The 56,065-nt window shown below is 44.1% G+C and carries 41 protein-coding genes and 1 tRNA gene; 20 read left to right on the top strand and 22 right to left on the bottom strand.

The features are described from left to right. The coding region (locus tag H9653_RS07370; protein ID WP_191691563.1) for an IS256 family transposase at positions 1-887 on the top strand (887 nt) is incomplete at its 5' end. 63 nt (positions 888-950) lie between these two features. Here H9653_RS07370 and H9653_RS07375 read toward each other — a convergent pair. The 11 genes from H9653_RS07375 to H9653_RS07425 form a co-directional block, all read right to left on the bottom strand. Further along, positions 951-3,068, bottom strand: coding sequence for a DUF3987 domain-containing protein (locus H9653_RS07375; RefSeq protein WP_191691565.1), 2,118 nt, complete (start codon positions 3,066-3,068; stop codon positions 951-953). Further along, the gene (locus tag H9653_RS07380) at positions 3,055-3,378 is read right to left on the bottom strand and encodes a helix-turn-helix transcriptional regulator (protein ID WP_191691567.1); all 324 of its coding nucleotides are present in this window, start codon (positions 3,376-3,378) and stop codon (positions 3,055-3,057) included. Before H9653_RS07380 ends, H9653_RS07375 begins: the two co-directional genes overlap by 14 nt. A 148-nt stretch (positions 3,379-3,526) precedes the next feature. Beyond that, positions 3,527-4,318, bottom strand: a complete 792-nt coding sequence (locus H9653_RS07385) for a hypothetical protein (RefSeq protein ID WP_191691569.1) — start codon at positions 4,316-4,318, stop codon at positions 3,527-3,529. Between the two features lie 107 nt (positions 4,319-4,425). Next, positions 4,426-5,622, bottom strand: a complete 1,197-nt coding sequence (locus H9653_RS07390; RefSeq protein ID WP_191691571.1) for a tyrosine-type recombinase/integrase — start codon at positions 5,620-5,622, stop codon at positions 4,426-4,428. Positions 5,623-5,771: 149 nt separating this feature from the next. After that, positions 5,772-5,848 (bottom strand) — tRNA-Ile (locus tag H9653_RS07395). Between the two features lie 91 nt (positions 5,849-5,939). Next, entirely contained in the window at positions 5,940-6,752 is an 813-nt protein-coding gene (locus H9653_RS07400; protein ID WP_191691573.1) for a pteridine reductase, read from the bottom strand. A gap of 182 nt (positions 6,753-6,934) precedes the next feature. After that, entirely contained in the window at positions 6,935-8,134 is a 1,200-nt protein-coding gene (locus H9653_RS07405) for a tRNA nucleotidyltransferase (protein ID WP_191691574.1), read from the bottom strand. 162 nt (positions 8,135-8,296) lie between these two features. After that, positions 8,297-10,618: an NADP-dependent malic enzyme gene (locus H9653_RS07410; RefSeq protein WP_191691576.1), complete on the bottom strand. Its 2,322-nt coding sequence runs from the start codon at positions 10,616-10,618 to the stop codon at positions 8,297-8,299. A 340-nt stretch (positions 10,619-10,958) separates the two neighbouring features. Continuing rightward, on the bottom strand, positions 10,959-12,425 hold the full coding sequence (locus H9653_RS07415; RefSeq protein WP_191691578.1) for a protein adenylyltransferase SelO: 1,467 nt from the start codon (positions 12,423-12,425) through the stop codon (positions 10,959-10,961). Between the two features lie 289 nt (positions 12,426-12,714). Continuing rightward, complete coding sequence (locus H9653_RS07420) at positions 12,715-14,112, bottom strand: acyl-CoA desaturase (RefSeq protein WP_225211654.1); 1,398 nt, start codon at positions 14,110-14,112, stop codon at positions 12,715-12,717. A gap of 302 nt (positions 14,113-14,414) precedes the next feature. Then, positions 14,415-15,143 carry a glycerophosphodiester phosphodiesterase gene (locus tag H9653_RS07425; RefSeq protein WP_191691580.1) on the bottom strand — a complete coding sequence of 243 codons (729 nt, stop codon included), beginning with the start codon at positions 15,141-15,143 and terminating at the stop codon, positions 14,415-14,417. A gap of 383 nt (positions 15,144-15,526) precedes the next feature. On the opposite strand from H9653_RS07425, the gene H9653_RS07430 reads away from it, so the two are divergent. Further along, positions 15,527-16,495 (top strand): hypothetical protein, encoded by a 969-nt coding sequence (locus H9653_RS07430; protein ID WP_191691582.1) that lies wholly within the window; start codon positions 15,527-15,529, stop codon positions 16,493-16,495. Positions 16,496-16,630: 135 nt separating this feature from the next. Here the strand turns inward: H9653_RS07430 and H9653_RS07435 are convergent, their stop codons facing one another. After that, complete coding sequence (locus H9653_RS07435) at positions 16,631-17,230, bottom strand: cob(I)yrinic acid a,c-diamide adenosyltransferase (RefSeq protein ID WP_191691590.1); 600 nt, start codon at positions 17,228-17,230, stop codon at positions 16,631-16,633. Positions 17,231-17,480: 250 nt separating this feature from the next. On the opposite strand from H9653_RS07435, the gene cysS reads away from it, so the two are divergent. The 5 genes from cysS to pdxH all read left to right on the top strand — a co-directional run bounded on the left by cysS (position 17,481) and on the right by pdxH (position 25,504). Beyond that, positions 17,481-18,941, top strand: coding sequence for a cysteine--tRNA ligase (gene cysS / locus H9653_RS07440; RefSeq protein WP_191691592.1), 1,461 nt, complete (start codon positions 17,481-17,483; stop codon positions 18,939-18,941). A gap of 165 nt (positions 18,942-19,106) precedes the next feature. Further along, the gene (locus H9653_RS07445; RefSeq protein WP_225211655.1) at positions 19,107-21,149 is read left to right on the top strand and encodes a mechanosensitive ion channel family protein; all 2,043 of its coding nucleotides are present in this window, start codon (positions 19,107-19,109) and stop codon (positions 21,147-21,149) included. A 373-nt stretch (positions 21,150-21,522) separates the two neighbouring features. Continuing rightward, positions 21,523-22,995 carry an IMP dehydrogenase gene (gene guaB / locus H9653_RS07450; RefSeq protein ID WP_191691593.1) on the top strand — a complete coding sequence of 491 codons (1,473 nt, stop codon included), beginning with the start codon at positions 21,523-21,525 and terminating at the stop codon, positions 22,993-22,995. 415 nt (positions 22,996-23,410) lie between these two features. Further along, a complete protein-coding gene (gene glmM, locus H9653_RS07455) occupies positions 23,411-24,781 on the top strand; it encodes a phosphoglucosamine mutase (protein ID WP_191691594.1) in 1,371 nt (456 codons plus the stop codon). A 63-nt stretch (positions 24,782-24,844) separates the two neighbouring features. Further along, on the top strand, positions 24,845-25,504 hold the full coding sequence (gene pdxH, locus H9653_RS07460; protein WP_191691626.1) for a pyridoxamine 5'-phosphate oxidase: 660 nt from the start codon (positions 24,845-24,847) through the stop codon (positions 25,502-25,504). Positions 25,505-25,633: 129 nt separating this feature from the next. On the opposite strand, the gene H9653_RS07465 is transcribed toward pdxH, so the two are convergent. Both H9653_RS07465 and H9653_RS07470 read right to left on the bottom strand, forming a co-directional pair. Then, positions 25,634-26,929, bottom strand: coding sequence for an HlyD family secretion protein (locus H9653_RS07465; protein WP_191691595.1), 1,296 nt, complete (start codon positions 26,927-26,929; stop codon positions 25,634-25,636). A gap of 99 nt (positions 26,930-27,028) precedes the next feature. Next, the gene (locus H9653_RS07470; protein WP_191691596.1) at positions 27,029-28,717 is read right to left on the bottom strand and encodes an MFS transporter; all 1,689 of its coding nucleotides are present in this window, start codon (positions 28,715-28,717) and stop codon (positions 27,029-27,031) included. A gap of 481 nt (positions 28,718-29,198) precedes the next feature. Here H9653_RS07470 and H9653_RS07475 point away from each other — a divergent pair, with 481 nt between their 5' ends. After that, complete coding sequence (locus H9653_RS07475) at positions 29,199-30,422, top strand: alanine racemase (protein WP_191691598.1); 1,224 nt, start codon at positions 29,199-29,201, stop codon at positions 30,420-30,422. Continuing rightward, positions 30,410-31,741, top strand: a complete 1,332-nt coding sequence (locus tag H9653_RS07480) for a D-arabinono-1,4-lactone oxidase (protein WP_191691600.1) — start codon at positions 30,410-30,412, stop codon at positions 31,739-31,741. Before H9653_RS07475 ends, H9653_RS07480 begins: the two co-directional genes overlap by 13 nt. A 78-nt stretch (positions 31,742-31,819) precedes the next feature. Here H9653_RS07480 and H9653_RS07485 read toward each other — a convergent pair whose 3' ends face one another. From H9653_RS07485 to H9653_RS07505, 5 genes are all read right to left on the bottom strand, one after another. Further along, on the bottom strand, positions 31,820-32,455 hold the full coding sequence (locus tag H9653_RS07485; protein WP_191691602.1) for a glutathione S-transferase family protein: 636 nt from the start codon (positions 32,453-32,455) through the stop codon (positions 31,820-31,822). A 28-nt stretch (positions 32,456-32,483) separates the two neighbouring features. Beyond that, on the bottom strand, positions 32,484-33,161 hold the full coding sequence (locus H9653_RS07490) for a type 1 glutamine amidotransferase domain-containing protein (protein ID WP_102076917.1): 678 nt from the start codon (positions 33,159-33,161) through the stop codon (positions 32,484-32,486). A gap of 215 nt (positions 33,162-33,376) precedes the next feature. Next, on the bottom strand, positions 33,377-34,426 hold the full coding sequence (locus H9653_RS07495; RefSeq protein ID WP_068405639.1) for an NADP-dependent oxidoreductase: 1,050 nt from the start codon (positions 34,424-34,426) through the stop codon (positions 33,377-33,379). Positions 34,427-34,696: 270 nt separating this feature from the next. Beyond that, positions 34,697-35,914, bottom strand: a complete 1,218-nt coding sequence (locus H9653_RS07500; protein WP_191691604.1) for an iron-containing alcohol dehydrogenase — start codon at positions 35,912-35,914, stop codon at positions 34,697-34,699. Between the two features lie 229 nt (positions 35,915-36,143). Continuing rightward, on the bottom strand, positions 36,144-36,746 hold the full coding sequence (locus H9653_RS07505) for a TetR/AcrR family transcriptional regulator (RefSeq protein WP_068405634.1): 603 nt from the start codon (positions 36,744-36,746) through the stop codon (positions 36,144-36,146). 489 nt (positions 36,747-37,235) lie between these two features. On the opposite strand from H9653_RS07505, the gene H9653_RS07510 reads away from it, so the two are divergent. After that, a complete protein-coding gene (locus H9653_RS07510) occupies positions 37,236-38,726 on the top strand; it encodes an aldehyde dehydrogenase family protein (protein ID WP_191691606.1) in 1,491 nt (496 codons plus the stop codon). Between the two features lie 101 nt (positions 38,727-38,827). Here H9653_RS07510 and H9653_RS07515 read toward each other — a convergent pair whose 3' ends face one another. Further along, entirely contained in the window at positions 38,828-39,064 is a 237-nt protein-coding gene (locus H9653_RS07515) for a hypothetical protein (RefSeq protein ID WP_191691608.1), read from the bottom strand. Between the two features lie 451 nt (positions 39,065-39,515). On the opposite strand from H9653_RS07515, the gene H9653_RS07520 reads away from it, so the two are divergent. Together H9653_RS07520 and H9653_RS07525 are read left to right on the top strand one after the other, a co-directional pair. Continuing rightward, on the top strand, positions 39,516-40,769 hold the full coding sequence (locus H9653_RS07520; RefSeq protein ID WP_191691609.1) for an NnrS family protein: 1,254 nt from the start codon (positions 39,516-39,518) through the stop codon (positions 40,767-40,769). Positions 40,770-40,842: 73 nt separating this feature from the next. Then, complete coding sequence (locus H9653_RS07525) at positions 40,843-41,445, top strand: Rrf2 family transcriptional regulator (RefSeq protein WP_191691611.1); 603 nt, start codon at positions 40,843-40,845, stop codon at positions 41,443-41,445. Between the two features lie 130 nt (positions 41,446-41,575). Here H9653_RS07525 and H9653_RS07530 read toward each other — a convergent pair whose 3' ends face one another. Further along, positions 41,576-42,322: a hypothetical protein gene (locus tag H9653_RS07530; protein ID WP_191691613.1), complete on the bottom strand. Its 747-nt coding sequence runs from the start codon at positions 42,320-42,322 to the stop codon at positions 41,576-41,578. Between the two features lie 195 nt (positions 42,323-42,517). Continuing rightward, complete coding sequence (locus H9653_RS07535; protein WP_191691615.1) at positions 42,518-43,561, bottom strand: dienelactone hydrolase family protein; 1,044 nt, start codon at positions 43,559-43,561, stop codon at positions 42,518-42,520. 441 nt (positions 43,562-44,002) lie between these two features. On the opposite strand from H9653_RS07535, the gene H9653_RS07540 reads away from it, so the two are divergent. The 8 genes from H9653_RS07540 to mmsB all read left to right on the top strand — a co-directional run bounded on the left by H9653_RS07540 (position 44,003) and on the right by mmsB (position 55,962). Then, positions 44,003-45,187, top strand: coding sequence for an MFS transporter (locus H9653_RS07540; protein WP_191691627.1), 1,185 nt, complete (start codon positions 44,003-44,005; stop codon positions 45,185-45,187). Positions 45,188-45,501: 314 nt separating this feature from the next. Then, the gene (locus H9653_RS07545; RefSeq protein WP_191691617.1) at positions 45,502-47,166 is read left to right on the top strand and encodes a fatty acid--CoA ligase; all 1,665 of its coding nucleotides are present in this window, start codon (positions 45,502-45,504) and stop codon (positions 47,164-47,166) included. 312 nt (positions 47,167-47,478) lie between these two features. Beyond that, entirely contained in the window at positions 47,479-49,575 is a 2,097-nt protein-coding gene (locus H9653_RS07550; protein ID WP_225211656.1) for a propionate--CoA ligase, read from the top strand. A gap of 324 nt (positions 49,576-49,899) precedes the next feature. Further along, positions 49,900-51,384 (top strand): CoA-acylating methylmalonate-semialdehyde dehydrogenase, encoded by a 1,485-nt coding sequence (locus H9653_RS07555; protein ID WP_144296291.1) that lies wholly within the window; start codon positions 49,900-49,902, stop codon positions 51,382-51,384. Positions 51,385-51,578: 194 nt separating this feature from the next. After that, the gene (locus H9653_RS07560; RefSeq protein ID WP_191691619.1) at positions 51,579-52,739 is read left to right on the top strand and encodes an acyl-CoA dehydrogenase family protein; all 1,161 of its coding nucleotides are present in this window, start codon (positions 51,579-51,581) and stop codon (positions 52,737-52,739) included. Between the two features lie 79 nt (positions 52,740-52,818). Further along, the gene (locus H9653_RS07565; protein ID WP_191691621.1) at positions 52,819-53,601 is read left to right on the top strand and encodes an enoyl-CoA hydratase; all 783 of its coding nucleotides are present in this window, start codon (positions 52,819-52,821) and stop codon (positions 53,599-53,601) included. Between the two features lie 57 nt (positions 53,602-53,658). Next, positions 53,659-54,891: an enoyl-CoA hydratase/isomerase family protein gene (locus tag H9653_RS07570; protein WP_191691622.1), complete on the top strand. Its 1,233-nt coding sequence runs from the start codon at positions 53,659-53,661 to the stop codon at positions 54,889-54,891. A gap of 96 nt (positions 54,892-54,987) precedes the next feature. Beyond that, positions 54,988-55,962, top strand: coding sequence for a 3-hydroxyisobutyrate dehydrogenase (gene mmsB, locus H9653_RS07575; protein ID WP_191691623.1), 975 nt, complete (start codon positions 54,988-54,990; stop codon positions 55,960-55,962). Positions 55,963-56,065 lie beyond the last annotated feature (103 nt).

The following is a 56,065-nucleotide window of genomic DNA, read 5'->3' on the forward strand; positions in this document are numbered from 1 at the left end:
GCTTTTACGCCAAAGGTCAAACCACTACTGAGATTGTCGAAACCATCAAGGACATCTACGACGTCGACATCTCAAGCTCTCTTGTCTCAAGAGTCACTGACAATATCTTAGACGACATCACAGCTTGGCAGAACCGGCCGCTGAGCAGTGTTTATCCTATTGTCTATCTAGACTGCATTGTCGTCAAAGTACGTCAAGATAAGCAGATCATTAACAAAGCTATTTATCTGGCGCTAGGCGTGGGACTCGACGGCAGAAAAGAGCTGCTTGGTATGTGGCTGTCAGAGAATGAAGGCGCTAAGTTCTGGCTAGGTGTTCTCACTGAACTACAAAACCGCGGGGTACAAGATATCCTCATTGCCTGTGTCGATGGCTTAAAGGGCTTCCCCGATGCCATCAACACGGTTTATCCAAACGCTCAGGTTCAGCTGTGTATCGTGCATATGCTGCGCTATTCAATGAAGTTCGTGCCATGGACGGATAAGAAGAAAGTAGCGGCTGATTTAAAAGCCATCTACGGTGCTGATACGCTTGAGATGGCAGAGGCCAACCTTGAGCACTTTGATGAAGTATGGGGCAAAGAGTACCCGCATGTCATCAAGTCTTGGCGTAATAACTGGGAGGGCTTAACGGTGTTCTTTGGTTATCCTAAAGACATCAGAAAAGCCATCTATACCACCAATGCGATAGAGTCGCTAAACAGTGTGATTCGAACGGCGGTGAATAAGCGTAAGGTGTTTCCCTCTGATCAGGCAGCATTCAAGGTAGTCTACCTAGCAACTCAGCAAGCATCCAAAAAGTGGTCGATGCCGATTCGTAACTGGACGTCTGCTCTGAATCGCTTTATGATTATGTTTGATGACCGTATCAGTAAGCATTTAATCTAAATGGCAGTTACACAGAATCTGGGATGGGCTCTATTCTTTCCTATTTTCATAGTTTTTCCCTATCTATTGTGCTAATAGTTCAGGTCTAACTTGTATCGTTCTAGCCCTACCATTAGTTATGATTTTGATATAACCCTCGCTTTCTAATACCTCAGCTATCAACTCAAAGTTATGCTTTTTCCGTAAGTGCTTAGGACTAACCTTACTTTGAGCCGTTGAGTAAGCCAGTTGATTGACTGACTGTCTATTACAATGCTTGACCAGCCAACCTATGAGCTTTTGCGCGTCATTATCTCCAGCTTGAGGCTTGTCAGTGTATCTTATGCGCTCACTCATTGAGTAGTCAGTCAATAATGTAGCTCTATGTATGTCATCAGCAGATATGAAACGCTGGCCATTGAAGTAAGCCAGTATTGAGGCGATACGACTGGCATTTTCATGTAAGCGTCTGGCATAGCTTGCGTATTTCTCAAGCTGACCGCCTTTGCATAATTGGCGCTCTTTAGCGGTTTGGTAGTCTGCTAATGCTTTTCTTGCCTGTCTGTTCTCAAAGGGCATATCAAATCGGATGATCCTACCCTCGTCGTCAGTTCTGATAATGCCTTGGCTAGGGTCTAGTAACTCACGGCACCGCTGCCAGTAGGCTTGTAATCGAGTGTCAAGGTTAGGCTTAGCGTCTAGCCTTTCATCAGTGTTATAAACGAGCTTACCGTTCATATTGTCAGGAAAGGCGAACAAAAAGCGTGGTAACAATCCTTGTTCATTCATAGCGCTATCATTGAGTGCTTCAGCTATGACAGACGGCTGCCCTTGCAAGTCGAGCGTAAACCGAACCCCGTTCATACTATTTTGCTCTATGCTGTCGTAGCGCGGTGATAGAAGCCTGTCAAATGAGCCATCACTCCATATATCGCACAGCTGGCTTATGTTACTTTTTGCCGTGTCACTGGTTAAGCTATGACCACTTAAAAACAAGGCAGCTTCAGCTGTTGACCATGCTATATCTCTAGTATTTCCGATCAGCATGTGGTCTAAAAAGCCTTGGATAGTGCCAGACTTCACCAAAAGTATAAACTGCTTAGGTTTGGGGTTTTCAAGTAACCATACTTCTAAATCTTTCTTTAGTGTGCTGGTTTTTTGTGCTTTCCATTCATCTAGCAACTGCCTGTCTTCCTTGCGTTTGTCTTCTTGATAGCTCACAAGCGCCTTGTGGCTAAAGCCTACAGTGCGACTTTTACCACTACCACTATCGCCTTCAGTAAGTATAAATAGGGATACAGGCATAAACTTATCACCTAACACATAAGGCGCGTTGATATACTGCTGAATAATGGTAGCTAAAGCGCCTAACATGCCATTTCCAGCCATCGCTGAGGCAACTTGAGCATGATAGATAATGGATTTTATTGCATCGTAAAGTATATCGCCGTTCTTGCCCCAGGCTTCTATCGGGTAGGGTGTGGCTTTACTGTCAGGGTCAGCTATATCGCCCAGCTCTCCCCATGCTTCAGCTAGCAAGTCTTTAACTATTGTTTCAGGGTCGCTCAAAACATCATCAAGCGTCTGTTCATTAGCCAACGATAGCAGTAAATCAAAAGTAGTTATAATCGCTTTAACGTTTACGCCTAGAAGTGGCTTAGTTACTTCATCTTTTTTATCAATGGTAGTAGTAACAATAACTTGCTTAACCTCAGCAAAGTGCTTGACCATTTTGTTAAAGTGAAAAGGGTTAGCACTGACTAGGATAGTCACGTTTAGCCCTTGGCTTATCAGTGCTTTAAATAGCTCTATACCATCATCTAGGCTCTTTACCCCGTACCAGTCACTATCTAGGTTAAGACTGCCAATGATAAAGGCGCTTGGCGTGTTTGGGTCTGTCACCTCGATAGGTGCATCACTGTTAGGCGTGTAAATAGCTAGGTTTGCTGGCTGGTTCATGTTGTCACTGAGTATCAAGCCCACTTTGCCAGCAGTGTTGATTATATCGCTTTTTCTATCGCCATTATGAATAGTGAATGTATTGCTAAACTGTCTTAGCTTATCGTCTTGGTCTAAAGCTATAAGGTTGGTGATAATCTCATCATCTGCTATAATTGCATGGCTAGTTTGCTTTGTAGAGCCTAGTAAAGTATTAAGCCCCTTGTCATCAGCTTGGGGCTTTTTGCTGTTACCTTCCTTCATTTCTACCTCCACTGGTTCTTATATTCGTGGAAGTGTTACTAGTGTGTTTATTCAACCAATCGAGAACTTCGGAGTTTTTCCAAGCCACTATTGTTGGCGATAAGCGGATGCTCTTAGGAAATCTACCGTCTCGACTCCATTCATGCAATGTGGTTCTCGAGAATGGCAAAAATGGCAGGATGTCTTTAGCTCGCGACATGCCCTGTGGTGCTAAGGTGGGTATAGTTAAGATCTTATGGTTACTAGCAGAGACATCAATTAACGATTGACTTGAGACGATCAAAGAATTATTACAAATTGGGGTAGTCATATCTCCAACTCCTTTTAAGTTAGATACGGACAATAGCGGTATGCTACTGCTGATATGACACAGCTTAAGTCACAGCACATGGGTGACTGCAACGGGTAACCCTGAAATTATAGGGTAACCCTATGAGGGTAACCCTATGTGTTAGGCCTTAAGTATCATTCTTGTCGGACTCTAAAATAGATTTTAATTTTTCTAAATCGGAAGATTGCTTCTTATCTTGAGGGGTAGTTATTGTTTGGAGTCTTTCTATTAAAGCCACAGGAGCTGAGTCTTTGGTTAACCCCATTTTTATTGCTATGTTACGAAAACGGTCAGAATGTTTAGTGAGATGTTGACTTGTTATTTCATCAGAAGCATACATTTTTTCCCACATAATTATGGCAATGTGCAATTCAGGTGGGTAAATATAGGATTCCATTGACTGCCAGTCATGTACTAGTGATAACTCTGTATTGTTCTGTGCTAACGTCTCTCTTAGCTGGTTATTTTCTTTTTCTAGTTTTTGAATAACTTTTTTATAAGAAAGTTGAGCTTCTGAGTCACTAAGTCTTTTATCATCTTGTACACGCTCACAATTAAAGTCTGAAAGCAACTCTATATCTAGCTGCTCTATATTTCTTACTTTGGCAAGCTCATTTTTTGGAAGGAAGTGATTTGAAAGATCAAACTTATTCGATAATTCAGTGAATTTGAGTGGTTCAAGTCCATCATCAGTTAAAAAAACAATAAAATCGTGGTTAATATCGTGATAACCAATTGTAATAGTTTTTTGATGCACTAGTATTGAGTCAGCATCTAGCCCTTGAACAAGATACGTAATGACATCGTCCTCGTTGCCATCCGAATGATTGGTGATAACCTCAATTAACTCGCTCACGCTAATATATAAATCGTCATTGAATAAAGGGTTTTTTTTTGTTAACTCTGCTAACGATTTCATCCTTGAGCCTTATAAAAGTTCGGGAGTAAGAATTGTAAGCCAATGATTGCCTAAAAGTGTGTTTTAAAATGGGAGTTTTTTGAACTAACTGTTTTGCAATTTTATAGCTATAAAATATTTCTGTTGGTGAAGGAATTATCGATATAATCAGCCCACTGGCTCATCATATCTCTACGATAATCTAAGTGCTGCGCCCCGTTATAAGCTTTACTTATCTTATTCTCTTGTTCATGTGCTAGCTGTAGCTCTATAGCTTCATGCATATAGCCTTGCTCGTGTAGGGTAGTGCTAGCCAGCCCGCGAAAACCATGCCCTGTCATTTTATATTTATAACCCATCTGATAAAGAGCATTAATAAAAGCATTTTGGCTGTAAGGTTTGCGAGTTGAAGGGTTGTAGAATACATACTGCTCTGAAAAATTCAGGTCTTTAATTTGTTGTAAGATCTCTATTACCTGTGGTGCAAGAGGCACAATGTGCGGTCTATCCATTTTCATTTTGTCCGCAGGTATGCGCCAAGTATTATCGTTCCAGTCAATTTCTGCCCATTCCATGAACCTAAGCTCATTGGTTCTTACAAAGGTATAGCATAAGAACCATAGACCTAGTTTGACTGTAATATGTCCAGTGTAGTCATTGATATCTTGTAAGAGTTTTGGTAGCTCTTTTGACGTAATACGGCTGTGATTTTTCGTTTTATGCGGTTTAATTGCCGCTGATAAATCTGCTGCAGGATTTGACGTTGCCACACCTATGCGAATAGCATGCTTAAATATTTGTCCTACTTCTGCCATTATGCGCCGTGCCATCTCATTAGCGCCGCGTGCCTCTATACTTTTGCCAATCGTTAAAATATCAGGTGAGGTAATGTCGTCGATTAGTTTATGGCCGATAACTGGTTTAACGTCGCGCATGTAGGCTGAATAGTTACGACTAAACGTACTTGTGGCTAAAAAGGTTTTACGGTCTGCATACCACGCTTGAGCAATGGTATCGAAAAGTCTTGAGCCATCTTGTTCAGCAATTTTTTCTTTCTTTTTATCTTTTGGGTTAATGCCTTCACTGATCAGCTGCTTTATTTCTAAATTACGCTGGCGTGCTTGTTGTAATGTGATTACTGGGTATTTACCTAAGGTAAGCGACTGCTGCTTGCCCTGCCAGCGGTAGGCGCTAACCCAGACTTTATTTCCTGTATGTCTTACCCATAGTTGGAGACCATCGCCATCACTGTGTTTATCAGGACGGCTAGGGGTGCATTTTTCACTTGGGGTTAGTTTGTTGATAATCGTATGGGTTAGTGACATGTTGGTATATCTCCGTGTTGGTATAATCTATACCAACAAATATACCAATATTCTATATAGTTCGCCACATATCAAGATATTCGTAAATCTCGCAAAACCGCATAAAAAAAGGCTTGCCGTATTGCTACGAACAAGCCTGATTTGATATATGGTGGGCCCAGTAGGACTTGAACCTACGACCAAAGGATTATGAGTCCTCTGCTCTAACCAACTGAGCTATGGGCCCTTTAGACGCACAATGATACCTGATTTTTATATATTTTCAAGTAAAAGATAGAAAGTATTACCGATTTCTTTAGTAAAACATTAGTTCTCTGCTAAACATGACCGCCAGCCAATGTCAGGCTACGACCACCATCGACGGCAATTATTTCACCAGTCACATAACTTGCCCGAGCCAAATAAAGCACACTATGGGCGATTTCCTCAGGTTTGCCTATCCGCTGCATAGGAATAGAGTCGATGATGCTTTTTTGCTGCTGCGGGTGAAGTGCTTGGTCGCTATCTGCTTCTGGCAAGATATTGACGCCGGGAGCGACGCCATTGACGCGTACATCAGGTGCCATATCAAGCGCTAAAGACTGTACCATCATTCGATGCGCCGCCTTTGCCATATTGTAGACGGCATAATTTTTAAAAGGTTTATTATGCGCATGGATATCGAGTAGGCTAATGATGCAGCCCTGCTGTGCCCTTAAATAAGGATATAAGGCTTGGCTTAATAATAAAGGCGCTTTGGCGTTGGTTAAAAATAATTCATCCCACTGAGCGTGATTGATATTACCAAGCGGACTTGGGTAAAAGCGAGAGGCGTTATGCACTAGGACATCAAGCTGGCCAAAAGCTTGCATAATGTTGCGAGTAAATCGCTGTAGTGTCTGACTATTATTAACAACTGCCAAATCTGAGATGATGACGACCGCGCTATCAGGGCGACTGTTATTCAGCGCATCCGCTAGGACATTGGCTTCTTGCTCACTATGATGACAATGAATAATGACGCGGTAGCCTTGCTCATGGGCGGCACGAACAATAGCTGCACCAATACGCTTAGCGCCACCAGTGACTACCATTACGGGCGCTGAGGTATTAGAATATTTTGATTGGCTTAAGCTAAATTCTTGGTTCATATTAAAGGTGTTTTTATTATGTATAGTAGAATTGCTCTAAAATCGATACAGTGCGACTGGGATGAATTTTTCGTAGCCTCTGTGATAACAGCAAGCAAGGAAAATTTATACCAGTCGCAAAAATCTATAACGTGTCGCTTTTATTTTGCACTGACTATAAATTGCTAGTTGAAAGTGCTTGTCTACAAGACAGGTTGTGTTTGTAAATGCTCAATTCTACGTTGGCGTAATGCTTCGCCAATCGCTGGACCTTTTAGATTCTGGTCAATATTATCCATGCTAATAGCATGAAAGCTATTTAAGGCGAGCATCATTTGGCGGTGCTGTATCGCCAATTTTAAAACATGACTGGTGACCAAAAGCTGCGACAGTTTATCCGGCGCTTTATGAGCGCTACAAGCTTGAATAAGATCGATTTTCTCGGCGGCGCTCAGCTGGTCTATGCGGCTAAGATTTTTCGCTTGCTGCACAAATAAAGTGGCAAACTGGCTATGCGCTTTTGGCACCTTTGTACTGTTTCCTATCCCATGAATACCTTTAACCGCTGCCTCTATATTAACCGAAAGAGTTTCTGTAGAGTTTAAAGTAAATAAATCTGTGTTCAGACTGGCCATTAATAACGCCCAGCGCTGCGATAAATTTAATTGCATTTGACCGGCGAAATACAATGCGGTTTGTACAATCTCTCGTATTTGATCGTACTGTTTATCATTCCAAACTTGCTGTAGTGGAGCAAAATACTCCGTCAACGCCCCAATCTCAAACAGCTGTTGCCAATATACCTGCGGCGATACTTGCATCATAGCACGGCTCGATTCTTGCCAAATACGCTCACTACTTAGATGCGCAAGCTCGCCTGAACGCACCAACTCACGCATCAATAGCAAGGTTTCATCGGCAATACTAAAGCCCAAATCATAATAGCGGCCATAAAAACGGGCGGTGCGCAGTACCCGTAATGGGTCTTCACTAAACGCGCTTGATACATGACGCAAGGTTTTGCTATGAATGTCGTTCAAACCGCCATAGTAATCGACAACGTCGCCACTTATCGGCGTATCATCCATAAGGCTTTTAACTTCTATTGCCATAGCGTTGACGGTCAAGTCGCGACGTTGTAAGTCTTCACGTAACGTCACATCAGGGCTGGCATGTACGCTAAAGCCTTGATAGCCTCGCCCTTGTTTGCGTTCTGTACGCGCCAGCGCATACTCTTCATGACTAATAGGATGCAAAAATACTGGAAAGTCTGCGCCCACTTGCTGAAATCCTGCATCCAGCATATCTGCGACCGTCGCGCCAACGACGACAAAATCCTTGTCTTTGATAGGACGACCCAATAATTGGTCACGGACAGCGCCGCCGACGAGATACACTTGCATAATAGTCTCTTTATAATTATTCAATATTTGCCATATTATTCTACCCAAAAAAAACCAGTCAACACCGATATAAGTATTGACTGGTTTTAGTATAGCAGACGGTTTCTATAAATGAACGCTAGAAGACCGTCGTAATAAGGCGTTTATATATGACATAAACGACTATTTTTGCTCATTGATTAAGTCTTGAGCTTCAGTAACTGCAAGCGCTGTCATATTGACCACACGGCGTGCTGTCGCTGATGGAGTTAGGATATGCACAGGTTTGCTCGCGCCTAGCAAAATAGGTCCAATAGACGCACTGCCAGTTGCCGTTTTTAGTAGGTTGAAAGCAATATTTGCTGAATCAAGCGTTGGCAAGATAAGCAAGTTTGCTGAGCCTTTTAGGTTGCTTGATGGTAAGTCATTGGCACGGATATGCTCATCAAGTGCTGCATCCCCTTGCATCTCACCGTCGAAGTCAAAGTCCACATTCATTTCTGTCAGTAGCTCATACACTCGACGCATTTTTACTGCGCTTTCGCGGTCTGAGGTACCAAAGTTTGAATGCGAAACCAAAGCCACACGCGGCGTAATATTAAAGTGACGTAACTGATCGGCTGCAAGTACCGTCATTTCAGCCAACTGCTCAGCCGTTGGGTCTTCATGGATGTAAGTGTCGGCAATAAAGATATTACGATCTTGCATCAATACCGCGTTCATCGCATAAAAATCGCTGACGCCTGCTTTTTTGTCGATAACTCGGCTGACGTATTTTAAATGCAGATGATAGTAGCTAAAAGTACCACAAATCATGCCATCAGCATCACCGTTTTCAACCAGTAGGGCACCGATTAAAGAAGTCTTACGGCGGACATCACGGCGCGCAAGCTCAATACTGACACCATTACGTTTATTTTTCTCGTAGTAGCCTTGCCAGTAGTCTTTATAGCGTGGATCATCGTCTTGATTAATAATGGTGATGTTTTCGCCATCTTTTAGACGCAGCGCCAATCTTTCAATGTTCTTTTCAATGATGGCAGGGCGACCAACCAAGATTGGATGCGCCAATTGCTCATCAACGACCACTTGTACGGCAAGCAGTACGTTGCGGTCTTCGCCTTCACAGTAAACAATGCGTTTAGGATCGGCTTTCGCGCGGGCAAAGATAGGCTTCATCACGAACGCTGAGTTATAAACAAACTCAGACAAGCGTTGACGATAGGCTTTCATATCAGAGATAGGCAGGGTTGCTACGCCAGAATCCATCGCCGCTTTGGCAACCGCAGAGGCGATTTCGATGATTAAGTTTGGCTCAAGAGGGCCTGGGATAAGGTAATCACGGCCAAAGCTTGGCGTACTCTCAACGTTTTTCACGTTATTCATTGGTGTCGCTTCAACATGCGCCATAGCCGCGATGGCTTTTACGCAAGCGATTTTCATCTCTTCATTAACCGCTGTCGCCCCAACGTCAAGTGCACCGCGGAAGATATAAGGGAAGCATAGCGCGTTGTTTACTTGGTTTGGATAATCTGAGCGACCGGTTGCCATGATAACGTCTGGACGTACGGCGTGCGCCACTTCTGGCATGATTTCAGGCGTTGGGTTGGCAAGGGCAAAGACGATTGGGTCTTTTGCCATACGGCGCACCATGTCTTCAGTTAAGGTGCCAGGCATTGATAGGCCTAAGAACATATCGACATCATCCATCACTTCTTCGATGGTAGTGGCGGTAGTATTGCGCGCATAACGCTGCTTGGTTTCATCAAGGTTTTCACGGCTGGTGGTAATGATACCGCGTGAATCTGATACAAAGATATTGTTTCTATCTACGCCAAGCGCACAAATGATATCCAAGCAAGATATAGCTGCCGCACCTGCGCCAGAGCAGACCACTTTAATCTCTTCGATTTTTTTGCCAGTGATAAGTAAAGCGTTTAGCATCGCTGCGGCAACAATGATTGAGGTACCGTGCTGGTCATCATGGAATACCGGAATGTTCATGCGCTCACGCAATTCGCGCTCGATTTTGAAACATTCTGGGGCTTTGATGTCTTCAAGGTTAATACCACCAAAAGTAGGCTCAAGCGAGGCGACGGCTTCGATGAACTTATCTGGATCATTTTGGGCAATTTCAATATCAAAAACGTCAATACCAGCAAATTTTTTGAATAAAACCCCTTTACCTTCCATGACAGGTTTAGAGGCCAATGGACCAATATTCCCTAAACCAAGCACCGCAGTACCGTTGGTTATCACGCCAACCAAGTTGCTACGAGCAGTATATTTAGCCGCTAACGCTGGATCTCTTTGAATCTCAAGACAAGGTATCGCAACCCCTGGAGAGTAAGCAAGTGCCAAATCACGTTGGTTGGCCAGTTGCTTGATAGGCGTAACTGAGATTTTACCGGGGCGCGGAAACTCATGGTAGTGTAAGGCAGATTGTTCAAACTGCTCTTTTTCCGTAGTAGGGGTGTCCGTATTCAAAGTGATATCGTCATTCATAATAATTGCCATGGTTGGAATAATTGGAATAAAGTAAATGGTGATAAAAACCAATGTCTATGCTTCATTATCATGACTATGATAATTAAGGCACATTTATACTAAAAAGGTCGTGCTCGGCGACTAGACATCAGCGTAAAAACAGCAATCTCACAGGAAGCGTTATTCTAGCACTATTGGTATTTCACTGCCTAGTCAAGTCATCTCAATTAGGTGAATAATATAATAAAATGATATTCGTTATTTCGCTGTTTGATAATGGCAAAAAACGCCCCTCGATATCAACCATAATTGCCTAATGTTTCAAAACATTACAGAATAGCAGCTTGTCCGTATTCTCTTACGAAGAACAGCTGATTGGCATTTGCGGCGCATGTGGCGCGGGCGGCATGGTATCGAGCTCAGTGGCGATGTCTTGGACGTTGTAAGGATTGGCAAGTAAGTCAAAGACTCGATTTAACTCTTCAAATTGGCCTTGTTCCGCCACCGTAATCGCCCGCTGTGCCACACTATTACGTAGTACATAAACCGGATTATTGCTATGCATTTGTTCAATAGAGGCTTCGCTAGATAACGGCTCTAGCGCTGCTAAATACCTTGTTGACCATTGTTGCCAAACGTGCTGTGCCTCATTATTAAACTCAGCAGTCATTTTTGCCAGCAATTCTTGCTCATACGGATATTCATTTGGCGCGACCAAACCCAATAGCGCGCGGAAACTGTTGCTATAGTCGAGCAAATTGTCTTCTAACAAGGTTAACCACTCAAAAGCAAGGGTCAAACTTTCTTTAGTGTGAGGCAGCCCAAGCTTACGGCAGAGTCCTTGCTGGTAATGCTGCATAAAGGTCGCTTCATACGGCGCTAGGCAATCAGCCAAGGTATCGCGTGTTACACCATTTAAGCGCATAAAGTGCGGGAGCCAAATATTTAAGTTCCAATGACCGATAGCAGGTTGGTTTTGATAGGCATAACGACCAGTATGGTCGGAGTGATTGTTAATCCACGCAGGGTTAAAGCGCTCCATAAAACCAAACGGACCAAAGTCTAAGGTACTGCCCGTAATCGATAAGTTATCAGTATTCATCACCCCATGGGCAAAGCCAATCAATTGCCAATCGGCAATCATACGTGCGGTTCGCTCAACCACCGCTTGTAAAAATGCTAAGACAGGCGCTTCACTATCACGGCATTCTGGATAGTATGTATCAATCATATAGTCGGTAAACTCGCCAAGTAAGTCGGGCGCAAAGCTTGCAATCCACTCAACATGACCGAGGCGAATATGACTGTCAGCGACGCGCATCAATGCCGCGCCTGCTTCCATACGCTCACGGCGGACACGTGTATCAGACACCACAAATCCTAAAGCATTAGACGAAGGAATGCCAAGCTGCGTCAACGCATGTCCGCATAAATACTCGCGAATGGTACTACGTAACACCGCGCGCCCATCGCCCATGCGAGAGTAGGGGGTCAGACCAATGCCCTTTAAATGTAAATCTTGTAATTTATCATTATTATCGAGCACTTGCGCCATGAGTAAACCGCGCCCATCGCCCAATTGTCCGGCCCACTGTCCGAACTGGTGACCAGCATAGGCCATGGACAGCGGTCGAAACTCAGCTGGCACGTATTGACCCCCTAATATTTCAACCCAACGCGCCATCAGCTCATCGTCATCGAGCCAGCCTAATTGCTTGGCAACTTCGGTGTTAAAGTGACCAGCGCGCGGATTGTCAAGCGGTGTCGGCTGCTGTTCATGATAAAGGCGAGTATCTAATGTGACGTAAGTATTTTGATAGCGCATAGGTGCGTTCCAATATAGAGGTATGTATTTTTAATATAAAAACTTAAGGTTAAAAGCGAGTAATGAAAGTGTTTAAAGAGAGTAATAAACTTACTATAGCATAGCCTTAATAATGCCGCGTTTCACTCTGTCCATCTCTTGTAATTGCTGTATAAACAATGAGTGAGCAGAAATAATGAGTGCGTAAACGAGTAGCGCACAACTCATGGCCGAAAAAAGCCCCCTATCTTTACAGATAGAGGGCAGGAGAAACGTACAATAAAAAGTAAAACAATAAATCTATAAAGGCTTAAGCGGCTTTTGGACTTTGACCGATAGAGCGAAACGCCGTTTTTAGATTGCTATTATGCGCCAGTATTTTTTGCTCAACTTTGGCATAGTCGTGCTTTAGCATCTCTTCAACTTCATGCAGGCGATCAGCAAACTCGGTCTTTTTTAGCTCAATAGTTTTGGCTTTTAGCGCTTGCCATTCTTCGACCGTTTGCGTAAAGGCTTCGTATTCAAACTTGATACGATCTTGGAAACTCTTCATCGCATGTGGAATATCTAGACCGTTCGCAGTAACACTATCAATCTGCTGTTGAGCCTTTTTGAACTGCATTTGCACTTCAGCATGCTTAATGGTGGTGTCGTCAACCGTGCGTAATTCACTGGTTAGCCCAAGTTTAGATAAGCCCAAGATAAGCCATTTAGTTGGATCATATTGCCACCATTTCACGCCATTACGATAGTCGTATTGGAAGAAGTGATGATAGTTATGATAACCCTCACCCCACGTAAAGATAGCAAGGAAAAAGTTATCGCGTGCACTATTGGTATCCGTATAAGGACGCGTACCAAACATGTGGCATAGCGAGTTAATAAAGAAGGTAAAGTGGTGGGTCAGCACCAAACGCAGTAGACCTGCCAATACGAGCGTGCCCCAAACGTCACCGATTAACCAACCAACTGCCGCAACCATCGCAACGTTGGTAGCCAGTACCCATAAACCATAGTATTTATGCTGAATCTGTAGCACTTTATCTTTGGTCAAATCAGGAATGTTTTTATAATCAAAGCGACCACTAGGATAATTGCGTAACATCCAACCGATATGACTGAACCAAAAACCACGTCTTGCTGAATAAGGATCTTCCATGCGGTCATCAACATGACGATGATGCGTACGGTGGCCTGATACCCAGTCAAAGGCAGAGCCTTGAACCGCAAGGGTTGAGCCAAGTAATAGGAAGTTTTTTACCAAGGGATGGGCTTTATAAGCGCGATGCGACAATAGGCGGTGATAGCCTGCAGTGATACTAATACCGGTCCACACCATAAAGGCACCAAATACACCCCAAACCGGCGCACTAACTTGATGGGTCAACAGGTACCATGGCGTAATGACGGCAGCAGCAATAGGCGTCGCAATTAGAAAAATCGCTGGAACCAAGTTGATTGGCGACTTTTGAAATTCAAGCTCAAGCGGATCGATACCCTCATAGTTAGCGACTGCATTGGCATCTTTATAACCGCTCGTCGTCGCAAACTGCGTATCGGCAGCCTCATCAGTTTTGCTTTTGCCAGTATCAAGCCACGTCTTCACGCGCAGCGCCTGAGTGCCAGCATGCTGTATAAGCGTATCACCCGACTTCATGGCGAAACGCAAGCCCTTAAGTGGTAAGCCTATTACTTTTTTAGCAATCATGTAATATTCCTAATGATATTAATTTCAGCCTCCATATTACCCTAAAAGACTAGTAAAGTGAACAGTTATACACTAGAAAAATATTGCTAAATAACAATAACTTGTAGGAGTTATGGTAGTGATTAACCCAAATAATCCCTTACTTATCAGCAATTAAGTGATAGTGTAAGTAAAAAGATAAATATGTGTGCGATAGAAATGTATAAATGACTATCGAGCCAATTAATTAGCTGGCTTTTTTAAGCCATTTTCAAGCAAGTTTTTTGAAATATGACAAAAAGATAGGTAAGAAGTTCACTTACTTAGCGCGTGAGAAAATAGGTTGGATAATCGGTGATGATGACGTCGACTTGCCACGTAATAAGTTGTTTAATCGTTTCGCTATCATTGACGGTCCACGCGCTGACTGGTAAGTGATAACGATGACAGTGCTTAATGACTGCTTGAGTCAGCAATAGATAGTGAATACCTAGCTGGACGCAGCCAAGTTGCAGGGCAGTTTGCGGTGCGCTTAGCAAAGTTTTAGGGGTGCGAATCAGTAAGCCACGCGGAATGTGTTGTAAGGTTTTATTGCGTTGCAGCCTTGCGTGTAATTCGACATCGAAGCTGGTCAGCGCTATAGGCAAGCTGGCAAGAGGACTATCGATTAAATCTTGCATTAATGCCTTTATTAATTTGCCGTAATCCGTGCGCTCATGCGTCTTAATTTCAAGCTCAATATAGCCAAAACCTTTTAGCACGGATGCTATTTCGGCCAAAGGGGTAATCTGATGACCGGACTGCAAATAGCGCCCAATCTCGGCAAGACTCAACTGGTCAATGCAGGATTGTTGGGCGCACATGCGTAGTAAATTATCATCATGAAAGACCAGCAAGTGACCATCGGCGCTTAATTGCACATCAAATTCAACGCCTATCAAACCCGCGCTTTGTAGGTTTTGCGCCACTTTAAAGCCTGCTAAGGTGTTTTCTAGCGCTTCACCGCGTGCGCCGCGATGGCCCAATAAAAGGGTATTTTTAAAATTTATCATTATTAATAGCTATCAAAAATTCTTATCGCTATCATATCGTCTCTGCAAAATGGGGTCTAATAAAATATTTATCTGAGAACAGAAGCATTACTTAGATAGTGTAGTTATGAGTTGCAGCCACGACATAAAATATGTCTTTGTAGCTTTTTTGCAACCAAAGCAAGGTTTTGTACACAATGTTGGACGTTATTTGTATATCAATAGGCTACACTGATGACCATTTAAATCAAACGCCGTATAATAACGTGGTTTTCAAAAATTGCATGGCAATCTTTACTATACCGTCGTTACCATTTAAATGTCATGATGCGCGTGTAAGTTTTTGAATGTTAAAACACTGGCCGTCATTGGCGGTACGAATCAGGAAATTGGAGCAAAAAAAGATGAGCGTAGCAAATAAGAGTTTGAGCAAGTGGTATAAGGTTGCTGGTATTGGTATCGCCTGTAGTTTGGTACTTACAGGCTGTAACCGCTCAGAAAAAGAAGAGACCACAGAAACTGCCGAGCTAACCGAAGAGGCCGCCACTAACGAAAACGCTGCTGCTACAGCGGTAAGTTGTGATGATCCAATGGTACAAGATCGCCTCAAATCAGCCTTAAAAAATACGCTCAATCAACAAGCGCAAACCTTGGCAGCAAGTTACGCTAACGATGCTGAAATTGCTTTAAATGGTGGCGTTGTCAGTGGTAAAACCAATGGTATCGTCATCGATGTACAAAACGCTGCGGTATTACAAGCTACAAATGATAATGGTATGACTACCTGTCAGGCGAGTGTCAGCATGACTCTGCCAAGTGAAGACTTATACCAAGCCAGCCAGCTGCAATCCGCTAACAATCAGCCAAGCTTACAATCACGCCTAGCCAATGATAATATCCGTATCAATAATAACATGCTCGTTGACGATGCCTTTACGTATGTTGTTGGTACCCAAGGCGGTCAAGTACGTACGCGTATCGCTGGACAGCCAGCACTGCTGACCGTGGTATCAGAAGTAGTGGCAGGCTCAGCCTTTCAGACAGCGCTAGAAGAGCAGCGTGCCGCGCAAGCAGCCGAACGCCGCCGTCAAGCGGCACAAAACAATACCGAAAACCAAACTCGCCAACCAAGACCGGTAACGCCAGCGGCCCCTGTACGTCCAGCTGAGCCAGCTACGCCACCGACTGTCAATCAAAATAGCAGCAGTCAAAACAGTAGCCAGAACACGAGTAATCAGGATAATCAAAGCAATAACCAAGCTGCCCCAACGCCTAGTACTACAGCGCCTGCGACTCCAGCTGCACCTAAGTCAGTCCCTAAAGATGACAGTATCGATATGGTGATTATCGAAGATAAAGACGCGACTTATTAATTATTTATAAGAAGTCAGTTTCTATTGTTTAAGCCTAGCGTTTGAAATTCAAAAGCCCGCAACTATCGTAAGTCGCGGGCTTTTTGCTTGAATGGATTTTTAGCGGTTAATTTTTAGCAGTCAGTAAAAGCTAAACTATTTATTCTCAGCGAATTTTTGTAATACTTGACTGTCCCATAGCACTTCAGAAACTTGCTCAGGGTCGGTGCAAAAACGCGCAGCGACAAACAGCCAATCAGACAAGCGATTGATAAAGCTAACTGCCGTTGGACGAATGGCCTCGGAGCGCTGCTGCTGCAATAGCACCGCTTGACGCTCAGCACGGCGACAGACGGTACGTGCCACATGCAATTGACTGACCAACACTGAACCTGTCGGTAGGATAAAATCTTTTAGCGCCGGCAAGGTGCTATTCATCGCGTCAATCTGTTGCTCTAACCATGCAATGTGCGCGCTATTCACGCCTTCATATTCTGGCATGGCAAGCTCGCCACCAATATTAAATAGCAGATGCTGAATAATCACTAAGGCTTGGGCAAAGTCGGCTTCTTTTGTCGCGTCAGTCGAGTTTTGCGTCAACTGCGCGCGTACCAAACCAATATGTGAGTTAAGCTCGTCGACATCACCCATGACGCTAAATAGATTGTCCGCTTTACTCACGCGGCTGCCATCTGCCATGCCTGTAGTACCGTCATCGCCAGTACGTGTATATATTTTGCTTAAACGATTGCCCATGTTTTATCCTTAAAGGTTAGTGTTTATTAAAAAGTCAGTATTTTTTAGCATTGCGAATGTTAGTTATGCGCTCATTGTAGTATTTTACGAGCATTTTCGCTAAGATAATGGGTTAAGTTTTATATCGCTGTTTCCCTTAAAATGATAATGACGCTAAATATTGTTATAAATAAGCGTTTTCATTATCTAAGTGTGCAGTAAGAATATTTTCGTTTCACTCTTATTTTTTTTATCAAAAGGCTTTTTTACTATGACCACACCTCTTGCAGACGCGATGTCTCAGCTTGCCATTTATGACTCACTTAACGGACGCAAGCAGGTATTTAAGCCGCTGGTTGCGGGTAAAGTCGGCATATATGTGTGCGGAATGACGGTCTATGATTATTGTCATATCGGTCATGCGCGGATGATGGTTGCTTTTGATATGGTGGTACGCTGGCTGAAACAATTGGGCTATGAGGTTAATTATGTGCGGAATATCACCGATATAGATGACAAAATCATCGCTCGCGCAGCCGAAAACGGCGAAGAGATTGGCGCATTAACACAGCGTTTTATCACAGCGATGCATGAAGATTTTGCGGCCCTTGGCTGCTTAGCACCCGATGCTGAGCCACGCGCGACCGATTATATCGACGAGATGCAGCAGATGATTGGCAATTTGGTCAGTAATGATTACGCTTACGCTGGCGATAATGGCGATGTCTATTATGCGGTCGATAGCTTCCCTGATTATGGCAAATTATCCAAGCGCAATTTGGACGATATGCAAGCGGGCTCGCGCGTCGATGTCGAAAATGACAAGCGCAATCCGTTTGACTTTGTCCTGTGGAAAGCGGCGAAACCTGGTGAGCCACAATGGGCATCGCCGTGGGGCCAAGGACGTCCGGGCTGGCATATCGAATGCTCGGCGATGTCAACCAAATGCCTTGGTGATACTTTTGATATTCACGGCGGCGGTCATGATTTACAGTTTCCGCATCATGAAAACGAGATAGCACAATCGGAAGCGGCGACGGGCTGCGAATACGCACGTAATTGGATGCACGTTGGTTTTATCAATGTCGATGGCGAAAAGATGTCCAAATCGCTAAATAACTTCTTTACCATTCGCGATGTGATTGCCAAGTATCATTCTGAAACGGTGCGCTTTTTCTTGTTATCGAGTCACTATCGCAGCCAAGTCAACTTCTCAGACAAAGCCTTAGATGAAGCGCACAATAGCCTAAGCAGATTGTATCAAGCATTAAAAGCGGCTGAACAGCAAAAAGGACAAGCACTCATTATCGATGATGCGCTCACCAACTCTGCTTATGATAGCGCGGCAGGACAAGACTTTATCAAAGCCATGAATGATGATTTTAATAGCTCAACGGCAATCAGCGTATTATTTGGGCTGGCACGTGATATTAATAAAGCGATTAAAGGTGAAGAGGTAGAGCTTGCATGGCAATTGGCGCAGCAGCTGAAAGCCTTGGCGCAGACGCTAAATATATTGCAGCTGCCGGTACAGCAGTTTTTGCAAGCGGTCGTGGGTGAGGCGCAAGAAGGCGGTTTGTCCGATGACGCTATCGATGGATTAATCACCGAGCGTGCCGATGCCAAAACCAACAAAAACTTTGTCCGTGCTGATGAGATACGTGAGCAGTTAAAAGAGGCGGGAATTGAGCTTGAAGACAGCCGTGCGGGTACGACTTGGCGCCGTGCTTAAATCGTATTCTTGCTATAAGCAATTGTATCAATTAACATTTTACCCTCAAATTAAGTCAGCTTTATGCTGGCTTTTTTTGGTTCAGTGCATTAGCTTTATCTTATATTCAAAATTAATGCTTAACTCTACTAAATCATTTCATTAATCAGCCTAGAACCTTAACGTATGAAACATTCCTCTCAGTCTTTGATGGCTAAAAATACCCAAGCTCCGTATATGGGCAATAGGGGCGACGCTGGTGTTTCTGGTTGTAAGAGTCTAGATACTATTAAAGGTAGGCAGAAATTAACCGTGAGGCATTTGAACATACGTCATTTTATTTTCAGTATTTCCGTTATTATCCTAAGTATTGTCTATCTGCCAGCTTATGCGGCTAGTCATTCAGCGAATGAAAATTCAACGATCAACAATCAAAACGAAACACCTGCGCCAATCAGCGAGGCGCCAGAAAACATTGTTGACTATGCATCGCAACGGATCGATAAGATCAAAAAAGAGGGCGTCAGTGTCTCTGCGCTTGCCGAAGAGGTCATTAGTCCGTTTGAGAAAAAAACCGAACAGCAAGCGGGGGTATTACAGGGTGATTCCGGTCTGACTGGCGACTATAACGAAAGTTATTATGCCTTAAATAAGCTCAATGTCGGCTTGCCGCCACTATCTGAGCCACCGAATTTATCGACACCACTGGCAACACTAGAGTTTTTTCAATCGGCAGTTATCAAGCAGCAATATGATTTGGCTGCTTATGCGCTCAATATGAACTTGATTGACGAGGAGTTGCAGCGTAATCAAGCAATAGAGCTTGCCAAACAGCTCGATTTTTTATTGATGGAAAAAAAGCTGTATGCGTTTGATAAGTTGCCCGACCGTCCTGATGGTTTGATAGAACCGCCGCTTGGTAGCAATAATAGTATCCAAGGCATCCCTCGGCGCTCAATCCAGTTGGGTTATATCGACTATCGTGATCGCCGTGTGCCGCTGCATCTTGAGCGCGTACGTATCGATGACAGCCCGCCTTTTTGGGTGTTTTCTGCGCAAACGGTCGCCAATATCAATAAGCTGTATGAGCAATATCAGCCTGCCAAGTTTGAGCGTTATTTGCCCGACTGGACCAAATTAAAAGTCTTTGGCATTGCCATTTGGGAATTCATCGCGTTATTTTTATTCTTTTCTTTTACCATGGGCGCCGGTTGGTTGCTCAGTAAAGCGGCTGGTAAACTGCTCAATTGGTACGTTTTAGACAAAGAGGGCAATCGGCTCGCTACCATTCATCATAACGGAGTCGAAGACTTGGTCAATAAGCTGACCGTGCCTTTGACGTTTACCATCAGTTTTTCCGCGGTTTATACCTTGGTATCGGGCGGTTTTCCTTACTTAGATGCGCTTGCCTCATCGACACGCCCCATTATTTGGATTGGGCTGGTGCTAAGCGCCATGTGGCTGGGTACACGCGCCATTAATTTCTTTGCCAATCGTTATAAAGATTTGCAAATCGAGAATTTGAGCGAAGAGCAGTTTGATAAAGGCCGCAGTCGCCGCACCTATGTGTCTATTTTTCGCCGCGTCTTTATCTTTGTGATGATTTTAGGCGGTATTTGGATAGGTTTGAGTGAATTTACCAATATTGATGGTTTGGGTAAAACCTTACTTACCTCGGCAGGTATTGCGGGTGCGGTGATAGGTATTGCTGCCCAGCCTATCTTGGGTAATATCATCGCAGGCATGCAAGTCGCCATTACGCAGCCGGTGCGTATCGGTGATACGGTGATGATGGAAGGCGAGTGGTGCACAATCGAGGATTTGGGTTATACCTATGCGGTACTAAAAACCTGGGATGAGCGCCGCTTGATTGTACCGATGCGGCATTTTATCACTGAGATTGTAGAAAACTGGTCACATACCGAGTCGCATCAAATCTCAGTGATTTATTTATATGTCGATTATGGCGCTGATATCGAAGCGATACGACAAAAATATATTGAGCTGGTCAAAGACAGTGAGCTATGGGATAGTGATACCGAGCCTGAGATGTATACGGTATCGGTAACAGAGACTACTATCAAGCTACGCTGTAGCCAAGCGTCCGATAGCCCGCTCAATGCTTGGTTACTTGAATGTGAAGTGCGTGAGCGAATGCTAAGCTACTTATATAGTGAACAAAAGGATTATCTACCAGCGGAACGTTTTATCGTTAAAACAGAAACATAGTAAGGATGTAAGAGCATGGCAAAATAAAGGCATCATCTGGCAAAATAAGCTGACAAATATGTTATGCGAAGGCTTGCTTTATTTGTTATAATATGGCGTTATTTTTAAGGGATAATTCAGTTATTAAGCGTCGGGTAATCAGATGTTAGAAGGTTTAGAAGCGCGATATTAGCAACTCTACTTTCCTAAGCATTTTATTACCGCTGATAAACAGATAACATGCCGATTGATATCCGTATTTAAGGTTTGTTCCTCATGGTTTTTTCACAATTCTAGCCGCTTTATTTTGGCGTATTGATTTTGATAAAGCTTTTGTTTATCGACGTGATACTGCATTGCCCACCCATCAAAATAACCACCACTAGGGGTCTGTATGTTGCGAATTGTCGATGAAGCCTTAACCTTTGATGACGTTTTATTATTACCAGCTTATTCTGAAATCCTACCAAAAGCTGCTGATTTAACGACCCGCCTAACCAAAAATATCACTTTAAACTTACCGATGATTTCGGCTGCGATGGATACCGTCACTGAATCTGAGATGGCCATCACTATGGCGCAGCTTGGTGGTTTGGGTATTTTGCACAAGAGCATGGATATCGATAAGCAGGCCATGCAAGTACGTCGCGTGAAAAAATTCGAAGCGGGTACAGTTGTCGATCCTATTACCGTGCACCCAGAGATGACCATCGGTGAGCTGTTAAGATTGACTCAAGATAACAATATCTCAGGGGTACCTGTGGTTGAGAAGGGTACCGATAAAGTCATCGGTATCGTAACTCATCGTGATTGGCGTTTTGAGACCAACTTATCATTACCTGTCAGCCATATCATGACGCCAAAAGATCAGCTAGTTACTGTTAAAGAAGGTGAAAGTAACGAGAATATCAAAAAACTTCTTCACGAGCACCGTATCGAAAAAGTGATTGTGATTAATGATGATTTTCGTTTGCGTGGTCTGATTACGGTCAATGATTTCTCTAAAGCAGAAAATAACCCTAATGCTTGTAAAGATGAGCAGGGTCGCCTGCGCGTTGGTGCAGCTGTCGGTACTGGCGCTGATACCCAAGCCCGTGTTGAAGCTTTGATTGCCGCTGATGTCGATATCATCGTTGTCGATACCGCGCATGGTCACTCAAAAGGCGTGATTGATAAAGTTTCTTGGATTAAAAAGCACTATCCAAACGTTCAGGTTATCGGCGGTAATATTGCCACAGGTGATGCCGCTAAAGCATTACGTGATGCTGGTGCAGACGCGGTAAAAGTAGGTATTGGCCCTGGGTCTATCTGTACCACGCGTATTATCGCGGGTGTTGGTATGCCGCAAATCTCGGCAATCGATAGTGTCGCAAGCGCACTACAAGACAGTATTCCACTGATTGCTGATGGCGGTATCCGCTATTCAGGCGATATGGCAAAAGCCATTGCTGCTGGCGCGTCGTGCATCATGGTTGGTTCACTAATGGCGGGTACCGAAGAAGCGCCAGGTGAGGTTGAGCTGTTCCAAGGCCGTTACTATAAAGCCTATCGCGGTATGGGTAGCTTGGGTGCGATGTCAGGTCAAAACGGCTCATCAGATCGCTATTTCCAAGATGCCAAAGACGGCGTAGAAAAACTGGTACCAGAAGGTATCGAAGGCCGCGTACCTTATAAAGGCCCAGTTTCTGGTATTGTCAATCAGATGATGGGTGGCCTACGTTCATCGATGGGTTATACTGGTTGTGCGACCATTGAAGAGATGCGTACTAAGCCGCAGTTTGTCAAAGTCACTTCAGCGGGTATGAAAGAATCTCATGTCCATGATGTGCAGATTACCAAAGAAGCGCCTAACTATCGCGTTGATTGATCATCTCTTAACGCTAGTAAGATGTAGGTTATCGGCTCTGTAGCGTTGCCGTGACACCAAGATACAAACAGCCAACAATGATTTATTATTGTTGGCTGTTTTTTTTGTAAAATACAACATTAAACTCTTCTATCTATAACTTAGACGCCTTTTTATTATTTAGATGCCTTGTCTCGGTTTAAGGCTTATACTTGATGTATGTTAAAAACACTTCGCTAATGCTGGAGTGGGTTTTTAGTAGCCTTAAAAAGGATAAGGCGCATAGAAAGAGAGCAAAAAAAGAAAATTTATAGCAGCAGACAGTTTTAAAAGGGTTTCTACAAAAGCGATTGTCTATCAATTAGCTTCTTTTAAACCAATGACAGTCTGCGCGCCCGTTTGATTTTTTACTTTATAAAATTGAGGAACAATAATAATGAGTTACTTTGGCACTGATGGTATTCGCGGCAAATTTGGTGAGTTACCGATTACCCCTGATTTTATTTTGAAGTTAGGTTATGTGACGGGGCTGGTGCTGATAGAAAATAATAATAATCCTGCGCGCAAACCCAGTGTGGTGATAGGTAAAGACACGCGTCTGTCCGGCTATGTGATTGAAGGGGCGCTGCAGGCGGGCTTTAATGCGGCTGGGGTTGACGTCCATATGCTAGGGCCGCTACCGACGCCTGCTATCGCGCATTTGACCCGCAGTTTTAACGCCGATGCTGGTGTGGTGATTTCTGCTTCGCACAATCCTTATTTTGATAATGGCATCAAGTTCTTCTCAGGTGATGGCAAAAAACTGACCGATGAGATGCAAAGCGCAATCAATGATAAATTGACCGCAATTATGGATGCCTCAAATTCCGCTAATAATGCCATCATGCCAATTCTAGATCCGGCGCAACTGGGCAAAAACAATCGTATTAATGATGCGAAAGGGCGCTATATCGAATTTTGTAAAGGTAGCTTCCCTTATCAATATGACTTAGATCATTTGACCGTCGTCGTCGACTGTGCCAATGGGGCTGGTTATAGCGTTGCGCCACGCGTTATGCGTGAGCTTGGCGCCAATGTTATCGCAATTAATAACAAACCCGATGGTATCAATATCAATGCCAATTGCGGCTCAACCCATCCTGAGAGTCTGCAAAAAGCGGTACTCGAATATGAAGCCGATGTCGGTATTGCTTTAGATGGCGATGGTGACCGTATCGTGATGGTCGATGAAGCCGGTGAGCTGGTCGATGGCGATGGTATTTTGTATGTACTTGCTACTCAAGGTCAAACCAAAGCTGAAGGCGTTGTGGGTACCTTGATGAGTAACATGGGTTTAGAGTTGGCGTTAAAAGACGCGGATATCGCCTTTACCCGTGCAAAAGTTGGCGACCGCTATGTCATGCAAGAGCTTGAAGCCAAAGGTTGGATATTGGGCGGTGAGCCATCTGGTCATATTTTATGCTTGGATAAAAGCCGCACGGGCGATGCCATTATCGCAGGCTTACAAGTGCTGGCAGTGATGCAAGCACGTGGTAAGGCACTTAGCGATTTGACCGAAGGCTTTGAAGTGTTACCACAAAAACTGGTCAATGTGCGCTTATCGCAAATGCAAGATCCGTTTGAGCATGAAGAGCTTGTCGCAGCTTTTGATAAAGCGCGCGCTACTTTAGAAGGTCGTGGTCGCCTGCTTATCCGTCAGTCAGGTACAGAGCCGATGATTCGGGTCATGGTTGAGTCAGACGATGAGATAGAATGTGATGTGATGGCCAACGATTTGGCCGATAAAATCAAAACGGTTTTAGGCTAAACGTCTTGGTTAAATACACTTATATTAATAATATTTGAAAGTTAGCGAGAAACAATCATGAGTATGGATTTTACCGATCAGCGCCTATCGTATGAGAAAGGGCAACTCGACCAGCAGTCAGTACCAGATTCACCATTTGAGATGCTACACGCGTGGATGAATGAAGCGATAGCAGCAGAAGTGCAAGAACCTTATGCGATGAGTTTAGCGACGTGCGGCGCAGACAATAAGCCCAGCGTGCGTATCGTTTTGCTGCGGGAGATTACTGAAAAAGGCATCGTGTTTTATACCAATTATGAAAGTGCCAAGGGTCAAGATATCGCTGAAAATCCCAATGCCGAAGCGCTGTTTTTTTGGCATAAGCTTGAGCGTCAAATCCGTATCAGCGGCAGCATTGCTAAAATAGATGCTACTAAATCCGCGGCTTATTTCCAAAAACGTCCGCATGATAGTCAAGTGGGCGCGTGGGTTAGCCAGCCGCAAAGTGGTGAAGTTGCCAATCGCGAGGTCATGGAGCAAACGTTTGAGCAGTTGCAAAATGATTATCCAGCAGACAGTCAAGTGCCAACCCCTGAGTTTTGGGGTGGCTATGAGATTACGATTGAGAGCATCGAGTTTTGGCAAGGCCGTGCCAATCGTATGCATGACCGCATTGTTTATACGCAAGATAAGAGTGGCACGGGCGACGCGGCAAAATGGACAACCAAACGTTTGTTACCATAAAATTAGCTCATTTAAGCTAAAATCTACTGAAAATAAGATATTGCAAAAATCAAAAAGCCTCTTTAAACCTAACACGCTAGGCATTTAAAGAGGCTTTTTTTGCGCTGATTTTTAGCCTAATTTCTTGCATTAACTTCTTGCTTTGGTATCGACATTCACTGACACTGACATACCTGGACGTAACTGCGCAAGGTTAGGCTGGCTTTGGTCTAAATCAATTCTAACAGGAACGCGCTGGGCAATTTTGATATAGTTACCCGTCGCAGGATTGGCCGCGCCGGCACTAAATTCGCTGCCCGTTGCAGGCGAGATATTACTGACATGACCACTAAATTTGGCACCGCCAAGGGCATCGACATGAATGGTAGCGGGCTCACCGATACGCATATTGGCTACTTGCGTTTCTTTAAAGTTAGCAATAATCCATACGCCTTTTGGTACGATATACATCAGCTGCGTACCTGCGCTCACGTATTGTCCCTCTTTGACACTGATTTGACTCAGCTGCCCAGATTCTGGTGCCTTAATAACGGTATTGTCTAAATTAATCTGAGCTTGCTTAGCACCGGCTTCTGCACTCTTAATATTGGCATCTAAAGATGAGCGGCTACCGCTGGTCTTCTCGCTTGCCTCACGAGCCACTTGTAAATTCGCTTCTGCTTGTTGCACGTTGGCCTGCGCTTTTGCAAGTTGCGCTTTGATATGCGCCACTTCTGCCTTTGAGACCGCGCCGATAGCGTCTAAACCTTGATAGCGTTTGACATCCTCACGCGCACTGTCGACGCTGACTTTAGCACTATATAAGTCCGCCTCGCGTGCTTCGATTTGCGCTTGGCTGGTTCCTGTATCCTGCGCATTACTAGCGCGATTGGTCACAGCGATTTCAATGTTTGCCTGCGCTTGCTCAAGCTGCTGCCTAAAAGTACGATCGTCTATTTTGATTAATAAATCACCTTCTTTAACATTGGCAAAATCCTCAACCGCCACCTCAGTCACGTAGCCAGATACTTGCGGACTGATAATGGTGGTTTGGCCTTTAATAAAGGCATTATTGGTCTGCTGGATCGTCGGAGTAAAAGGCGGCAGCTTCCAAGCGTACAAAATTAAGGCCACGCCAATCACAATCAAGGCGATTAGTATGCCTAAATTTAAATAAGATTTCTTCTTTGGCGACCAGCCGTCGCTGCTAGGAATCGGCTCCTTTGGCGGCATGGACGACTCATCACTGTCAGTAAGATTATCATTAACAGTACTCTCGTCATTAACAATACTCTCATCATTTACGAGCCTGTCGTTAGCTGATTTATCTATATTGACCACAGCACTTGGATGATTTGTTGCATCAGGAGCATGATTGTCGTTGGTTAGCGCGTCAGAGGCAGGCTTAGGGTTTTGGTTAAGCTCATCAGATTTTTCTTGACTCATGCCGCGCTCCTAAAGTTTGAATAGTTATCATAAGTTTTTTGCATTAATTAATATGTTAAGTGGCATTTTTAAATGAAGAAAATGCTTTAATTATTCGGGCTATTTTGCTTCGCGCATTTTTGCAATCGCTGCCAATTCTTTAGCCAATGGATTACGTTTATGGTAGCGATGATACAAGTAATTTAGTAATAAAATCAGCGTTGTGATGGAGGCGATAGTTGCCATAAGAAAAAATAAATCAGCATAGGCGGCGACAGTCGCTTGGCGCTGAATGCCTTGCAATACTTGTCCCATCGCTGCGACATTTGCTTGATTGGCATCCGTGATTTGGGTAGATAACATACGACCTGCGCCTGCAACTTGTGCCATTAAGGCCGGATCGCCCAAATTAAGCGAGCTGACCATATCAGCGTAGTGTATCTGTGTACGTATGGTGGTAAACGCTTGAATCGCTGCCGCGCCTGCAAGTCCGCCAATGGTCTGCGAGATGCTAAAAATAACCGAAAAACTAATAATGTAAGCGGGGCCGTTAGCGATAGCGCGAAACATCCCTTCAAAAACCATGGGACCCATAAAATAGACGGCAGCAAAGGCAATCATAAATTGACTGACATAAAACATATAAGGGGCAGAATTTAGCGAAATATCTGTATCTAGCCAGGCGCCAACCGCAATCAGGGCGACAGCGAAAATGACTGGACGGCGTAAATCCATCGCATTGGTCCTAAAAATACTGATGACCAAGGCCAGAACGCTAGCGGCAAGTATCACCGCATAAAAGGTAATCAACTGATCATTTCCGTAGCCCAAATTGGCCAGTAAGCCAGCTGCACCGACATTTTGCTCGGATAATAAAATACGCATCACCGCGCCGGTTATCGTAAAAGCGATGATATTGCGGCTACGCATCCAGCGCACTTGTAACATTGGGTTTTTACGGTGCGTTTCAATCCATAAGGCGATGCTAATTGTCACCACCGCGATGATGAGCGGATAGCTCAGCCAAGGCGTCGTCCACCACTGGATACGCCCTTGTACCAAAAAGACTGCCAACGCTGCAAGTCCGCTGGCAAAAAACGCAAAGCTTAAAAAATCCAGTTTTTCGAATACTTTTTCGGTATTGCCAGGTGGTAGCTCTAAGATATTAATCAGGGCAAAGCAAATCAGGGTTAAGCCCAATTCAAACAAAAATAGCGTTTCAAGCTGGCCGTCGACCGCAAGATATGGCGAGATAATCCTTGAGAGAGGAATGCCAAATTGTACTAAGCCAAACCCCAAAATCAGACCGCTAATGCGTTTGGCGGTTGGCATACCTTGCAGGCAATAAAAAATAGCCAATACCGTCATGGCACTAGCAACCATACCACTTAAGCCGCGGGCGATGATTTCTAGATAATAAGGCTCAATGATAATAGCGCTGGTGTCTAAGAGATGGCTACTGACTAACCATTGTAAACTGGTGGCCGCCAACAGTGAGAACAGGGTGATTTTGCTAAAGAGCGCCATACCAAATTGCTGACGGATTTTGTATAGCAGCACGGTGATACAAGCATTGGTCATATTATAGGCGACCGATATCCAGCCACCTTCGACTGGCGTCAAGCCCATTTCACCTTGGATTTGGGTCAGATTTGCCACCAATAAACCATTTTGAAAGCTGGCGGTGATGCCAATAAAAATACCAATCAATAGATAAAATACTTTGCGGCGCGTAGGATGGTCGGGTGTGGCGGGAGAACCCACCATAAAGGGTTGTTCGTGCGGTTTGAATTGGTATTCATTGCTCATTGTCTATCGCCACCTGCTAAAAGTAGAAAGATAAAGTGACATCGTAGGATTCCTAGACGAGCAAAAATTGGACGAGCTATTATCCGAGCTATTATCAAATTGAGCCATAAGTGCTTCATTTAGTAGCTATAAAAAATAAAAAACAGTCAAAGGACTGTTTGCATTATTTTATCATGATTTCAATTTGAGACTATTTAGTGATTGTACTTTTTTAGTTTAAAAAGGTGAGAGCGTCATAGTTATTTTTATGCTTAAAGATATAAATAATTCCACTTTTATTTAGAGTTTTTGCTCGAAGGTCTTCTTAGCTAAACTTATTTATGTGATTTAACAAATGTCGATTTTTTATAAATATGGCGCTTGACTGAGCTAGGCTCTGGGTACAAACTATGATGCTGATATATCCTCTTTTTTAGAGGCATAATAACAGTATTATAAGAAATATAAGGTCGTATTCAATGGTCGTTACAAGGAAAGTAAAATGGATTTTGCCCACATTATTCCGTCGAAAGCTCCGAGTGCGTGGCTCGATATGGACGCGCTCGATCATAATATAACACTGGTCAACCAAAAAACTAAGTCTGTTCAACTACGCTTGGCGACCAAATCTATTCGCTCTATCGATGTTCTGCACTACATTAAAGACAAATCTCCTAACTTTATCGGGCTGATGTCTTACGCGGCCGACGAATCAGTGTATCTGTTAGAAAATGGCTTTGATAATATTCTCTGCGCTTATCCAACTTTAGATGCGAAAAGTGTCGCCGCAACTTTTGACTTTACCAAACAGGGCGCAACCATGATTTGGATGATCGATCGCCCAGAGCATGTGGATGTGCTTAATGAAGTTGCCAAAGCGCACGATGTCATTATTGATGTTTGTCTCGATATCAATATGTCGATGCCGCTGCCCAAGCTGTATTTCGGTACCAAGCGTTCGGCATTAATGAGCATCAAAGACGTAAAAAAGCTACTACAGCATATCAAAAAATATCCCAATATTAAGATCAGTGCGGCAATGGGCTATGAGGCACAAATTGCGGGTTTGCCCGAGCATTTACCGGGTAAAACTGTGTTGTCGCCTGCAATTCGTTTACTAAAAAGCCGCTCACAAAAACAAGTGAGTAAGCACCGCCGCTCAATTGTTGCCTATCTGGATAAACAAGGTTATACGCTTAAGCTCGTCAATGGGGGTGGCAGTGGCAGTATGGATTTCACCTCAAGCCAGCCTGAGGTTAGCGAAATAACGGTCGGTTCTGCCTATTATAAACCGGCGTATTTTGATTATATGGATAGCATGCATGAGTTTCAGCCTGCCGCGGGCTTTGTGCTGCCTGTGACGCGTCAACCAGAAAAAGGCGTGATTACCTGTCATAGTGGCGGCTTTATTGCCTCGGGTGCGACAGGGGCCGATAAAGCACCGGTCATTCATTATCCCAAACATTTATCCCTATTAAACGATGAAGGTTTTGGTGAAGTACAAACGCCGATGGCAATTGGCAAAACGGGCAATGATGATGAGATGCCGCGTCTTAATATTGGCGATATGGTTTGGTGCCGCCATGCAAAAGCAGGCGAGCTGTGTGAACATTTTAATGAACTCATTTGTTATCGACAATCTGGTCAGCCTACAGGGCCAGCAAACAAAGTAAAAAAACAGCAAACCATGATAACTTACCGAGGAGAGGGCAAATGTTTTCATTAAGGCAGTGGCAAGGAAGCAATGATTGGCAAAATTGGGTAGGGTACGAGCGTGCTGCCCCTGAGCAAAAACTCACGCCTTCATCGGTTGCAGAACTACAAGAGATTGTGAAAAATGCACGGGCAAATAAAAAGCGCGTTAGAGTCACCGGCGCGGCGCATTCTTTTAGTGGCTGCGCGAAACCTGAAGAAATTGCCGTCAGTTTACATAATATGCGCGGTCTTATCTCAGTCGATAAAGAGGCGAAGCTTGCCACTTTACATGCTGGTACTTACTTATATGAAATTGGCGCAGCGCTCAAAGAGCATGGTTTGGCGTTAGAAAACATGGGTGATGTGCAAGCGCAAACCATTGCTGGTGCTGCCAGTACCGCAACTCATGGCACAGGGATTACTTTAGGCTCGATTGCCAATCAAGTGGTAACCTGGGAATGGGTCGATGGTAAAGGCGAGCTGCACACCCATCATCGCGGCGACCCGAAAACTGACGAGTTGGGTAATGCCTTACATGCTAGCCTTGGTATGCTTGGTATTTTTACCAAATTGACGCTTAAGGTGGTTGACCTCTACGGACTTAAAGAGTCCAACGAAGTCTTAGATTTTGAAGAAGGGTTGGCACGTTTTCATGAAACCGCGCACAGCCATCGTCATCTAGAATGGTTTTTGTTTCCCGGCACCAATAAGATTCAGCAAAAGACGCTGTCAGTCATAGCACCCAAAGCGATGACGGGCACGCAGAAACTCAAAGATCATTTTGACAGCGTAGTCACTTTAAATGGTGCTTTTTATGTACTGTGTGAGCTGGCTCGTATGAAACCGTCGCTGACCAAAAAGGTCAGTGAAATATCAGCAAGCTCTATTCCTAATACCAAGCGTGAAGGTTACAGCTACGAGGTGTTTCCGACACCGCGCGGCGTCAAATTTAATGAATCTGAGTATTTTATCAAGTTATCTGACTTTGATGAATGTATCTCAGAGGTCAATCATATTTTATTAAACGACAATAAAGGCTCGCACTTTCCTATTGAGGTGCGCACGCATAAAGGCGAGACGGGCATGCTCAGTCCTACGCAGGGAGAGGATTGCGCGGTATTATCGTTCCACGTTTATAAAGGTATGGACTGTGAGCCATTGTTTAAATGGCTGTACGAGTATATGAAAAAATGGCAGGGTCGCCCGCACTGGGGTAAAGTGAATAAATTGAGCCGTATAGAGCTGCAAAGCTTATATCCTAAGCTCAATCGCTTTTTGGAGATACGCCGCGAGTATGATCCTGATAATGTCTTTATGAATAGCTGGCTTGAGCAAAAGTTTTGCCTTTAAAGCCCTTATCAACTTAGCCATAAAAAAAACAGCTCATAAAGAGCTGTTTTTTCATATTAAACCATTAAAATGTCTTACTTAACGCTTAATAGAGTCATCATAGTTGGCTTCCAAACGCATGGCGCGTTGGTAGCTATCAATGCTCGTCAGTTGCAAAGCATACTGTTTGATATGAGTGTAGTCTTCTAACGCACCGCGTTTAGCGAGCATGATTAAATCAAACGACAGCATGAAGTCTGCACCACTGAGTTTGTTGCCGACGATAAATGTTTTGTCTTTCACCTCATTATCTAAATAGCTCAGGAGTTTGTGCTTTTCTTGAGCGATATAACCGGTTAAAAACGCATTATCGCCAACGCCTGCTTTAGTGGTAAACAGCTCAAGCAATAACGGCAACATCAGCGAGCTTTCAGCAAAGTGAATCCACTGCAAGTAATGACCATAATCAGTGCTGTCGGTCGCAGGGCGTAATTGCTCTGGCGCAAAACGCTCAATCAATAGCTCAGTAATCGCCCCAGATTCGGCATAAAGCTCGCCATCCATCTCAATAACCGGAGATTTACCGAGTGGATGAATTGCTTTTAGGCTACCAGGTGCTAGATGCGTGTTGGCATCGCGCTGATGGCTAATGATTTCATAAGGTTGCCCCAATTCTTCTAGTAGCCATAGCGTACGTAGTGAGCGTGATTGATTAAGATGATGTAAGCGAATCATGATGTCAGCCTTGTTGCGGTATTTTATATTAAGCGTTCAGTTTAGCCAGTAAGCGTTTGGCAGCTTCTTCTGATGAGGCTGGGTTTTGGCCGGTAATCAATAGACCGTCTTCGACGACATAAGATTCCCAATCTGCGCCTTTTTGATAGTCACCGCCATTGGCTTTTAAAACGTCTTCCAATAAGAAAGGTACGACGTCAGTGAGCTGTACGCCTTCTTCTTCGGTATTGGTAAAACCAGTAACTTTTTTACCTTTGACCAAATACTCACCGTCGATTTTGACGTTTTTCAGCGCTGCAGGAGCGTGACAAACAAAAGCAATCGGCTTGTCTTGCTTAACAAAGCTTTCAATTAAATCGATAGAATTTTTATCGACTGCCAAATCCCATAATGGACCATGACCGCCCGGATAAAAGACAGAATCGAAGTCTTCGGCTTTTACGTCGGCAAGCTTTTTGGTATTGGCAAGACGCTCTTGCGCCTCTTTGTCTTCTTTAAAGCGTTTGGTGTCTTTGGTTTGCGCGTCTTCCGTATCGCTACTCGGATCGAGTGGTGGTTGACCGCCAGCAGGAGAGGCTAAGGTAATATTGACGCCAGCATCTAAAAAAGCATAGTAAGGGGCGGCAAATTCTTCGAGCCAAAACCCCGTCTTTTTGCCAGTATCGCCTAATTTATCGTGTGAGGTTAGTACCATTAAAATATTCATAATTGTCCTTATTTATTATTGATATTGGTATTGACGCTTGTTGGTATTCATCGTTAAGTATTGCTGAGAGATTCTGTTGCTCTTAGCGTTGCGCTATAGTCACAGCACTTTTAAACCGCTACGGTGTTGCCCACCCTAGATGTACTCAATGTACTATCTGCGGTCGGTCACCTTGTAGCGATTCTAAAATTCCTTGACTATATTTAAAATAACCATTACTGAACGTCGGCAACTTTAACCACGGTTTTACCGAAGTTCTTACCGTCTAACATGTCAAAGAAAGCTTGCGGCGCTTGTGCTAAGCCATCGACGATATGCTCTTTGGTTTTAACTTTACCCGATTCAACCCATTCACCCATGGTTTTTAAGAACTCTGGGAAATGATCGCCGTACTCTTCAAAGATAATAAAACCTTTGATAGTCAGACGTTGGCTCAGGATAAGACCCATCAGCATACCGAGACGGTCTTTGCCATCAGGAAGTTCAGTCGCATTATATTGTGACACTAGGCCGCACACTGGGATACGCGCATGGGCATTTAGTAATGGCAATACACCATCGAGTACTTTACCACCAACGTTTTCATAATAGATGTCGATACCATCTGGGCAAGCGTTTTTCAGCTGTTCGGCAAAGTCGTCGGCTTTATGGTCAATACAAATATCAAAGCCCAGCTCTTCGACCGCATAAGCGCATTTTTCCGCACCGCCTGCCACACCAACGGTACGTAAGCCTAAATGCTTACCGACTTGTCCGACGGTTGCGCCCACAGGACCAGTTGCTGCTGCGACGACTAAGGTTTCGCCTTGTTTTGGTTTACCGATATCGGTCAAACCCATATATCCGGTAAAGCCTGGCATACCAAGGACACCCAAACCATAAGATGGGTTGGACATATTCTTATCAAGTTTTAGCACGCCTTCACCATCACTGACGCTATAATCCTGCCAGCCTGAATTTGATACCACCAAATCACCAACGGCAAATTTATCGATATTAGATTCGACCACTTGGGCGACCGTACCGCCAAGCATCACATCGCCGACTTCTAGTGGGTCAGCATAGCTTTTTGACGCGCTCATACGTCCGCGCATGTATGGATCAAGCGACATGTAGACCGTGCGCAGTAGCATTTGCTTGTCGTTAGGTGTTGGGATGTCGCTGGTGGTCAGCTCAAAGTTATCTTTGGTTGGGGCGCCATTCGGGCGGCTGGCAAGTTTGATTTGACGGTTTTGTTGTTGGTTTTGTTGTTCATTAAAGCTCATGCTAAAGCTCCTTATTCTAGTTGTTGGTTGTCATTATTACCCCACTCTCAACTTATTTTTCTAAGGTATTGGTTTACTTAGTTTTTAAAATTTCAGTTAAAACAATTAAGATTTTAAATTCTATAAAAATCAAAGGCCTACGATAAGTTGAGATTGGCGTATTATTGGTTTTTTAACGTTTTAAAATTCTTAAAGTCAGTAGCCATAACAAGGTGGATGGCTACCGATTATCGTGAAAATAGCAAGTTACGATGTTAAGACTTTAAATGATTAGGCTTTGCTCGTCACGGCGCGCTCTAAGATGCGGCGTGATACGACTAAATCATTTTTACCATGTTCGCCCAATTTCACCATTTTGTGTGCTTCAAGTTGCTTAATGATAGGGTCAATCGCCGACTTATCTAACTCAGCATCTTCTAAGCTCACTGGCAAGCCAAGCTCGCGGAAGAAGTTCTCAGTATGCACAATAGCAGTTTCGATGATGGTATCGTCGTCTAAATCTGTATCTGTAATGTTCCAAACGTTACGCGCATATTGGAGCAATTTGTCTTTTTTACTGTCTTTAAGCTCACGCATGACTGACGGCAGTACAATCGTGAGCGTGCGAGCATGGTCAATCGCGTGTAGAGAAGTCAATTCATGACCAATCATATGCGTCGTCCAATCTTGTGGCACGCCCGTACCAATCAGACCATTTAATGCCATGGTTGCTGTCCACATGATGTTTTTACGCGTTTCTAAATTCTCTGGGTCGGCCTTGACCGCTTTACCTTCTTCGATAAGAATTTTTAATAAACTCTCAGAAAAGGCATCTTGCACTTTGGCATTAATAGGATAGGTAAGGTACTGCTCCATGACGTGAACAAAGGCGTCAGCGACACCGTTCATCACTTGGCGCTCAGGTAATGTCAAGGTTTTGGTAGGGTCCAAAATTGAGAATTTAGGGAAGGTAAGCGGGTTACCAAAAGGTAGTTTTGCTTGACGTTCGCTATAGTTAATTACGCCGCCAGAGTTCATCTCAGAACCGGTCGCTGGAATGGTCAATACTGCGCCTAAATCAATCGCTGAATCGATGTTTTTGCAATAACTGGTCAATGCGTCCCATGCTTTTTCACGAGAAACCGTCCCATCTGTGCTGCCTTCTTCAGTTAATGAAGACACAAGGGCGACAAACTTACTACCATCGATAACTGAACCGCCGCCCACTGCTAATAAGAAATCAATATTATGTTTATTGACCATGTCAGCAGCTTTTAGCAGCGTGGTAAATTCTGGATTGGCTTCAATACCGCCAAACTCAAATACTTCACGGTTGCCGTTAGCAGCGAGTGCATTTTTTACTTCATCTAAGGTACCAGTACGCTGCGCTGAACCACCGCCGTAAGTGATTAATACGCGTGCATCGGTTGGCACCAGTTCTGATAATTTTTTGATTTGACCTTCGCCAAAGACGATGCGAACGGGATTGTAGTATTGAAAGTTATTCATAAAATTCCTAGTTGCTAATGAGAAGTTGTAAGGTGAGTTTTAATAAGTATATAGGTTGTGAGCGCAAAATATAGATCGTAGTAACTTTTGCTGTTTGAGCGTATTTTACATCAATTAGACCGGTCGTCTAGTATTTTATTATGAATTTTACAAAACTATCGTATAACTGAAAATCATCTTTTATCAGTTAGCGGTCTAAATGGTTACTCATGGAAATCCTGAATAATATTTAGCGACCAAGTTGCGAGGTGGTCATGAGCCAGACTTCTGCCAATGGTGTATCGGTTTGACTGATTTTAGCGATTAAGCTGGCGCCTAACCAAGCAAAGTACCAACGTTTAGCCATACTCTCAGCGGCGATATTATCAGGGTGAGGGATTGTGCCATCTGCCCAGCCGGCTTTTATTTGCTCAGCAATCCAGTTGATAGTTTGCTGATAACCTGCATACAAGGCTTTACGCATGGTTTCTGAGATATCAGCCACTTCAGCGCTGAGCTTAACCACCAAGCATTTTTCATGGTCGCAGCCGTTTTGCTGGGTGTCATACCAGTTTTGAAAATAGTTATAAATCTTTTGTTGCGCGCTAATATCTTCAGCTGCAATCGACTCTAAGCGCTTTTTATAGTTAGCAAAATAATGCTCGATGATGGCTTCACCAAAAGCTTCTTTTGAAGCAAAGTAATGATAAAACGAGCCTTTAGGTACACCGGCAGTATCGAGTATTTGTTTGATACCGACAGCGGTAAAGCCTTTTTGCGCGATGAGCTTATAACCTACTGCTAATAGATGCGCCTTCGTATCGGATGGAATAGGAGTGGTAATATCGGACATGAAGAGGATGTTCTCCTTAGGGTATTATTTGGTTATGTAATCGAATGGAAATCAGTTAAATGGAAATCAGTTAAATGGAAATCAGTTAAATGGAAATCAGTTAAATGGAAATCAGTTAAATAGAAACTAGGGTTGAGAGCGCTTCTTTAATACTAGTTTTAAGCGTTACGTTTTCTCAACAATACATAATGATAAATTATTCTTGTTTTTGTGCTTACTATGTTAGCATTAGACCAGTCGTCTAGCAAGTTACGTTTGGTAAGAAGGCTTTTATTTATTAACGCAACTTATGAATGAAACTTTTTATTAATGAAACCTTTTATTAACGCTCAGTAGCAAGTTTTTTTGCACAATAGTTATGCCGACTGTTTATAAAGTGATACAACCGACACAACTTATACAGCCTAGAGTTTTATATAAGTTTCTATCTAGAAAATACTTTTAATTGAATGGCTCTTAAAAACAAACTTAAAATAAATAAGGATAATTATGTCAACCGATACTAAGCATACTCAACAAAGCGCCTATAGCGATTTTCATTTGCAATATATCGCCAGTACGTGGCAAAAAGGTCAAGACGATAGCGTCAATACCGATACCAACCCTTTTAATGGCGAAACCTTGGTAGAGATTCAGCAGGCAACCTATAAACAGCTCGATGAAGCTTTTCAGGCAGCAACCAAAGCACAGGCAGAGTGGGCGAAGCAAACGCCAGCCCAGCGTGCAGCGGTATTATATAAAGTCGTCAATATCTTCGATGAGCGTCAAGAAGAAATCGTTAATTGGTTAATTAAAGAGTCGGGCAGTACCCGTATCAAAGCCATGGTCGAGTTCGGTAGTGCACGGGCGATTACGCTTGAAGCTGCCAGTTTCCCAAACCGCGTGCATGGTGAAATTCGCCCTTCTAATACGCCAGGTAAAGAGAACTTTATTTATCGTGAGCCAATGGGCGTGATTGCCGTGATTAGCCCATGGAACTTTCCTCTACATTTAACTCAGCGTTCTATTGCGCCTGCGTTAGCTTTGGGTAATGCCGTGGTGCTCAAGCCTGCCAGTGATACGCCGATTACCGGCGGTCTGCTATTGGCAAAAATATTTGAAGAAGCGGGTCTGCCAAAAGGGCTGCTGAGCGTGGTCGTTGGCGCGGGCAGCGAGATTGGCGATGCGATTGTCACCCACGATATTCCAAGCTTGGTGTCATTTACTGGTTCAACGGCGGTTGGCAAACATATCGGCGAGCTTGCCAACGGCGGCGATTATATCAAGCAAGTGGCGCTTGAGCTTGGTGGTAATAGCCCATTTGTGGTGCTAAAAGATGCCGATATCGAGCAAGCAGTGAAGGCGGCTGCCTTTGGTAAATTCCTGCACCAAGGACAAATCTGTATTGCGATTAATCGTATAATTGTCGAAGATGAGATTTATGATGATTTCGTTGAGCGTTTCCTAGCTCACGTAAAAACCCTAAATGTCGGTGACCCTAGCAAAGAAGACACCGCAGTTGGCCCTATCATCAATAAAAAACAAGTCGAATCGCTACAAGAAAAAATCGCTAAAGCGCAGGAAGAAGGCGCTAAGATGCTATTAAGTGGTGAGATTAAAGGTCAGGTGGTGCCGCCGCATATCTTTAGTGAAGTGACGCGTGAGATGGACTTATCCTGTAACGAAGTTTTTGGCCCTGTGGTTGGTATCATTCGTGCCAAGGATGAAGATGATGCGCTGTCGATTGCCAATGATTCTATGTATGGTCTATCGAGTGCGGTCTTTACCCAAGATATGGAAAAAGGTCTGCGTTTTGCGCGCGGTATCAAAGCGGGCATGACCCATATCAACGATATCTCGGTCAATGATGAAAGTAATGCGCCGTTCGGTGGCGAGAAAAACTCTGGTATCGGACGCTTTAATGGTGAATGGATATTAGAAGAATTTACCACTTTACATTGGATTTCCGTACAACATGAGCCACGCGAGTATCCATTCTAATTAGGCATGGTAGATAAATTAAACGCTCGACATAGAAAAGACCGCCTTGATGGTGGTCTTTTTTCTTACTAATGATGTCGTTACTCTAAAAGTTGATTATTCTAATGTTGCTTAGTATGAAAACCCAATAACGCTTCGATTTCTTCAATAGACATACGGCGGGTCAGGGCTTGCTCTTCTACCGTCAAGCGATTGGTGTGCTCTTTAATCATGGTATGGATACTGCGCGCGACCTCTGATGTCGTGGCATAATACATTTGTGGTTGTTGTTCGGTCAGTAAGGTTAAAAAACGATTAACAATTTTACGTTTTTCAATTGGTGCATGTGCTTCTGTCATGACATTCTCCTCAAGGTGGACCATTTATGTAGTCAAATTAGCCGTGGTCACTATTTATGATGGTAATAATGAAAGCAAATATCAAGGTATGGGCAGCTTTAACGTTTGGTTTATAGCGCTTAATTTATAAATTTTAGTGTTTAAAATTCGATTTCATACTGCCATAAATCAGCCAATGCCAGTTGTTTTCATTGACTTATTTGCAATAACTTATTTGGTAGCAGCTCTTTAATACCAGCTCTTTAATATCAGTTTCTTCATACAAGTGATAGAATATAGATTAATATAATATAAGTTATCTAGTGTAGCGCGTTATATAAATCAAAGCTGTATATAATAAGTGCGTTAATTCATCGTAGCAGTCATATAGTTTCAGTTGTATTATGTATAACATTCATTTAAAATATATCTTTAAGGCACACCTTCTAACTTTGACTATAAGAAGTCTGTTATGCAATCAATCAATTTACCTACCAAACCGCCAAGCTCGCCGCATCCTATTCTCAACCTGAGCTTTCGGATATTTTTTAGTGCCGCGGCTTTGTTTGCCATTATCACAATGACTCTATGGGCGTTTGTGTTTACCGGACACGCGGATATCGATGCGCAAACGCTAAATCCGCTGTATTGGCATGGCCATGAAATGATTTATGGCTATGCGCTGGCAGTCGTGGCAGGTTTCTTATTGACCGCAGTGAAAACCTGGACGGGTGTGATGATGCCACATGGTTATAAGCTGCTCGGTATCTTTATGTGTTGGTTGCTGGCACGCTTGGGCTGGGTAGCTTTCGGCCTCGGTATCACGGTTGCTGGTAGCGGGGCAGCCTTACTATATGCCGCGGCGATATTTGATTTATTGTTTGTCGGCTGGATGGCATTTGTGATTTCTCGGGCAGTGCTACAAGTGAAGCAATATAAGCAGATGGGTATTTTAGCCAAGCTTACGCTTCTAACACTCGGTAATGCGCTATGCTATTGGGGCATTATCAGCGCCAATATGAACTTGACCAAGTTAGGTATCTATTTAGGTTTTTACTTGATTATCGGCCTAGTGTTGACCATCGGTCGTCGCGTGGTGCCGTTCTTTATCGAGCGTGGTTTAAGTATTCCAAACGCTAAAGGCGAAAAAGAAGAAGTCACAGTACGTAATAATAAAGCACAAGATATCGCAAGTTTACTGTTTTTCTTTGTTTTTTTCCTCGTTGATTTATTTTACCCCAATAAATACTTGCTGACCATCAGTGCCCTTGGGGTCGCGGTGGTCAATATCGTGCGCTTAGCGGGCTGGTATCATCGCAGCATTTGGCAAAAACCACTCTTATGGTCGTTATATATCGCGTTTTTAGGCATGTGTCTGAGTTTTGTGTTATACGCACTACAGCCATGGCTCGGTTACAGCCACAGTATCGCCGTCCATGGATTATCCATCTCTGGCGTGGGTATGATGACAGTAGCAATGATGGCGCGGGTATCGCTCGGTCATACAGGTCGCAGTATCCATCAACCGCCCAAAATCGTCAATCTTATGTTTGCACTGATGGTGCTGACGTTTGTCAGTCGAGTATTTTTACCATTGGTCGATATGAGCCATTACTTATTATGGATTATGACGGCGCAAGGTGCTTGGATTGCTTGTTTTGCACTATTTTGCATCAGTTATTTACCGATGCTGGCACGCCAACGGCCAGATGGCTTATTTGGTTAATAAGGTTTTGACGTGATCAACGTTATTTTACAACGTCAAGTTAATATTCATCTCAAACAGGGGAGCGCAAAAAATGCGACTGACCAACTATAGTGATTATGCGCTGCGCTCATTAATATATTTGGCGATTAAGCCTGAGCCGCATCTATTGGCAAACATTAGTGACATTGCCAACAGCTACAATATCTCTAAAAGTCATTTAACCAAGATTATTCACCAACTGGGGCAGCTTGGTTATATCGACAGCGTACGCGGTAAAAATGGCGGTATTCGCTTGGCTTGTCGGCCAAAGGATATCAATTTGGGCGTATTGATTAAGCAAATTGAGCCAGATTTTAATTTGGTTGAATGTTTTTCGACTGATTTACTAGTAACTGCCAAACCCGATGTTAATACTAATAGCACGGTGAATAGTCCGGTTATTAATGACGACAGCGGGGTTGCTAAAGATTTGGCTTTGACGCTTATCGATGAAGAGGCCAGTGCGGTGGTCAAATCAGGCTGTATCATCAGCCCCGTCTGTCAGTTAAAGCAGGTATTTTTTGAAGCGCTGACCGCTTTTATCAACGTCCTTGAGCGCTATACCTTAGCGGATATTATCAGTAATGAGTCAGAATTGGCTGAGCTATTGTTTTATAGAAATAACCTCAATGGCTTAAATAGTCTGGTAAAATAACGCTCATCTAAAAAATAAAGCTGATATAGACACTCAAAAATAAAAAAGCTGCCTCGTTCATCATAGCGAGGCAGCTTTTTTATTATCAATTTCTAAATCATTCGATTTAAGCAACTAATCGTCTAATCATCTAAGCGTTTTCAAGCTTCGGACGCGCTTTATCGATGGCTTTTAATAAGGCTTTTTCAAACTCGCCTTCCTTAAACTTCACCAAATAAGAATGCGCGGCGCAAAAATTACGCACTTCTCGCCATTCATGTGCCAAATTGGTCGCCCAATCACAATATTGCTTGCCAGCATCAGGCTCATCTTTGAGCGCTTTTTTGGTCGTTGGGTGCAATAGCAGCTCAGGCAACACCGCTTCTAGGAGCTTGGTTGGCGGACTCATAAAGGTGTCATCGACGTGCAGGCTTTTACTGGCCGGATGAAAGGCCAACAGCGACCCTGCATGAATCATCTCATTGGGTGAGATATAGTGAATGCCTTCTGACATAGAAAACTTTAGCTCAGGATAACGCTTGGCGACGGCCTCGCTTTCGACCAAATCGTCTGCCCATTGCACCTCAGGGATTTTTTTATGATGACGGCGACTGCCATAAAAAGTCGCTTGCGGGAAATCTTTTGCCATCTGCGCGCAGTGAATCGTATGAAAGGGATGGACGTTGAGCACAGCTTCAACATCTTGCCCATTATTGGTTAAGGTCATTACCTCATCGCGTACGTCGCCAGTAAGCTTATAGCTATCTAAAAAGATAAAACGCCCTGAATTTAACTTAATCAGTGAGCATTGAGTACCTATATTAAGGACGCCGCCTATGCGAAACGTACCGCGAATATTCCAAAATCCTGCGCCTAAATCATGTATTTTATCGGTCATTAATATTCTTCCTTAATCATTATTTTATGAGTTTTTTTAATTGTTAGTCATAGCAATAAATATGCATAGTTTTTGATTATGGTTTTTTAAGCATGCAAAGTCTGTAAGCAAAGGGATATCAGGACTATAAATATGTAAGTTTGAAAAAGATGAAGGAGAAAAAGTATTAAATACAAGGCAATTTAAGAGCAGTGCTTATCCACAATCTTTATAATGGTAAGCGGATATACGAGGGCTGTTGCCATAGTTTTCGTTATTGCATAAAAATTTATCGAAGCGAGTATCACCATTGATGTAGCGATGCATCCAAGCAATACCCGGTTTGCTGAGTAATATCTCATTAAAACGATAGCTTGGACAAAAGTGGCTGCCGTTTTTTATTTCAATCTTCATTTTTGGCCCAGCAGCATGATTATAAAACGCACTGCTGTACTTCTTATTAGAGGCAATGCGGTCATTTTGGCAGGTAATAAATAACGCGGGCGTGTCCATAATGCCGTAGTCTTTATCATGATAAGGCGTTTGCGTGATAATGGCGCGAACGTCACTGCGCTGGGTTGCTAACTGCAGCGCGCCACCACCGCCCATCGACCAACCGATGGCGCCCAAACGTGTGCTATCTATTTGCGCACCTACCGTACTATCGCTCACAATATGATCGAGGGCGGCGCTCAATTGCGTTGCACGGCTATTTGGATCATCATAAATAGAGTTAGTGTCGATAGTAATCACCACAAATCCCCAAGATGCCAGACGCGGACCCCACCATTTAATCGATGCTTCATAAGACACATAACCGGGAATCACTGCGATGCCGCCTAACAGGCCGCAGTCTCCAGCATTGGTAGGATAATGAATGGTGCCGCCGCCAAAGCCATTTGCTAACTGACGAGGAATGGCTTTACTTGCCACCGTAAGAGGACCATTATCACGCGTAGCTGATAGCTCAGCTGCGGTAATGACACTATCAGCGATACAGTTTGATCTGGAGGCTGTAAATGTTGTGGTGGTTAAAGTTGCTTTACTTGCAGGCACTTTGGCTAATGATGCAGGGGTTAATAATATTTCGTTTGAAGTCGCTTTGGTTGCTGTAGTTGGTAAGGTAATGGTTGATTGCTCTTTAATTGAAAAGGTTTGAATTGAGTCTGTTGGTTGTGCTGCGACTGCTGCCATATTCACAGAAATAATCAGTGTGCCGGTTAGGGCAATCAATCTTAGATAAAAAGGGTTGTTTAACATGATAAAGGGTCTGTTAGATGATAGTTGGTTTTAATAGCAAAGCAAAATAATAGTAGACAGTAATCTATTCGCTGTCAAAAATAACAGTCACCTCTACAGTGCTAAAACGGCTTTTATAAAGCGGTATTTAAAAAGCTGGCGTGAATAACATACCGAAACCTGAGTCTGGTATTTGCTGTGATAAAATCACCAAGCAGCCATCTTTTTTTTATAGTCAGTTATAAGTTTTATGCTAGGCATGATGTAATTGCTACCACTTATTTCTATCACCCATGCGTCATTTAGTACGAGCCAGCACAAAAGTCAGCTCTAGCTAAAAAAGCACTCAATATAGTAAGTCATACTTTGAACAATCATATAAATAACAGTATAAATAATGATAGCGATGTTAATGGCAAAGCCGCTGGTATTAGCCAAGATAATAGCGTCAGCAATCGCCGTATGAACACACCCTTTGCCGCGCCTTCATGGGTACTTAAGCTGACGATTGGCTTGATTGGGATGTTTGCTTTTTTGCAGGTCTATTCTATTCAAGCTATTTTACCGGTCTTGATGATGGATTTCACCGCAACTGAGGTGCAGGCGGGCATGATTGTTGGTGCCACCATATTGGCAATTGCTATCATGTCACCATTTTTGGGCATGCTGTCTGATGCAGTAGGACGCAAGTCATTTATCGTTGGGGCGTTATTGTTTTTAGCGATACCCACTGCGTTAATTGCCCAAAGTCCGAATATCGGCTGGATGGGCATGTGGCGCTTTATGCAGGGATTGTCTGTGCCCGGTATTACGGTGGTGACGATTGCTTATATCGGCGAAGAGTTTGAGGGACGGGCGCTCACTGAGCTGATGTCGTTTTATGTGTCAGGGTCGGTGCTCGGCGGCTTTATGGGGCGCTTTTTACTTGGGCACTTGCACGAACTTATTGGTTGGCGCGCAGGCTACTATGTGATGGCAGGTATGACGCTGATCGGGGCGCTGTGGGTGGGTAAAATGCTGCCCGCATCACGGCACTTCGTTGCTAATCCCAAATTTCGCTCAGCCATGCAGACCCTCGGTGAGCATTTGGTCAATCGCTATGTTGTCACTTCCTGTTTGCTTGGTGCTTGCGTGTTGTTCTCGTTGGTTGGCTGTTTTACCTTTATTAATCTGCATTTGGCCGATACACCTTATGAATTAAGCACAGGTGCGCTTGCCAATATTTTTGCGGTGTATTTAATTGGCGTTGTCATCACCCCATTATCGACGACGTTGCTGCGCCGCTTTGGTTCAGCGCGTACGGTTCGCGTGGCAGTTATTATCTCGATGTTTGGCGTGCTCTTAACGCTCGTGACGCCGCTTTGGGGCATCGTACTGGGGCTTGCCATCATGTCTAGCGGCGTCTTTATTACCCAAGCGGCCACCATCAGCTATATTGCGGTCAATGTCAAAAAAGGACGCTCATTGGCCTCAGGCTTATATTATATGGGCTATTACGCGGGCGGCACGATGGGCGCGTGGCTCTGCGGCATTGCTTACGCGCGTGGACAATGGTCGCTGACGATTTGGTTATTATTGTTTGTACAAGTGCTGGCTCTATTGGTCGCTAGCATTGGGATGGTCAAAACAGTGGCTCGCGCGGAGTAATATAGATTTTTACTACCCTTTAACATACACTTTTAACCTCACTCGACCCTATAACCTAACTTGCCATAACACAATAACCTAAGTATTTAAACGTCAATCAAAGAACCTATAGTCGTCAGCGACTTACGCAAGCAGGCTTTACATGGCCTAGGTTTTTTCTTACTATCGATAGAGCTTATCAAGAATGACGATAAGTATTGCCATCCATTACAGCCACGCGTATACCGATAAAAACGCTCTTTTTTTATATGTTTCTTAAACCTTATTAAAAGTGCTTTAAGATAATTAAAATCACCCACAAGGAAGTCAAATTTATGTCAAATATTTATCATAGTGCGCCGTCAGCCTACGATTATCCCTTAATCGTCAAGCAACTCTTAAACCGTGCCAAAACGGTGTCGCTAGAGCAAGAAATTATTTATGCCGATAAAAAACGCCTCACTTATAAAGAGTTGTTTGAGCGTATCAATCGTTTAGCTAATGTTTTAGCCGACCTAAATCTTGATGCCGGTGATGTGATTGCGGTGATGGATTGGGACAGTCATCGCTATTTAGAATCGTATTTCGCCGTACCGATGTCAGAATATATTTTGCAAACCGTCAATATCCGCCTGTCACCTGAAAAAATCCTCTATACCATCAACCACGCTAAGCCAAAAGTATTGCTACTAAACTCTGAGTTTGCGCCATTGGTGAAAGACTATCAGTTTGAAAACTCTAGCATTGAGCATATTATTTGGCTTGATGACAATGGCGTGTCACATGAAGGCGTCTTTGGCGGTAATCAAAATCGCGTCACTGGAGAGTATGAAGCATTGTTAGAGGCCGCCAGTAGCGAGTTTGATTTCCCAGATTTTGATGAAAACACTATTGCCACGACTTTTTATACTTCAGGTACAACAGGCGATCCAAAAGGGGTGTTCTTTAGCCACCGCCAACTGGTCTTGCACAGTCTGACGGAAGCCGCGACCTTGGGTATGCTGCCCAATAAACAAGGCGTCAGTTACGGCGATGTTTATATGCCGATGACGCCAATGTTCCACGTTCATGCGTGGGGCTTCCCGTTTACCGCCACAATGGTTGGTTTAAAACAAGTCTATCCCGGACGTTACGCGCCTGATGCCTTGATGGATTTGATTATCAATGAAAAGGTCAGTATCACCCACTGCGTACCAACGATTTTGCAGATGGTACTCAAAGAAGCGCAAGAGCGCGATGCCAGTTTTAATGGTTTAAAAATGATTATCGGTGGTTCGAAACTGACGGAAGGCCTAGCAAGAGCAGCATTAGCGCAAGATATTGAGGTTTATACTGGTTATGGCATGTCTGAGACTGCACCGCTTATTAGCTTGACAGAATTTAGCCTAAATGAGCCTGAGATGTCTGAGGACGAAGATATCGCTCGCCGCTGTATGACGGGTAAGCCAGTACTGATGGTGGACGCTCAAATATGGAATACTGATAATGAGTCCGTCGGTACGGGCAAAGACAATACCGGCGAGTTGGTGCTGCGCGCGCCTTGGCTAACACAAAGCTATCTGAAAAATGACGATGCTGGTAAAGAGCTGTGGGAAAATGGCTATATGCATACCCAAGATATCGCCTATATGCGTCCTGATGGTTATATTAAAATCACCGATCGTTTAAAAGACGTCATCAAGTCAGGCGGCGAGTGGATATCGTCATTAGAGATTGAAACGATTTTATCCTTGCATCCCGCAGTCGCTGACGTATCGGTGATTGGTATCCGTGATAAACAATGGGGCGAGCGTCCGCTAGCTTTGATTGTACTCAAACCTGCCTGTCAAGATACTAACGCCGATGACATCAAAGCGCTTGCCGAACAGGCGGTAGCGCGGGGAATTATTCCTAAATACGGCGTGCCAAGTCAGTTTAAGTTTGTCGATGAGCTGCCAAAAACCTCGGTTGGTAAACATGATAAAAAAGTCATGCGCGAAATGTACGATGAGCAGAAATAAGACTTCATTAAATAGTCAGTTGTTTAAAACGCTTGCGTTAAGCAAAATATCAAATGGCTGACATGCGTAGTAGTTGACCTTTATCCCTAGCTCTGCTACATTTTAAACCGATACATAACGTATCGGTTTTTCAGTTTTGGCAGGGACAGCCAGTTTTATATTATGATAGTATTGAATAAGAGCGTATCTTATAAAGCGTCATATTATAAAATAATTTCTTATAAAAGCGCTTTTTATAACATCGCTTCTTATAACCTTGTTTTTTATAAAAACGTACAGCATTACCCATCGTTTACGCTAAGGACAGCCATTATGAACGAGCAAGCCATTCGTCGAAATTCTCAACAAACCAGCCAGCCAGCTATAAATCACAATAATAATCAAAACCTTACTCAATCCTCTAGCCAAGATTCTCACCCATCATTTGATAGCGCGCAAAGCTTTGCCGATATTTATCAATCCTCTATTGATAATCGCGAGCAGTTTTGGGCGGAGCAAGCCAAGCGGATTTATTGGCACAAAGAGCCTGAGCAAACCCTTGATGACAGCAATCTGCCATTTGCCAAATGGTTCGTCGGCGGTGAAACCAATCTTTGCTACAACTGTGTCGATCGCCATCTTGCAGAGCGCGCTGAGCAAGATGCCTTTATTTGGCTATCCTCTGAAATTAACCAAGAGTTAATCGAAACTTTTCCTGCCGTAGTTGATGCTTTTAATGATTTGGGCAATAACGTTGAGCTTTATACTGATTATACTAAGCGGCGCCTGACTTATAACGACCTTTATAAAGAAGTAAATTACTTCGCCGATGTGCTACAGCGTCATGGTATCGAGAAGGGCGATCGCGTCATCATTTATATGCCGATGATTTTAGAAGCGGCTTATGCCATGCTCGCCTGTGCGCGTATCGGTGCGGTGCATTCGGTGGTGTTTGGTGGCTTTGCAGCCCATAACTTGGCCATCCGTATGGATGATGCTGAGGCAAAAATGGTCATCACTGTCGATGCAGGTCTACGCGGCGGTAAAGTGATTAATTATAAAAGCCTCGTTAATCAAGGTGTTGAGCAAGCGACAATCAAGCCCGAGCATGTACTAGTGGTCAATCGTGGTGTATTACCGTTCGAGCCAAAATCTATCGATGTCGATTATGCAGCCCAGCGCCGTATCAGTTGTGAGGCCAATGCTATTGTTGAGCCAGTTTGGTTAGAGTCCAATACGCCGTCGTATCTTCTGTATACTTCAGGCACCACTGGGACGCCAAAGGGTGTGCAGCGCGATACCGGCGGTCATGCAGTGGCGCTAACGACGTCGATAGATTATATCTATGATGGCAAAGCTGGCGAAACTTTTTGGGCGATATCAGATATCGGCTGGGCAGTTGGGCATTCTTATACCATTTATGCGCCATTGCTCGCTGGCATGACCAGTGTTATGTATGAGGGCTTGCCACATCGTCCAAACCCAGGTATTTGGTGGCGGATTGTCGAAGCAAACAAGGTGAATATTTTATTTACCGCACCGACGGGTGTGCGTATGCTGAAAAAACAAGATGAAACGTGGATGACGCGCTATGATGTCTCTAGCCTTAAATCATTCTTTTTGGCAGGTGAGCCACTCGATGAATCAACGGCCAATTGGTTGACCAAGCATTTAGGGGTGCCGATTTTAGATCATTATTGGCAGACAGAGTCTGGCTGGCCAATTTTGAGCAATACACCCAAATTTAATCATAAACCGCACAAACAAGGCTCGCCCGGTTATCCGATGTATGGCTATGATGCCCACGTCATCAATGAAGAAACCGGCGAGCTTTGTAAAGCTGGTGAAAAGGGCTTACTCGCCATTCGCGCTCCACTGCCGCCTGGTTGTCTCACGACTGTATGGCGTAATGACGAGCGCTTTATCAGCAGCTATTTTGGTCTGTTTGATGGCAAGCACTACTCTACATCAGACTATGCAGTGACCGACGACGACGGTTATTTTTATATCTTAGGACGCACCGATGATGTGATTAATGTCGCCGGTCATCGTATTGGCACGCAAGAGATTGAAGAAGCCATCAGTACCCATCCAGAGATGGCTGAATGTGCGGTCGTGGGTATCAAAGATCAATTAAAAGGCGAGTTGCCGATTGCTTTTTGTGTGCTAAAAGACCATGAGCAAGTGGCGACGACAGAAAACCGTTTCCGTATTGAGCAGCAAGTGATTGGTGCGGTAGTAAAATCCTTGGGCGGTATCGCTCGTCCAGCGGCGATTTATTTCCCGCAAGCATTACCCAAAACGCGCTCTGGCAAAATCTTACGCCGCGCTATCCGTGCTTTAGCGGAAGGTAATGAAACGGGCGATATGTCAACGCTTGACAATCCAACGGCGATTGATGCGATTAAAAAATCGATGAAAGATTATTAATCTAATAGCGTGTTAATTGAAAAAATTCAGTCATCTTAATATCGGGAAAAGCTCATGTACCATCATGGGCTTTTTGGTTTTTAGACTGATAAATTTTATAGATGGCGACTATCGCAAATAAAAGTTTGATAAAGCGCTTGACCCTAAAATTGATTTATTGCTATAGTCAATAACGATACGAAATAAATCATTTTAAAATAACATTTAAAGGTTAATAACGGACAGTTTTTTTATCTCTTTTAACAATATTTTTGTATGAATACTTTTTTATAAATACTGGCACACCATTAAATGGTGAGCAAACAAACAAGATAAGGATATCTTATGCATCACGTTCAGCAGCTTATCGATGGTCAATTTGTTGATTCTAATACCAGCGAATGGATTGACATCACTGATCCCGCCACCCAAGAAGTTATTGCCAAAGTTCCGCAAACGACTGACGATGAAATCAATCAAGCCGTCGCTGCCGCCCAAAAAGCGTTTCAGACATGGCGTAAAACGCCTATCACCACACGTGCGCGTATTTTTTTAAAGTATCAAGAACTGATTCGCGAGCATATGGATGAGCTGGCAGAAATCTTAACCGCAGAGCAGGGAAAAACCATTGCTGATGCGCGCGGTGATGTATTTCGTGGTTTAGAAGTTGTTGAGCATGCAGCGGGCATTGCTAACTTGCAGATTGGTGACTTTGTTGAAAACGTCGCAACAGGCGTCGACACCTATAGTATCTGGCAGCCACTTGGCGTTTGCGCTGGTATCACGCCATTTAACTTTCCCGCGATGATTCCACTATGGATGTTCCCAATGGCGATTGCGACGGGTAACACCTTTGTCCTTAAACCTTCTGAACAAGATCCGATGGTAACCATGCGTTTGGTTGAGTTGGCAGTTGAAGCTGGCGTCCCTGAAGGCGTGTTAAACGTCGTGCACGGCGGTAAAGCAACCGTTGATGCCATTTGCGATCATCCAGATATCAAAGCAGTTTCATTCGTTGGCTCAACCAACGTCGGCAAGCATGTCTATGAGCGCGCTAGTCAATCTGGCAAACGTGCCCAGTGTATGATGGGTGCGAAAAACCATGGCGTTATCCTACCTGATGCCAATAAAGAACAAACGCTCAATCAGCTAGCGGGTGCCGCCTTTGGTGCAGCCGGTCAACGTTGTATGGCGCTGTCGGTCGTGGTGCTAGTGGGTGAAGCAGGTGAATGGATTGACGATATCAAAGCCAAAGCAGAAGGCTTAGTGGTTTCAGCAGGCAAAAACGACAAGGATTTAGGTCCGCTCATTTCACCTGCCGCAAAAGCGCGTGTCGAGCATCTGATTGGTACGGGGGTAGAAGAGGGCGCCAGTCTACTTCTTGATGGTCGCGGCATCACGGTTGAAGGGTTTGAGAAGGGCAACTTTGTAGGGCCGACTATCTTTGATAACGTCACCGCGGATATGCAAATTTATCAGCAAGAAATCTTTGGCCCAGTACTGTGTATCATGCGTGCAGCTGACCTTGATGAAGCGATTGAGCTGCTTAATGCCAATCCAAATGGTAATGGTACGGCTATCTTCACTCAGTCAGGCGCTGCTGCGCATAAATTTCAACAAGATATTATGGTCGGTCAAATCGGCATTAACTTGCCAATTCCTGTGCCACTACCGATGTTCTCATTCTCAGGCTCACGTGCCAGTAAGCTTGGCGATTTGGGTCCTTATGGTAAGCAGGCAGTACAGTTCTATACCCAAACCAAAACGGTCACTGCCCGCTGGTTTGATGACGAGGCAAGCCGCAGCGTCAATACTACTATTTCAATGTAGTCGTCAATCGACTATATTTGCAGCGTCCAAGCAATATAGCGACACTCTTGCTCAGTATTTTTTAGCAAAAGCATGATTTATGATTGTCGTTATAGCGCTGCTATACTGTATAACCAGCACGGTTTAAACCACGGTAGACTGACGGTTTATAACCTTTTTTCCCATATTTGCTATATATGCACAAGGATGACCCTATGGATTTTTCATTGACCGAAGACCAAATCGCCTTTCGCCAAACTGCCAGACAGTTTGCGCAAAAAGAGTTAAAGCCCAACGCGGCTGAATGGGATCGTACTTCGCACTTTCCAGTCGATGTCATCAAAAAAACCGGCGAGCTTGGGTTTTTGGGCTTATATACCAATTCAGAATATGATGGCTTAGGGCTACCACGCTTAGATTCTGCCATGGTGTTTGAGGAGCTGGCTTGGGGTGATACCGCCGTTGCCGCTTATATGAGTATTCATAACATGGCGAGCTGGATGATCGGGGAATATGGTAGCGATGCACTTTGTAAAAAGTATTTGCCCAATATGGTCAGTGGTGAATGGCTTGGTAGTTACTGCTTAACAGAGCCGAATGCCGGTTCTGATGCGGCTTCATTACGTACCAAAGCCGACAAGCAAAGCGACTATTATGTGCTTAATGGCGAGAAAACTTTTATATCAGGGGCCGGTTCAACCGATGTGTTAGTGGTCATGGCACGTACCGGTGCTGCAGGGCCAAAAGGGATCTCGGCATTTGTGGTAGATGCCCACAGCGATGGTATTGAGTATGGCAAAAACGAGCATAAAATGGGCTGGAAAGCGCAACCAACGCGAACGATTAGTTTTAAAAATGTTAAAGTACCAGCAGAAAATCTCATCGGCGAGGAAGGTCAAGGCTTTCGTATTGCGATGAAAGGCTTAGATGGCGGTCGTATTAATATCGGTATCTGTGCAGTTGGTACAGCGCAGTCAGCACTTGAGACCGCGACCAATTACGTGCAGGAGCGTAGCCAGTTTGGCAGCCCGATTGCCAGCTTACAGTCAGTACAGTTTAAACTTGCTGATATGCTCACCCAAACCATTACTGCAAGGCAAATGCTGTATTTAGCGGCTAGCAAAATCGATAATAATGACGCGCAAGCCTCTACCTACTGTGCCATGGCAAAGCGTCTGTCTACTGATCTTTGTTTTGATGTTGCCAATGAAGCTTTACAGCTGCATGGTGGTTATGGCTATCTCAATGAATATCCGCTTGAGCGCCATGTACGAGACTTGCGCGTGCATCAGATTTTAGAAGGCACCAATGAGATTATGCGGGTGATTGTCTCGCGCCAGCTTATGCAAGATGATGCGTTGAGTCAGTTACGCTAGCCCAACAATATTATAAAACTGCTTTATTAAGCGTTTTGAATAAAGTCATTTTATAGAAAGATAATAACAAGGAAGTTCCATGACCGATTATACCAATTTAAAGCTCTCAATTGACGGCCATATTGCTACCGTCACACTGAATAACCCACCAGCCCATACCTGGACGATGGACAGTCTGCCAGCGCTCAAGCAACTGGTCACTGACCTCAATGCCAATGATGATGTTTATGCCTTAATTATCCATGGCGATGGGGAAAAGTTCTTTTCAGCAGGTGCAGATTTAAATAATTTTTCAGACGGTGATAAAGGACGTGCGATAAGTATGGCTATCGCGTTTGGTGAGGCATTCGAAGCCTTATCAGCCTATCGCGGCGTCAGTATCGCGGTTATCAATGGCTATGCGATGGGCGGTGGACTTGAGTGCGCGCTGGCTTGCGATATTCGTATCGCAGAAGCGCATGCACAGATGGCGTTACCAGAGACGGGCGTGGGCTTATTGCCCTGTGCAGGCGGTACGCAAAACCTACCTTTACTGGTTGGTGAAGGCTGGGCGAAGCGTATGATATTGTGCGGTGAGCGCGTCGATGCCGAGACAGCATTGCGCATTGGCTTAGTCGAAGAAGTCACGGCAAAGGGTGGCGGTTTATTAGCGGCGCAAGCCTTAGCGCAAAAAGTCGCTAAGCAATCACCTGTGGCGGTCAGTTATTCAAAACAGCTTATCCAAGCGGCAAGAAATACCCCGCCTGCCCAAAACCTTATCCATGAACGTGAAGCTTTTGTTAAGTTATTCGACACCAACGATCAGCGCGAAGGCGTACAAGCATTCTTAGAGAAGCGCACACCCAATTGGCAAAATAAATAGCCTGTAGGGATGTCTTAATATTTACTTTACTCATTTTAATTTTGGTAGGTCTCTTTTATGACAGCAGTAACAGAAAACATAGAACAAGAAGCGCCGGTCCTATTCAATACTGAGCCGACAGAGTGCGGTCACCTGATTGGCATAATGATGTTAAATACGCCAAAGTCTCTGAATGCGCTCAGCGTTGAGATGTGTCAATTATTAGCCAAGCAGCTAGAGCAGTGGCAAAACGACGATCAGGTAGTGGCATTGGTGTTAAAAGGGGCAGGTGACAAGGCGTTTTGTGCTGGCGGTGATATCCGTAAGCTGTATGACAGCATGTCCAGCAGTGTGCCGCTACCGAATCCTTATGCGACAGAGTTTTTTGGTCATGAATACCGTTTGTATCGGCAGATGCATTTTTATCCAAAGCCATTAATCCTCTGGGGTGACGGCATTATCATGGGTGGCGGCATGGGTCTGATGGCAGGTTGTAGTCATCGTTTAGTCACCGAGCGCACGCGTTTTGCCATGCCAGAAGTGACCATTGGACTATTCCCTGACGCCTCTGGTAGTTGGTTCTTGCAGCGCATGCCTGCTAAAACAGGTTTGTTCTTAGGGCTAACAGGTGCGATGTGTAATGGCAGTGACGCTTTATTAGCCAATCTTGCAGAGTATGCTGTTGCCAGTAGTGATTACGATGCTGTCATACAACGTTTAAAACAGAGTAATTGGCAAGGAGCAGCTGACAACAATGATAAATATCATAATAATAGCGCTCATAGTATCGTTAGTCGTGCGCTTACCGCACAGCCTGTTGCTGAGTTGCCTGCAAGTAAGCTTGCGATATATTGGAAACCTATCCAGCAATTAATGAACAGCGGCGGCTTAGGAGATATTGATGCACTTCTACAAAGTGACGAAGCGCTTGAAAAATTAGATACAGACTTTGCAGCAGATAGCTGGACGCAGCGCGCAGTAGCTACTTATCGTCACGGCTGCCCTGTAACTGCCGCTTTGACCTATGCGCTTTACCACAAAGTCACCGACTTATCGCTTGAGCAAGTCCTGTATTTAGAGACCAACGTAGCTGTGCATTGTGCCGCCAATCCTGATTTTAAAGAAGGCGTACGTGCGCTACTGATTGACAAAGACCGTAATCCGCAGTGGTCACGTTCACTGGCAGACTGTCTCAGTAGCGAAGGGCAGGCGTATATACATCAGCACTTTGTGAATCCTTATGCTAAAGGTGAGCATCCGTTAGGCGATTGGTTGGGTGAAGACGCTTTAGGCAGCCAGCTTGTACGCTAAGAGCTTATCGGCTCATTATAAGAATCAGGTATAAATTAAAAAACGTAAAACTATGTGTAGCACTGTCTGCATAAGCAATCATCAAGGAGCGATGAGATGGGTACAAAGGATTTGAATTTAAGTAATAAAGACACAAATAATACCGCTGCGAGCGATAATCATACTACTAAGCCAAATATAGCCTTTATTGGGCTTGGCAATATGGGCGCACCGATGGCAGAGAACTTGTTAAAGGCAGGTTATACGCTATCGGTTTATGATTTATCTGAAGAGGCAACCGCGCGCTTGCAGCAAACAGGTGCCAGTGTGGCTGATAGTCCTAAAGATGCTGCGAGTAATGCACAGGTTATCATTAGCATGTTGCCTGCGGGCAAGCACGTCCATTCTGTTTATCTAGGAAATAATGGCGCTGATGGTTTACTAGCAGAATTACCTAAGGGTACGTTGGTCATCGATAGCAGTACCATCGCAGCAGCTGATGCAAGATTGGTGGCAGAAGCAGCAAGTAAGGTTGGTATCGACTTCTTAGATGCGCCAGTCTCCGGTGGTACAGGAGGCGCCATTGCTGGCACTTTAACTTTTATTGTCGGTGGTAGTGACGATGCATTCGCTAAAGCCGAACCAATACTCGCCGTTATGGGCAAAAACATCTTTCATGCAGGCGAGCATGGTGCCGGACAAGTTGCGAAAATCTGCAACAACATGCTGTTAGGCATTCTAATGGCGGGAACGGCAGAGGCGATTAATTTAGGGGTTAAAAACGGCCTCGACCCTAAAGTGCTATCAGATATTATGCTACAAAGCTCAGGTCGTAATTGGACGTTAGAGGTCTATAATCCTTATCCACAAGTGATGGAAAATGTACCTTCTAGCAATGGTTATAAAGGCGGCTTTATGAGTAAGCTGATGCAAAAAGATCTTAACCTTGCGATGCAAACGGCTAAGGACACGGATGTTGAAACGCCTATGGGTGCCAAAGCGACGGAGCTTTATGAAGCACATACGGTAGAAAACGGCGAGAAGGATTTTTCTAGTATTATGGCGCGTCATGACAGTTCAGTAGTGTCTTAACGCTCTAAACGCTTAAAATTGTTAATTAACCCCAGTTCGGGATAAGCCACATTGTAACTCATTGATACTATTTACAATGTGGCTACCTGCCCCTTCTGAGGCA

This window comes from Psychrobacter communis (genome assembly GCF_014836505.1).
Lineage (GTDB): Bacteria > Pseudomonadota > Gammaproteobacteria > Pseudomonadales > Moraxellaceae > Psychrobacter > Psychrobacter faecalis.

Bases quoted from the DNA above. Each gene is read 5' to 3' on its own strand.
- H9653_RS07375 (WP_191691565.1), bottom strand. From the start codon at position 3,068: ATGAAGGAAGGTAACAGCAAAAAGCCCCAAGCTGATGACAAGGGGCTT.
- H9653_RS07380 (WP_191691567.1), bottom strand. From the start codon at position 3,378: ATGACTACCCCAATTTGTAATAATTCTTTGATCGTCTCAAGTCAATCG.
- H9653_RS07385 (WP_191691569.1), bottom strand. From the start codon at position 4,318: ATGAAATCGTTAGCAGAGTTAACAAAAAAAAACCCTTTATTCAATGAC.
- H9653_RS07390 (WP_191691571.1), bottom strand. From the start codon at position 5,622: ATGTCACTAACCCATACGATTATCAACAAACTAACCCCAAGTGAAAAA.
- H9653_RS07400 (WP_191691573.1), bottom strand. From the start codon at position 6,752: ATGAACCAAGAATTTAGCTTAAGCCAATCAAAATATTCTAATACCTCA.
- H9653_RS07405 (WP_191691574.1), bottom strand. From the start codon at position 8,134: ATGCAAGTGTATCTCGTCGGCGGCGCTGTCCGTGACCAATTATTGGGT.
- H9653_RS07410 (WP_191691576.1), bottom strand. From the start codon at position 10,618: ATGAATGACGATATCACTTTGAATACGGACACCCCTACTACGGAAAAA.
- H9653_RS07415 (WP_191691578.1), bottom strand. From the start codon at position 12,425: ATGCGCTATCAAAATACTTACGTCACATTAGATACTCGCCTTTATCAT.
- H9653_RS07420 (WP_225211654.1), bottom strand. From the start codon at position 14,112: ATGATTGCTAAAAAAGTAATAGGCTTACCACTTAAGGGCTTGCGTTTC.
- H9653_RS07425 (WP_191691580.1), bottom strand. From the start codon at position 15,143: ATGATAAATTTTAAAAATACCCTTTTATTGGGCCATCGCGGCGCACGC.
- H9653_RS07430 (WP_191691582.1), top strand. From the start codon at position 15,527: ATGAGCGTAGCAAATAAGAGTTTGAGCAAGTGGTATAAGGTTGCTGGT.
- H9653_RS07435 (WP_191691590.1), bottom strand. From the start codon at position 17,230: ATGGGCAATCGTTTAAGCAAAATATATACACGTACTGGCGATGACGGT.
- cysS (WP_191691592.1), top strand. From the start codon at position 17,481: ATGACCACACCTCTTGCAGACGCGATGTCTCAGCTTGCCATTTATGAC.
- H9653_RS07445 (WP_225211655.1), top strand. From the start codon at position 19,107: ATGAAACATTCCTCTCAGTCTTTGATGGCTAAAAATACCCAAGCTCCG.
- guaB (WP_191691593.1), top strand. From the start codon at position 21,523: ATGTTGCGAATTGTCGATGAAGCCTTAACCTTTGATGACGTTTTATTA.
- glmM (WP_191691594.1), top strand. From the start codon at position 23,411: ATGAGTTACTTTGGCACTGATGGTATTCGCGGCAAATTTGGTGAGTTA.
- pdxH (WP_191691626.1), top strand. From the start codon at position 24,845: ATGGATTTTACCGATCAGCGCCTATCGTATGAGAAAGGGCAACTCGAC.
- H9653_RS07465 (WP_191691595.1), bottom strand. From the start codon at position 26,929: ATGAGTCAAGAAAAATCTGATGAGCTTAACCAAAACCCTAAGCCTGCC.
- H9653_RS07470 (WP_191691596.1), bottom strand. From the start codon at position 28,717: ATGAGCAATGAATACCAATTCAAACCGCACGAACAACCCTTTATGGTG.
- H9653_RS07475 (WP_191691598.1), top strand. From the start codon at position 29,199: ATGGATTTTGCCCACATTATTCCGTCGAAAGCTCCGAGTGCGTGGCTC.
- H9653_RS07480 (WP_191691600.1), top strand. From the start codon at position 30,410: ATGTTTTCATTAAGGCAGTGGCAAGGAAGCAATGATTGGCAAAATTGG.
- H9653_RS07485 (WP_191691602.1), bottom strand. From the start codon at position 32,455: ATGATTCGCTTACATCATCTTAATCAATCACGCTCACTACGTACGCTA.
- H9653_RS07490 (WP_102076917.1), bottom strand. From the start codon at position 33,161: ATGAATATTTTAATGGTACTAACCTCACACGATAAATTAGGCGATACT.
- H9653_RS07495 (WP_068405639.1), bottom strand. From the start codon at position 34,426: ATGAGCTTTAATGAACAACAAAACCAACAACAAAACCGTCAAATCAAA.
- H9653_RS07500 (WP_191691604.1), bottom strand. From the start codon at position 35,914: ATGAATAACTTTCAATACTACAATCCCGTTCGCATCGTCTTTGGCGAA.
- H9653_RS07505 (WP_068405634.1), bottom strand. From the start codon at position 36,746: ATGTCCGATATTACCACTCCTATTCCATCCGATACGAAGGCGCATCTA.
- H9653_RS07510 (WP_191691606.1), top strand. From the start codon at position 37,236: ATGTCAACCGATACTAAGCATACTCAACAAAGCGCCTATAGCGATTTT.
- H9653_RS07515 (WP_191691608.1), bottom strand. From the start codon at position 39,064: ATGACAGAAGCACATGCACCAATTGAAAAACGTAAAATTGTTAATCGT.
- H9653_RS07520 (WP_191691609.1), top strand. From the start codon at position 39,516: ATGCAATCAATCAATTTACCTACCAAACCGCCAAGCTCGCCGCATCCT.
- H9653_RS07525 (WP_191691611.1), top strand. From the start codon at position 40,843: ATGCGACTGACCAACTATAGTGATTATGCGCTGCGCTCATTAATATAT.
- H9653_RS07530 (WP_191691613.1), bottom strand. From the start codon at position 42,322: ATGACCGATAAAATACATGATTTAGGCGCAGGATTTTGGAATATTCGC.
- H9653_RS07535 (WP_191691615.1), bottom strand. From the start codon at position 43,561: ATGTTAAACAACCCTTTTTATCTAAGATTGATTGCCCTAACCGGCACA.
- H9653_RS07540 (WP_191691627.1), top strand. From the start codon at position 44,003: ATGAACACACCCTTTGCCGCGCCTTCATGGGTACTTAAGCTGACGATT.
- H9653_RS07545 (WP_191691617.1), top strand. From the start codon at position 45,502: ATGTCAAATATTTATCATAGTGCGCCGTCAGCCTACGATTATCCCTTA.
- H9653_RS07550 (WP_225211656.1), top strand. From the start codon at position 47,479: ATGAACGAGCAAGCCATTCGTCGAAATTCTCAACAAACCAGCCAGCCA.
- H9653_RS07555 (WP_144296291.1), top strand. From the start codon at position 49,900: ATGCATCACGTTCAGCAGCTTATCGATGGTCAATTTGTTGATTCTAAT.
- H9653_RS07560 (WP_191691619.1), top strand. From the start codon at position 51,579: ATGGATTTTTCATTGACCGAAGACCAAATCGCCTTTCGCCAAACTGCC.
- H9653_RS07565 (WP_191691621.1), top strand. From the start codon at position 52,819: ATGACCGATTATACCAATTTAAAGCTCTCAATTGACGGCCATATTGCT.
- H9653_RS07570 (WP_191691622.1), top strand. From the start codon at position 53,659: ATGACAGCAGTAACAGAAAACATAGAACAAGAAGCGCCGGTCCTATTC.
- mmsB (WP_191691623.1), top strand. From the start codon at position 54,988: ATGGGTACAAAGGATTTGAATTTAAGTAATAAAGACACAAATAATACC.